The 57,671-nt window shown below is 30.4% G+C and carries 59 protein-coding genes and 1 pseudogene (1 of these 60 running past the window's edge); 5 read left to right on the forward strand and 55 right to left on the reverse strand.

Annotated features, from left to right (window positions below; translation table 11 throughout):
* Positions 1–277: 277 nt before the first annotated feature.
* The 6 genes from CLVI_RS08520 to CLVI_RS08545 form a co-directional block, all read right to left on the reverse strand.
* Entirely contained in the window at positions 278–1,579 is a 1,302-nt protein-coding gene (locus CLVI_RS08520) for a DEAD/DEAH box helicase (protein ID WP_106059703.1), read from the reverse strand.
* 191 nt (positions 1,580–1,770) lie between these two features.
* Positions 1,771–2,247: a phosphate-starvation-inducible PsiE family protein gene (locus CLVI_RS17680; RefSeq protein WP_341458746.1), complete on the reverse strand. Its 477-nt coding sequence runs from the start codon at positions 2,245–2,247 to the stop codon at positions 1,771–1,773.
* Between the two features lie 21 nt (positions 2,248–2,268).
* Positions 2,269–3,381, reverse strand: a complete 1,113-nt coding sequence (locus CLVI_RS08530) for a YcjF family protein (RefSeq protein WP_106059704.1) — start codon at positions 3,379–3,381, stop codon at positions 2,269–2,271.
* 213 nt (positions 3,382–3,594) lie between these two features.
* Complete coding sequence (gene rlmD / locus CLVI_RS08535; RefSeq protein ID WP_106059705.1) at positions 3,595–4,953, reverse strand: 23S rRNA (uracil(1939)-C(5))-methyltransferase RlmD; 1,359 nt, start codon at positions 4,951–4,953, stop codon at positions 3,595–3,597.
* Positions 4,954–4,999: 46 nt separating this feature from the next.
* A complete protein-coding gene (locus CLVI_RS08540) occupies positions 5,000–5,263 on the reverse strand; it encodes an RDD family protein (RefSeq protein ID WP_106059706.1) in 264 nt (87 codons plus the stop codon).
* A gap of 96 nt (positions 5,264–5,359) precedes the next feature.
* Positions 5,360–5,947: a helix-hairpin-helix domain-containing protein gene (locus CLVI_RS08545; RefSeq protein WP_106059707.1), complete on the reverse strand. Its 588-nt coding sequence runs from the start codon at positions 5,945–5,947 to the stop codon at positions 5,360–5,362.
* Positions 5,948–6,093: 146 nt separating this feature from the next.
* Here CLVI_RS08545 and CLVI_RS08550 point away from each other — a divergent pair, with 146 nt between their 5' ends.
* Positions 6,094–7,386: a D-alanyl-D-alanine carboxypeptidase family protein gene (locus CLVI_RS08550; protein ID WP_106059708.1), complete on the forward strand. Its 1,293-nt coding sequence runs from the start codon at positions 6,094–6,096 to the stop codon at positions 7,384–7,386.
* A gap of 96 nt (positions 7,387–7,482) precedes the next feature.
* Here the strand turns inward: CLVI_RS08550 and CLVI_RS08555 are convergent, their stop codons facing one another.
* The 12 genes from CLVI_RS08555 to CLVI_RS08610 form a co-directional block, all read right to left on the reverse strand.
* Entirely contained in the window at positions 7,483–8,379 is an 897-nt protein-coding gene (locus CLVI_RS08555) for an RluA family pseudouridine synthase (protein ID WP_106059709.1), read from the reverse strand.
* 2 nt (positions 8,380–8,381) lie between these two features.
* Positions 8,382–9,752: an LCP family protein gene (locus CLVI_RS08560; protein WP_106059710.1), complete on the reverse strand. Its 1,371-nt coding sequence runs from the start codon at positions 9,750–9,752 to the stop codon at positions 8,382–8,384.
* 15 nt (positions 9,753–9,767) lie between these two features.
* Positions 9,768–10,340 carry a bis(5'-nucleosyl)-tetraphosphatase (symmetrical) YqeK gene (yqeK, locus tag CLVI_RS08565; RefSeq protein ID WP_106059711.1) on the reverse strand — a complete coding sequence of 191 codons (573 nt, stop codon included), beginning with the start codon at positions 10,338–10,340 and terminating at the stop codon, positions 9,768–9,770.
* 1 nt (position 10,341) lies between these two features.
* On the reverse strand, positions 10,342–10,944 hold the full coding sequence (gene nadD, locus CLVI_RS08570) for a nicotinate-nucleotide adenylyltransferase (RefSeq protein ID WP_106059712.1): 603 nt from the start codon (positions 10,942–10,944) through the stop codon (positions 10,342–10,344).
* Between the two features lie 2 nt (positions 10,945–10,946).
* Entirely contained in the window at positions 10,947–11,249 is a 303-nt protein-coding gene (yhbY, locus tag CLVI_RS08575) for a ribosome assembly RNA-binding protein YhbY (RefSeq protein WP_106059713.1), read from the reverse strand.
* 11 nt (positions 11,250–11,260) lie between these two features.
* Complete coding sequence (gene obgE, locus CLVI_RS08580) at positions 11,261–12,547, reverse strand: GTPase ObgE (protein ID WP_106059714.1); 1,287 nt, start codon at positions 12,545–12,547, stop codon at positions 11,261–11,263.
* A 167-nt stretch (positions 12,548–12,714) separates the two neighbouring features.
* Positions 12,715–13,014 (reverse strand): 50S ribosomal protein L27, encoded by a 300-nt coding sequence (rpmA, locus tag CLVI_RS08585; RefSeq protein WP_106059715.1) that lies wholly within the window; start codon positions 13,012–13,014, stop codon positions 12,715–12,717.
* A 3-nt stretch (positions 13,015–13,017) separates the two neighbouring features.
* Entirely contained in the window at positions 13,018–13,389 is a 372-nt protein-coding gene (locus tag CLVI_RS08590) for a ribosomal-processing cysteine protease Prp (protein ID WP_106059716.1), read from the reverse strand.
* 5 nt (positions 13,390–13,394) lie between these two features.
* Positions 13,395–13,703: a 50S ribosomal protein L21 gene (gene rplU, locus CLVI_RS08595; protein ID WP_106059717.1), complete on the reverse strand. Its 309-nt coding sequence runs from the start codon at positions 13,701–13,703 to the stop codon at positions 13,395–13,397.
* A gap of 180 nt (positions 13,704–13,883) precedes the next feature.
* Positions 13,884–14,810, reverse strand: coding sequence for a hypothetical protein (locus tag CLVI_RS08600; RefSeq protein WP_106059718.1), 927 nt, complete (start codon positions 14,808–14,810; stop codon positions 13,884–13,886).
* Positions 14,811–15,065: 255 nt separating this feature from the next.
* Complete coding sequence (locus tag CLVI_RS08605) at positions 15,066–17,507, reverse strand: ABC transporter permease (RefSeq protein ID WP_106059719.1); 2,442 nt, start codon at positions 17,505–17,507, stop codon at positions 15,066–15,068.
* Positions 17,500–18,252: an ABC transporter ATP-binding protein gene (locus CLVI_RS08610; protein ID WP_106059720.1), complete on the reverse strand. Its 753-nt coding sequence runs from the start codon at positions 18,250–18,252 to the stop codon at positions 17,500–17,502. Before CLVI_RS08610 ends, CLVI_RS08605 begins: the two co-directional genes overlap by 8 nt.
* 446 nt (positions 18,253–18,698) lie before the next feature.
* Here CLVI_RS08610 and CLVI_RS08615 point away from each other — a divergent pair, with 446 nt between their 5' ends.
* Entirely contained in the window at positions 18,699–19,622 is a 924-nt protein-coding gene (locus CLVI_RS08615; protein ID WP_106059721.1) for a fused DSP-PTPase phosphatase/NAD kinase-like protein, read from the forward strand.
* Between the two features lie 2 nt (positions 19,623–19,624).
* Here the strand turns inward: CLVI_RS08615 and CLVI_RS08620 are convergent, their stop codons facing one another.
* The 10 genes from CLVI_RS08620 to CLVI_RS08665 form a co-directional block, all read right to left on the reverse strand.
* Positions 19,625–20,503: an aldose 1-epimerase family protein gene (locus CLVI_RS08620; protein ID WP_106059722.1), complete on the reverse strand. Its 879-nt coding sequence runs from the start codon at positions 20,501–20,503 to the stop codon at positions 19,625–19,627.
* A 24-nt stretch (positions 20,504–20,527) separates the two neighbouring features.
* Complete coding sequence (locus tag CLVI_RS08625) at positions 20,528–21,454, reverse strand: 1-phosphofructokinase family hexose kinase (protein ID WP_106059723.1); 927 nt, start codon at positions 21,452–21,454, stop codon at positions 20,528–20,530.
* A gap of 317 nt (positions 21,455–21,771) precedes the next feature.
* Positions 21,772–22,629: a tagatose bisphosphate family class II aldolase gene (locus CLVI_RS08630; protein WP_106059724.1), complete on the reverse strand. Its 858-nt coding sequence runs from the start codon at positions 22,627–22,629 to the stop codon at positions 21,772–21,774.
* 26 nt (positions 22,630–22,655) lie between these two features.
* Positions 22,656–23,174 (reverse strand): galactose-6-phosphate isomerase subunit LacB, encoded by a 519-nt coding sequence (gene lacB, locus CLVI_RS08635; RefSeq protein ID WP_106059725.1) that lies wholly within the window; start codon positions 23,172–23,174, stop codon positions 22,656–22,658.
* Positions 23,175–23,189: 15 nt separating this feature from the next.
* Positions 23,190–23,615: a galactose-6-phosphate isomerase subunit LacA gene (lacA, locus tag CLVI_RS08640; RefSeq protein WP_106059726.1), complete on the reverse strand. Its 426-nt coding sequence runs from the start codon at positions 23,613–23,615 to the stop codon at positions 23,190–23,192.
* 2 nt (positions 23,616–23,617) lie between these two features.
* A complete protein-coding gene (locus CLVI_RS08645; protein WP_106059727.1) occupies positions 23,618–24,385 on the reverse strand; it encodes a DeoR/GlpR family DNA-binding transcription regulator in 768 nt (255 codons plus the stop codon).
* 86 nt (positions 24,386–24,471) lie between these two features.
* Positions 24,472–25,884 carry a PTS galactitol transporter subunit IIC gene (locus tag CLVI_RS08650; protein ID WP_106059728.1) on the reverse strand — a complete coding sequence of 471 codons (1,413 nt, stop codon included), beginning with the start codon at positions 25,882–25,884 and terminating at the stop codon, positions 24,472–24,474.
* A gap of 23 nt (positions 25,885–25,907) precedes the next feature.
* Positions 25,908–26,210, reverse strand: coding sequence for a PTS sugar transporter subunit IIB (locus CLVI_RS08655; protein WP_106059729.1), 303 nt, complete (start codon positions 26,208–26,210; stop codon positions 25,908–25,910).
* Positions 26,211–26,229: 19 nt separating this feature from the next.
* Positions 26,230–26,706 (reverse strand): PTS sugar transporter subunit IIA, encoded by a 477-nt coding sequence (locus CLVI_RS08660; protein ID WP_106059730.1) that lies wholly within the window; start codon positions 26,704–26,706, stop codon positions 26,230–26,232.
* A gap of 355 nt (positions 26,707–27,061) precedes the next feature.
* The gene (locus CLVI_RS08665) at positions 27,062–27,823 is read right to left on the reverse strand and encodes a DeoR/GlpR family DNA-binding transcription regulator (RefSeq protein ID WP_106059731.1); all 762 of its coding nucleotides are present in this window, start codon (positions 27,821–27,823) and stop codon (positions 27,062–27,064) included.
* Positions 27,824–28,083: 260 nt separating this feature from the next.
* On the opposite strand from CLVI_RS08665, the gene CLVI_RS08670 reads away from it, so the two are divergent.
* The gene (locus tag CLVI_RS08670) at positions 28,084–28,665 is read left to right on the forward strand and encodes a hypothetical protein (protein WP_242980629.1); all 582 of its coding nucleotides are present in this window, start codon (positions 28,084–28,086) and stop codon (positions 28,663–28,665) included.
* A gap of 124 nt (positions 28,666–28,789) precedes the next feature.
* On the opposite strand, the gene CLVI_RS08675 is transcribed toward CLVI_RS08670, so the two are convergent.
* From CLVI_RS08675 to CLVI_RS08735, 13 genes are all read right to left on the reverse strand, one after another.
* On the reverse strand, positions 28,790–29,596 hold the full coding sequence (locus CLVI_RS08675) for a MurR/RpiR family transcriptional regulator (RefSeq protein WP_106059733.1): 807 nt from the start codon (positions 29,594–29,596) through the stop codon (positions 28,790–28,792).
* 222 nt (positions 29,597–29,818) lie between these two features.
* Positions 29,819–31,144, reverse strand: a complete 1,326-nt coding sequence (locus CLVI_RS08680) for a 6-phospho-alpha-glucosidase (protein ID WP_106059734.1) — start codon at positions 31,142–31,144, stop codon at positions 29,819–29,821.
* Positions 31,145–31,391: 247 nt separating this feature from the next.
* Entirely contained in the window at positions 31,392–31,889 is a 498-nt protein-coding gene (locus CLVI_RS08685; protein ID WP_106059735.1) for a hypothetical protein, read from the reverse strand.
* Between the two features lie 189 nt (positions 31,890–32,078).
* Positions 32,079–33,404 carry a 6-phospho-alpha-glucosidase gene (locus CLVI_RS08690; protein WP_106059736.1) on the reverse strand — a complete coding sequence of 442 codons (1,326 nt, stop codon included), beginning with the start codon at positions 33,402–33,404 and terminating at the stop codon, positions 32,079–32,081.
* A 91-nt stretch (positions 33,405–33,495) separates the two neighbouring features.
* On the reverse strand, positions 33,496–35,088 hold the full coding sequence (locus tag CLVI_RS08695; protein WP_106059737.1) for an alpha-glucoside-specific PTS transporter subunit IIBC: 1,593 nt from the start codon (positions 35,086–35,088) through the stop codon (positions 33,496–33,498).
* A gap of 283 nt (positions 35,089–35,371) precedes the next feature.
* Positions 35,372–36,535: an iron-containing alcohol dehydrogenase gene (locus CLVI_RS08700; protein WP_106059738.1), complete on the reverse strand. Its 1,164-nt coding sequence runs from the start codon at positions 36,533–36,535 to the stop codon at positions 35,372–35,374.
* Between the two features lie 56 nt (positions 36,536–36,591).
* Complete coding sequence (larB, locus tag CLVI_RS08705) at positions 36,592–37,338, reverse strand: nickel pincer cofactor biosynthesis protein LarB (RefSeq protein ID WP_106059739.1); 747 nt, start codon at positions 37,336–37,338, stop codon at positions 36,592–36,594.
* A 45-nt stretch (positions 37,339–37,383) separates the two neighbouring features.
* Complete coding sequence (gene larE / locus CLVI_RS08710; protein ID WP_106059740.1) at positions 37,384–38,202, reverse strand: ATP-dependent sacrificial sulfur transferase LarE; 819 nt, start codon at positions 38,200–38,202, stop codon at positions 37,384–37,386.
* Entirely contained in the window at positions 38,192–39,487 is a 1,296-nt protein-coding gene (gene larC / locus CLVI_RS08715) for a nickel pincer cofactor biosynthesis protein LarC (protein WP_106059741.1), read from the reverse strand. Before larC ends, larE begins: the two co-directional genes overlap by 11 nt.
* Before the next feature lie 25 nt (positions 39,488–39,512).
* Positions 39,513–40,238, reverse strand: a complete 726-nt coding sequence (locus tag CLVI_RS08720; RefSeq protein ID WP_106059742.1) for an energy-coupling factor ABC transporter ATP-binding protein — start codon at positions 40,236–40,238, stop codon at positions 39,513–39,515.
* 21 nt (positions 40,239–40,259) lie between these two features.
* The gene (locus CLVI_RS08725; protein WP_106059743.1) at positions 40,260–41,054 is read right to left on the reverse strand and encodes an energy-coupling factor transporter transmembrane component T; all 795 of its coding nucleotides are present in this window, start codon (positions 41,052–41,054) and stop codon (positions 40,260–40,262) included.
* Positions 41,055–42,035, reverse strand: coding sequence for a cobalt transporter CbiM (gene cbiM / locus CLVI_RS08730; RefSeq protein WP_106059744.1), 981 nt, complete (start codon positions 42,033–42,035; stop codon positions 41,055–41,057).
* Positions 42,036–42,104: 69 nt separating this feature from the next.
* Complete coding sequence (locus tag CLVI_RS08735) at positions 42,105–43,262, reverse strand: aldo/keto reductase (RefSeq protein WP_106059745.1); 1,158 nt, start codon at positions 43,260–43,262, stop codon at positions 42,105–42,107.
* 217 nt (positions 43,263–43,479) lie between these two features.
* Here CLVI_RS08735 and CLVI_RS08740 point away from each other — a divergent pair, with 217 nt between their 5' ends.
* The gene (locus CLVI_RS08740) at positions 43,480–43,848 is read left to right on the forward strand and encodes a MerR family transcriptional regulator (RefSeq protein ID WP_106059746.1); all 369 of its coding nucleotides are present in this window, start codon (positions 43,480–43,482) and stop codon (positions 43,846–43,848) included.
* Positions 43,849–43,983: 135 nt separating this feature from the next.
* Positions 43,984–44,163, forward strand: coding sequence for a hypothetical protein (locus CLVI_RS08745; protein ID WP_106059747.1), 180 nt, complete (start codon positions 43,984–43,986; stop codon positions 44,161–44,163).
* Between the two features lie 72 nt (positions 44,164–44,235).
* On the opposite strand, the pseudogene CLVI_RS08750 reads toward CLVI_RS08745, so the two are convergent.
* The 14 genes and pseudogenes from CLVI_RS08750 to mreC form a co-directional block, all read right to left on the reverse strand.
* A pseudogene (locus CLVI_RS08750) lies at positions 44,236–44,579 on the reverse strand (phenylpyruvate tautomerase MIF-related protein).
* Between the two features lie 20 nt (positions 44,580–44,599).
* A complete protein-coding gene (locus CLVI_RS08755; protein ID WP_106059748.1) occupies positions 44,600–46,036 on the reverse strand; it encodes an Rne/Rng family ribonuclease in 1,437 nt (478 codons plus the stop codon).
* A gap of 5 nt (positions 46,037–46,041) precedes the next feature.
* Positions 46,042–46,749, reverse strand: coding sequence for a TIGR03936 family radical SAM-associated protein (locus tag CLVI_RS08760; protein WP_106059749.1), 708 nt, complete (start codon positions 46,747–46,749; stop codon positions 46,042–46,044).
* Positions 46,733–48,589, reverse strand: a complete 1,857-nt coding sequence (locus CLVI_RS08765; RefSeq protein ID WP_106059750.1) for a TIGR03960 family B12-binding radical SAM protein — start codon at positions 48,587–48,589, stop codon at positions 46,733–46,735. The genes CLVI_RS08760 and CLVI_RS08765 overlap by 17 nt, the downstream gene beginning before the upstream one ends.
* A 143-nt stretch (positions 48,590–48,732) precedes the next feature.
* On the reverse strand, positions 48,733–49,584 hold the full coding sequence (locus CLVI_RS08770) for a site-2 protease family protein (RefSeq protein ID WP_106059751.1): 852 nt from the start codon (positions 49,582–49,584) through the stop codon (positions 48,733–48,735).
* A gap of 27 nt (positions 49,585–49,611) precedes the next feature.
* Entirely contained in the window at positions 49,612–50,388 is a 777-nt protein-coding gene (locus CLVI_RS08775) for a M23 family metallopeptidase (protein ID WP_106059752.1), read from the reverse strand.
* Between the two features lie 173 nt (positions 50,389–50,561).
* Positions 50,562–50,921, reverse strand: coding sequence for a methylglyoxal synthase (mgsA, locus tag CLVI_RS08780; RefSeq protein ID WP_106059753.1), 360 nt, complete (start codon positions 50,919–50,921; stop codon positions 50,562–50,564).
* 22 nt (positions 50,922–50,943) lie between these two features.
* Positions 50,944–52,107, reverse strand: coding sequence for a rod shape-determining protein RodA (rodA, locus tag CLVI_RS08785; RefSeq protein ID WP_106059754.1), 1,164 nt, complete (start codon positions 52,105–52,107; stop codon positions 50,944–50,946).
* 185 nt (positions 52,108–52,292) lie between these two features.
* Positions 52,293–52,562 (reverse strand): cell division topological specificity factor MinE, encoded by a 270-nt coding sequence (gene minE, locus CLVI_RS08790; RefSeq protein ID WP_106059755.1) that lies wholly within the window; start codon positions 52,560–52,562, stop codon positions 52,293–52,295.
* Between the two features lie 12 nt (positions 52,563–52,574).
* Complete coding sequence (gene minD, locus CLVI_RS08795; RefSeq protein ID WP_106059756.1) at positions 52,575–53,372, reverse strand: septum site-determining protein MinD; 798 nt, start codon at positions 53,370–53,372, stop codon at positions 52,575–52,577.
* 19 nt (positions 53,373–53,391) lie between these two features.
* Positions 53,392–54,033, reverse strand: a complete 642-nt coding sequence (gene minC / locus CLVI_RS08800; protein WP_106059757.1) for a septum site-determining protein MinC — start codon at positions 54,031–54,033, stop codon at positions 53,392–53,394.
* A gap of 188 nt (positions 54,034–54,221) precedes the next feature.
* Positions 54,222–57,158: a penicillin-binding transpeptidase domain-containing protein gene (locus CLVI_RS08805; protein WP_106059758.1), complete on the reverse strand. Its 2,937-nt coding sequence runs from the start codon at positions 57,156–57,158 to the stop codon at positions 54,222–54,224.
* Positions 57,159–57,650, reverse strand: a complete 492-nt coding sequence (gene mreD, locus CLVI_RS08810; protein ID WP_106059759.1) for a rod shape-determining protein MreD — start codon at positions 57,648–57,650, stop codon at positions 57,159–57,161.
* 10 nt (positions 57,651–57,660) lie between these two features.
* On the reverse strand, positions 57,661–57,671 hold the end of the coding sequence (mreC, locus tag CLVI_RS08815) for a rod shape-determining protein MreC (RefSeq protein WP_106059760.1). The gene runs 832 nt beyond the window's last position; 11 of the gene's 843 nt are visible here — the last part of the coding sequence; its start codon lies off the right edge, out of view — the gene reads right to left on this strand; its stop codon occupies positions 57,661–57,663.

Consider the following 57,671-nt stretch of genomic DNA (forward strand, 5'->3'; position numbering starts at 1 on the left):
ATAAATCCAACTCCATTCTTTTTATCTTAGCAATAAAATTATAATGGATAATTTATGTATTGGGGAGATGTTTTTACATCTCCTTTATTTTTTTGCTACCTTTGCCTACTAAAATTATACTCTAACTTTTATATTATTTATTGTTCTAATTTTGTATGTTTATTTGATCTTTCTACTTTTAGAGGCAACAAAAAAAGGATTAAGCAAATCCTGCTTAATCCCTTTATGTATTTCTTTTTTAAGAAGAAAAATTCATACCTGAATAATTATCTTATCCTTAATTTTCTTTTTTCTTGCTTTTAGCATAATGGCGATTTTTATCATTTTTCGCTACATTATTTTTTGATGAACTTGTTCCTTTGCCTCTCCTATTATCAGGAGAAGTAGTTCTTGACGTCGAAGCTTTTCGAGTTGATACTTCTTTTGATTTAAGAGGCTCTTCTACTAATTGAAATGGATGATCTTCAACTACAGGTATTGTTTTAGATATTAGTTTTTGAATATCACGTAGTAGAAGCTTTTCTTCTTGATTACAAAAAGAAATTGCCATTCCTCCAAGTCCAGCTCGTCCAGTACGACCTATTCTATGAACATAGGTTTCTGGAACTTCTGGTAAATCTAAATTAATTACATGAGATAATTCAGCCACGTCAATTCCACGCGCTGCTATATCTGTTGCAACCAATATTCTTATCTTTTTTTCTTTAAAGTTACTTAAAGCTAACTGCCTTGCATTTTGAGATTTATTTCCATGAATCGCTTGGGATTGAAGCCCAGCTTTTTCTAAAGCTTTTACTATTTTATCTGCTCCATGTTTTGTTCTGGAAAACACTAATGCAGACACGATAGATTCATCTTTTAATAAATGAATTAGCAAGTGTATCTTATTGCTTTTATTCACATAATAAACTGCTTGTTCTATGATATCAACCGTAGAAGATACGGGTGTTATTTCTACCTTTACTGGATTCTTTAGTAGGTGATCTGCAAGCTTTGCAATTCCATTAGGCATAGTAGCAGAAAAAAGCATGGTTTGTCTGAAATCAGGAATAAATTTAATAATTTTTCGTACATCTTGAATCATTCCCATATCAAGCATATGATCTGCCTCGTCAAGTACAAAGTATTTTATACTATTTAAGTGAACAAAGCCTTGGTTAATTAAATCTAATAATCTACCTGGAGTTGCCACTACGATATCAATTCCGCTGCCCAGTGACTTTGTCTGAGGATTTTGGGATACTCCACCGAATATCACTAGAGTTTTAATATCTAGATGTTCCCCATAAGATTCAAAGCTATCTCCTATTTGAATTGCAAGCTCTCTTGTTGGAGCTACTATCAATGCTTTTATTTTTCTATTTCCTTTTAGGTTTTTTGGCTCAGCTGCAAGACCTTGTAAAATTGGTATAGCAAATGCTGCTGTCTTTCCAGTACCAGTTTGAGCGCAACCTAATAAATCCATTCCTTTAAGTAATGATGGAATAGCTTTTACCTGTATAGGTGTAGCTTTAGTATATCCTTCAGTTTTTAAAGCCTTCTGTATAGGCTCAATTATATTTAAATCTTCAAATAACAATATTATTTCTCCTTTTAATCTTTATTTTTATTGTAATTAAGTATTGTGATTCATAAACTATGTAGTTTCACATTAAATATTAACACAATAGTCTTATATATGACAATATTGTGTTCATTTATTTATGGAATAATCGTCATATTTTGTGTTTTAAAATATTTCCATCGTCTTGAAAAATTTATATCAATCTACTATTCTTCACTAGATTTTAAGCTAGATGACACTACCGAATCTGATTGTGATTCTGATAAAATTTGCTTTTGATTATCTTTTATAAGATAAATTTTCACTAAAAATAATATTGCTAATGTAATAACACCAATTAACATATCTATAGCAGCAGTATTATAAATAAGCATTTTTCTAGCCATAGCATATATCATTACACCTATCACATTATTTGGATTATGTTTTACTAACATCATTGATAATTCAAGTGCAATTATCAATAAAAGCATAAATGATGTCAATTCTTGAAAAGTATCATAATTTACTAATTCCTTTAAATAACCCATATCTTTATATAAAGTTATCACCAGTCCCAGAGCGCTAATCAAAACTAAAATGATAAGTAATACTGCTAGAAAAATTTCTATGCCTCTAATAACGAAAATAACACGATTAGATAACTTTTCATACAATATTGGCTTTTTATTAAAAATATTCATTTGATTCCCCTTTAATTAATTTTATTTTTTAGTATTAAAATGCTTCTTCAGTTCATTATACATCATTTCTGATATTTCTTCATTTCTTGTTACCTTACCTTCATATTGATTGGTCACTACTTTTTTCATAACCTCTATGTACGAAAATGCTAATGATGTAGTCAATAAACTTGCTGTAACTCCACTAATAAGGCCCCCAATTATTGTTCCTGCTCCTGGTAAAAACTTTATTAAATTTGCAACCACAGTCCTTCCTGCAAATGTTGCCCCTGCAATGCCTCCAACTCCTGTTGATATTGCCAGAAGTAAATTTTTATCAATCTTAAGACCAAAAATTGTTGTTATGTGAGCTAACATTCCTACTTGTTCCGGAACTAGTATTGTAGCATCTGAAAATGGAATTGGTGAGAATCCAACCCCAAATGAAGTTGTTATATACCCCAATGCCCATTTAGTAGCTTCGTCTACTTTTCTTTTTATATCTACCTTCTGGGCATTATTAAAAGCTCTTCTTATACCTTGTGGTAAAATTTGATATGTTTTTTCCACCAATTCCACTAAACCAAATTCAGGTAACTCTACACTTCCAAATTTAATAGGTTCTGCCAATACTCTTTGTATGCCTCGTATGTCTAAATTCAAATTATCAATGTACTTTTCTAGTTCCTTTGAATTATCACTAAAGCTTTGAGTTAATACTATAACTACTGGTATCTTTTGAGCTAACTCTTTAATCCACTCAATCTCAAAATCCTCAATTCTATTAGACGCTGCATTAATACAGTACCATACAACATGGATTAAATTTTCTGTATTTATATCTCGACTATTATGTATTCTATCTATTTCAGCATTAATATCATTTCTTACCTTCTTCTGAATTTCCTGATCTAATTCTAGGCCTCTACTATCATATAAATTAATAGGAATACCTTCTTTAGTAATTTTTTTCAGGTATTGTGTTACTGGTCTTCCTATCCCAGTTTCAGCTAAACTTTCTCTGAATATATTATTTATTAATGTACTTTTTCCAACCCCTGTTTTTCCAATTAACATTATATTAGCCGGTATAATTTTTTTTTCTTCTTCAATTATTTTATTGAATAGTTCATTTACAAAATTATGATTTTCCATAAGCACACCCGCCTTTACTTTATATTATAACAAAATGTATCATAACAATTCAATAAAATAACTATTTACAGTATAAAGCTTGTGGTGCTGATGATTAATATACCTTAAACTCAATATGATGTATAACTACTGTACTCTTTTCTACGTAGCAAAAAATGACTAAGCAAATCATGCTTAGTCATTTTATTTATCTAATTCTTTGTCTGTTTACTCTTACACTTTTTTGACTATCTTCACAACTACTTCACCATGTGGAGTTTGTGCAAACATATCTTTGACCCTAAGCTTTACTATCTCATATCCAGACTCTACTAATACCTTTAGATCATTAACTAAGGTTTTAGGATTACAAGATACATAGATTATCTCCTTGGCATTAAACTTAATTACATAATCAAGTGCCTTTGGATGAACTCCGCTTCTAGGTGGATCTAGTATAATTATATCTGGCTTATACTTAACAGTTTTAATTATTTCAGCTACATCTCCAGCTAAGAATTCACAGTTATTAAGACCATTTAGCTTAGCATTTTCCTTAGCTGCCTCAACAGCCTCCTCAATAAGCTCAATTCCAACAACCTTCCTGGCATTCGGTGCAACTATTTGACCTATGCTTCCAGTTCCACAATATAAATCAAATACTGTTTTGTCATCAGAATTTCCCATATATTCCCTAACTATACTATAGAGACTTTCTGCTCCTTTAGTATTAGTTTGGAAAAAGGAAAATGGTGATATATTAAATCTTAGTCCTAATAAATTCTCCTGTATATGGTCTATACCATATAGCACATTAACTTTTTCAGGAATAACTGCATCTGATAAGGAATCATTTTCTGTGTGTAATAGAGAAACTAGATTTCCATCAAATTTAGTTTCTTTTATTATATTTACATACTCAGTTAAATCAAAATCCACTTGAGTTGTAGTTACTAAATTAACCATTAACTCTCCAGTGTTTTTTGCCTTCCTTATAACCAGATGTCTTAAGTATCCTTCTCTTTTCATAACTCTATAATAAGTTAATTCCTGCTTTTTAAAGTAATCTACTGTTAATGTAAGTATCTTTCTGAAATCTTCATCAACTATCTTACATTGATCCACATTAACAACTGCAAAGGATCTATTTTTCATATGCATTCCAAGAGTAAGTTCTCCACCTTTTTCCAGGTCTCCAAAGGTGAATTCCATCTTATTTCTGTATTCCCATTCTTCATAACTTCCCGTTACCCCTTCATATTCTAAAGGTTTAAGGCCAGCTTTTTCAAAAAGATCTAGAACTTCATTTCCTAAAAATTCTAGTTGCTTTTCATAGGTTAAATTTTGAGATGAACATCCTCCACAAATTCCAAAGTGGGGACATTTAGCTTCTATTTCGTATTCTGCTCTTTCAACAACCTCTAAAGGTTTTATTTCAGCATAATCAGCTTTTTTCTTTTTAATTCTTCCCCTTATTACTTGCCCTGGGAAAGAGTTTTTTACGTATATCTTCTTATCGCCTTCTCTGCCTATTCCCATTGAAGGAAATTCTGTTTTTTCAATTTTAACTAATATCTCATTACCTTTTTTCATTATATACTCCTATTTATATCTTTAATCTCTTGTTCTTTTTTAACTTTTACTCTGCTTTAATAGCTTCTGTTTTAGCTATTCCATCAAGCTTTAATATTCTTTTACCTAAAGTTGTACCATATCTTGAATTCTCCATAATAGGGAAATAGAATACATTACCTATAAATAAATATGCAGTTAAAAACACTTCTGGCTGCACTATTTTAAAGCCCGCTGCTCCAAGTATAAACTCTGTTACAAATAATAAAATTGCAGCAACCCCAAATAATATCATTTCATCTAATAAATTAGCAAATATTTTCTTAATCAAATTTATTCCTCCTATAAGTCTTTACATTAAAATATTATATTTCTCCTAACACCACTTAATTATATCATTAAACCTATAATTTTAAAACTGTAATCCTTATATAGTAATTTTATCCTTAAGCTTTTCAAAAGAAGCCTCCCCTATTCCCTTAATATTTTTAATATCCTCAATTGACTCAAATCCGCCCTTTTCTTCTCTATAGCTTATTATATCCTTTGCTCTAGCAGGGCCTATCCCTGGCAAGGTATCTAGTTCAGCTTCACTTGCTGTATTTATATCTATAATTGGAGACACATCCTCATTACTTTCATTTGCTACTACCTGTTTCACTTCATTTTTATTCGCTATATTTATTGACTGATGATTTTTAAGTTTTTCTGCTCTATTAATTTTGTTCATATCAGCATCTGGCTTTAATCCACCTGCCTCCGATATTAAATCCTCAATGATACTTTCCTCTTTTAGCCAGTATATATTAGGATTCATTATCTCCCCCTTTATCTCAACTACAATCTTATTATCCTCTATTGCAACTACTTCTTTTATTTCATCCTCAACAAATATGCTTTCATTATCATTTTTTTTCAACTCTTTCTGTCCTCCAGTGAGATATGAAAAAAGCATATATGATCCTAATATTATAAGCAACACTACAATTCCAATAGTTTTATAATTTTTTTTCATAAATTTCCTCCTTAAAAGTACTTCTTAATTATTGACAAATGAATTTTATTTATCCAATATTTTGGTAATTTTAATATTTATCTAGGATTTTCGCTAATACTTTGATAGAATGTATTAATAATATAAATTTAATTGAGAGGTAATCTATGAATAAACTAAAAATGTATTTAAATATATTAATATGTTTTGTTGTTATATTAATTGTTACTACTTTAATAATTCCATCCATAGCGTCTTACGCAACAGCAGAACCTCCACAAATAAATTCTGAAGGTGCTACCTTAATGGATGCTACAACTGGCCAAATTCTATATTCTAAAAATGGCGACACTAACTATTTTCCTGCATCTATAACAAAAGTTCTTACTGCTTTAGTAGTTTTAGAAAACACTAAATTAGATGATAAGGTAACTGTAGGTGAGAAGCCGCCCTTTGCAGATGGAACATCTGTTGGAATTAAAACTGGTGAGATATTTACAGTTCATCAGCTTCTTTTAGGACTTTTGCTAGAATCAGGCAATGATTGTGCTGAAGCTTTAGCAGAGCATGTATCTGGCTCCTGTGAAGAATTTGCCAAACTTATGACTGAGCGTGCAAAGAAACTTGGAACTAAAAGTTCAACTTTTAAAAATCCTAGTGGTTTACCAGATCCTGAACATGTTACAACATCTAATGATTATTCTTTAATAATGAAGGAAATTATTAAAAACCCTGATTTCTTAGATATAGATAAGACAACTAATTTGCAGCTACCTACTAGCAATTTAGGGGAACAAAGAATATTCAATAATCGTAATTACATTTTGCTTAAAAATTCAAATTACTATTATCCATTCTCTATAGCTTCGAAGAAAGGGTATACTATAGATGCGAAATTCACAAATGTAATATCCGCTACAAAAGATGGTCGTACTTTAATTGTTACTTCATTGAAAGGTGAAGATATTAATAAGTCCTATGAAGATGCAACTAATTTGTTAAATTATGGTTTTGACAATTTTACAAAGGTTACACTTTATTCACAAGGTGATATTGTTGATTCTATTTCATTAAGTGATGGTACTTCTCTTCCTCTACTTGCTTCTAAGGATATTTATTATACTGTGAAGACGGGTGATCAGGATACCTTAGATAAATCTGTGGATTATGAAGCCCCTACTGATTTAGATAACAAGTCCCTTACTCGAGGAGAAATCTTAACTAAAGGAAAAGTTATCTTAAACGGGGAAGAAATTCAAGATATTGAGTTAGCAAGTGGTATTTCAAGAGATTCTAATGCAAAAATGACTCTAGCATCTTTTTTTGAAAACTACACCACTATTATAGTTTTATTAGGTGGAGGAATTGTTATTCTATTTGTAATCAAAACTATTAATAGACGAAAAAGGATACGTGAAAGAATTAGAAGATCACGCATAAATCAAATCTTAAATAAATAAGTTAAAGGTCAATGGAAATCCAATTAACCCTTAGACAAAATCAAAAAAATAACAGACCAGTATACTGGTCTGTTATTTCTTTTCATAGGACTTATTTTATATTCTTTCTAATAAATTTTTCATATCTTCTGGAAGTTCTGATCTCAATGATAAAATTTTCTTTGTTTTTGGTGACATAAAATCTAATCCATAGGCATGTAGTGCCTGTCTTTCAATTAAACCTTTTTCCTCTTCTCCATATCCATATAAGGTGTCTCCATAGATAGGATGGCCTAAATGATTGAGATGTACCCTTATTTGATGTGTTCTACCCGTTTCTAATTTACACTCAATTAAATCTCCCCCATCAAAGCTTTCCAACACCTTATAATGAGTTATGCTTCTTTGGCCTCTTTCATCCACAACCCTTCTAACTATGTCCCCTTCATCATTTCTATAAATAGGTTCATCTATTGTACCTTCTTTTTCCTCTAAGTGTCCGTGTACAATAGCTAAATACCATTTCTGTAATTCATTTTTTTCCATTTGCTTTGATAGAGCCATATGTGCATATTGATTTTTTGCGATAATAATTAGTCCTGAAGTATCCATATCTAATCTACTTACAAGTCTTACTATGCAATTTTGCTTACTCTCTTGAAAGTAATATAAAACTCCATTTGCTAAAGTACCTGTTGTATAGGTACTATTTGGATGAACCACAATATTAGGTTGCTTATTTACAACTAAAATTTCTGAATCCTCATAAATTATATTAATATCCATCTTCTCTGGAACTATATTTTGACTTTCTACTCTCTGAAGCTTAACTGCAACTTCATCACCTGTGTGTAGAATTTCTCGCATTCTAACTGGAATATTGTTAACTAGAACCCTTTGCTCCTTAGAAGCGCTTCTAATTAGTCTACCTGACAGTTCCAAATCTTCTTTTAGAAACTGTCTAATGGTAAGTCCTTCATAATTTTCTTCTACTTTTTTTTCTAAAGTACTCATTGCTACTCTCCTAATTTTTTATAATCATTTCCTATTATAATAACTACATCATAGTCATTGTATTCACTATCTGTTGGTTTCCCCTCGAATTTAGTTATTTCACTTATCTGTGAAGCTAAAATCTTCTTAATATCCTTATCATCCGTTTGGATAACACTTTTTTCGTGAGGATCTGCATTGCCAGTATCAATTTTAGACCATCCAAAAACCTCTAAAGCAGTCTTCGCTTGTGCTGCTTGCGAAATAATCTTAGTTCCATTAAGAATCAATATCCTTGATTCGCTTTTGCTGCTTGTAGTTGCCACAGCTCCGGATTGAAGAGACTGTAAAAGCTCTTTATTGCTATTTTTATTAAATACTAAATAAGATTGTCCACTTATTGTTTTAGGATCTCCTTGTATTGTTTTCATTTCTAATTTATCTTTTAGTGTTACAAATTTTAATCCATAATTTATCATATTAAATGAAGACATATTAGTATCCATATTTTCTGCTACAGAATTTAATATTTTTGATAATTTAAATATTATACTTGGACTCTTACATTTATCTACAATCTTTTGCAAGAACTCGTGTTGATTATTAATTCTATCTAAGTCTCCATTTGCTAAGCCAGAACCATCATTGTTTTTTCTCCATCTAAAATACTCCTCAGCCTTTTGACCATCAAGTTGAACAGTAGTCCCTTCTTTGAAATTTATATGAAGATCTTGTGCATCATCATCATAAATCATATTTCTTTTTATATCTACTTCTATACCTCCAATAGCGTCTATGAATCCTCTAAAGGCTGCATAATCTATTTTTACTATATAGTTTACAGTTACAGATAGCATATTTTCAACAACAGTTTTAACCTTTTGATCTCCACCATTTTGGTATGCTGCATTAATTTTATAAGTACCACTATTATCATTTACTAGAGTATCTCTTGGAATAGATATAACCTGTGCACTTTTACTTTCTTTATTATAGTTAATCATCATCATTGTATCAGTTCTTTTTATATCATTATTTTCTGCTTGATTAACATCTCCTATATCCATACCTAAGACCAAGATATTAACTGAATCTCCAGCTGGTGCAGTGGCTTTTATTGTATTCTCATTATTTATCTTAAAGAAAAATCCAATTAATGAAAGTATAGCGCTTAAAATCATTATTGTAATGCAAATTGAAATTCCTAAAACAATTTTTTTAACTATACTTTTATTTTTCTTTCTTTTATTTTTCAAGCTTACCTTCTGTTTTTTTCCCTCAGGTACATCTTTAAATTTAACATGTCTACTTCTTTCAATATCCTCTAAGCTACGAGGTGCTCTTCGTTTTCTCTTCCTTCTTATAGCTTCTGGTTCTCGTCTATCCGTCCCCATACCCTTTTCCCCCTCTTACTCTACCCTATTGATTAGTAAATAATTTCTTGCCTTAATAGTATTTAAATCAATAGGATCTCCCCTTAGAAGTAAGAAATTTATTGTCTGCGTAAGTCCTAACAAAACTCCCTCATCTAAATCATTAAGAGTTACTTCTCTTAACTTCTTTATTCCTTCAAAAATTCTTGCAGGTTCTATCATATCTGATATATATATTATCTTCTCAAGCTTTGTCATTTTTTCTTTTCCAGTAGTATGCCACCTAATAGCACCTAAAATGTCTTCATCCTCTATGTTCAGTACATTTTTTGCTACATATGGTCCTACTATACCATGCCAAAGCTGGAGAGTATTTTTTTCATCTTCACTTAAAATTACATTATTTTTTATTATTAACATATTCATCTCATCTTGGGTAGTATTCTTTGCAATATCATGGCATAATGCTGCTATCTCAGCTTTTTCTTCAGAAACACCATTTATAATAGCTAACTTTTTTGCAACTGAAACAACTCCTAAGGTATGTATAAACCTATCTTCATTTAATACAACCTTTACATATTTATATGCTTCTTGCAGTATACTCATATTAATCCTCCCCATAGAGATTTTTTTCTTTTATAATTTCTATTACTTTTTTAGGAATAAGTTTATTTATATCTTCACCTAAATTTATTGCCTCTCTAATACCTGTGGAGGAAATATCTAGTTCTGTTAGATTCAATATAATAACTTCTCCGCTATATTTGTGTTCTATATTATCCTTTTGTTCTAAAAGAGACTCATTGCTATATCCAGGTCTAGTAAATACAACAAACTTACAAAGCTGAAATATTCTCTCAACACCCTTCCATTGTCCTAAGTTCATTAAACAATCTGCACCTGTAATAAAATATATCTCTCTATCTGACTTGCTAAAATGCTCTAATGTTTCAAAGGTATAACTCATACCTTCCTTGTTTATTTCATAATCAGAAACCTCAAAACCTTGTCTACCTTCTATAGCTTTTTTTACCATAATAAACCTTAAGGAAGCCTCAGTAACCTTCTTATTTATTTTAAGAGGCTGGCTTCCCGCTGGTATAAATATTATTTTATCTAATTTTAATGTTTTTATAGCTTGTTCTGCTATATGAAGGTGGGCTAAATGTATAGGATCAAAAGTTCCTCCAATTATACCCAGCCTCTCCACAACTACTTACTTGCCTTTGGTAATTCTATTGTTGGCTTATTCTTTGATTGCTTAAATAATACCAACTTACTTCCGATTGCTTGAACTCCTTCAGCTTTTAATGCTTTGCAAATAGTATCTGAAGCTTCTCTTGCATCTAATCCACTATTTTCTAAAACACTTAGCTTAATTAATTCTCTTTTTTCTAAGGCTTCCCCTACTTGCTTTAAGAAGGTATCCTCAATTCCATTTTTCCCTATTTGAAAAAGCACATCTAAATTATGAGCTAATTTTCTTAAATAGGCCCTTTGTTTTCCTGTTATCATCCTTTTTCCTCCTATAATAAATACTCAAATTCGAAGTCATTAAGTTTAACTGTATCTTCATCTTTAATTCCCATTGCTCTAAGGTCCGCTAATACGCCCTTATTTGTTAATACCTTATGGAAATATCTTAATGAATCTGGATTTTCTACATCTACAGCTTGTAATAATCTATCAACAAATGTTCCTTCAACAAAATAAGTATCGAATTCTTCGCCCTTTTCCATTGTAATTTCATAAGTAAATCTCTTCTCTTCCGGAATATACATTTGTTCTTGTGGAATCTCAAGTTCAGTTAGTGGAATCTCATTAAGCATTCTAGATGCTTCTTTAATTACATCATCAACACCTTCTCTAGTTGCTGCTGACATTCTAAACACCTTAGTAACTCCAAGTTCCTTAACCTTTCTCTCAAAATCTTCAAAACCAGCTTCATCATAAAGCATATCTATTTTGTTTGCTACAACTATTTGAGGCCTATCCCAAAGCTTAACAGAATACTTGTTAAGTTCTTCATTTATCTTTACAAAATCATCAAATGGATCTCTTCCTTCAATTCCTGATATATCCACTATATGAATCAAAATTCTTGTTCTTTCAATATGTCTTAAAAATTGTAATCCTAGCCCAACACCCTCTGAAGCTCCTTCAATAATACCCGGAATATCTGCCATAACAAAAGGCTCAGTGCCATCTGTTCCAACAACTCCTAAGTTTGGCTTTAAAGTTGTGAAGTGATAGTTAGCTATCTTTGGCTTAGCCTTAGTTGTCATTGACAAAAAGGTTGATTTACCAACATTCGGGAAACCTAATAATCCAACATCAGCTAAAAGCTTAAGTTCAAGTATTATTTCCATCTCTTCTCCTGGCATACCTGGCTCAGCAAAAGTAGGCGCTTGCCTTGTAGGCGTACAAAACTTACAATTACCCTTTCCGCCTTTTCCTCCTCTTAGGAATACAAATTTATCATCCAAATGAGAAAGGTCAGCTATTACCTTATTAGTTGAAGCTTCCTTTATAATAGTTCCCATAGGGACACTTATAAATAAGTTTTCACCATCTCTACCATAGCACTTAGTTGTTCCACCCTTTATTCCATCTTCAGCTACAAATTTTCTTTTATATTTAAAATCTAAAAGAGTCGTTATTCCGGTATCTACTACAAATGTAATATTGCCTCCACGTCCGCCATCTCCGCCATCTGGTCCTCCAAGAGGAACATATTTTTCTCGTCTAAAGGAAATAGCACCATCGCCACCCTTACCAGACTTTAAAAGTATTTTTGCATAATCTATAAACATTAAATCACCTGTCCTTGTTTAAAATCTTTTCTTTTCTAGTATTCATAAGTTTTCTTATTTTTATTATATCACTAATAAAATATTCAATACTTAACAATTTCTTAAAATTCAATTTAAAACCTTTTAAAAAAAGCACCCTACTGTAGGGTGCTTTTATTAAGGATAAATTATTCAGCTATTACTTCAACGTCTACTGGGTAAACACTTGCTTTTTTCTTATCCTTACCCATTCTTTCGAATTTAACAACTCCATCAATTTTAGAAAATAAAGTATCATCTCCACCCTTTCCAACATTGTTTCCGGGATGAATCTTAGTTCCTCTTTGTCTCATGATGATATTTCCGCCTAAAACGAATTCTCCATCAGCTGACTTAACACCAAGTCTCTTAGAATGAGAATCTCTGCCATTTCCTGTACTACCTTGACCTTTTTTGTGAGCAAATAATTGAAGGTTCATAATTAACATTGTCTACACCTCCTCTTTTATTAAATTAATATATTCATTACGTTTTTTTATTCCAAACATTTCATCTAAACTTAAAATTACACTATCTAAGCTTTTCTCAAAGGTTTTTAATAAAACTTGTGCTTGATCTATCTCTTCTTGATTAAATCCCTTAAGATTTAATGCAAGATATCCATCCTTCATCTCATAATTTACATTTAGTTTTAACACTTCATCTAAACCTATAATAACACTTTGAGATAACACCGATATAGAATTACATATCATATCGTAGGCATCTCCGGCTAAAATAGCTTCTCTTTCAAAAAGAGCATGATTATTGATTCTAAAGGAAAGGATTTTATTTTTTTTCGATCTAATTTTAATTTCTATCATAAAAATTAAGCTTCGATCTTTTCAATAATTAGCTTAGTATAAGGTTGTCTATGACCATTTTTTCTTCTATAGTCTTTCTTTCTCTTATATTTCATAACTAATATCTTTCTAGCCTTACCTTGAGATACAACCTTAGCTATAACCTTAGCTCCTGCAACTAATGGAGTTCCAACATTTAAAGTTTCTCCTCCAACAGCAAGAACTTCTGTTAGTTCAACTGATGAGTCAACTTCAGCCTCTAGCTTTTCAACAAAAAGAACATCGCCTTCTTGAACTCTGTATTGTTTTCCACCTGTTTTTACTACTGCGTACATTAAAATACACCTCCTCATAACGGTCTCGCCACTATAGGTACAAGAATCTAATTCTTGTTTTAATAAAACCTGTGTGTGAGCGGTCTACCAAGATATTTTATCACAAATCAAAAATATTGTAAAGATAATTTTGTATTTGTCATTTTTTGAAATAATTGCTTGGTTTATGTTTTTGCTACACTAATATCTATTCTTAATATAATATGCCGATGGAACTAATGTAAAAAGATATCCAAGCACTAAATTTCTATAAAACAATGTAGAAGTATTCCCCATTAGCAAAGCTAGATGTACAAGTTTTATTGAATCAAAAAGGCTCACTTCATTAACTCTATTTTGCTTATATATTTCGAAAGCAATTGATCCATATTGTGCTAAGTATACCGTAACTATAATTATTCCAATACTTATTATTAATCCATTTTTGTCCATTCCATGCCCCATTATTTCATAACCCTTGATTGTCCCAATTGCAATTGCTAACCCCCCTATAGAGGATATATATCCTATCTGGCTAATTATAATCCATATTACTGCCCCCAAGAAAGCACCTATTATTGCCCCTATTATTCCTGTGATTAAATTAGGGCCTTGAGACTTATTAACATTTTGATTTACAGAAGTAACCTCTTTTTCTTTTTCTTTTTCTTTTAATTGACACTTTACGCACCATGGTACTAAAAAACCATCTTTTATATATGGAACAACATAATTACTTTGCCCGCACTCCTCGCAGCATGTAACTAAGTCTCTCTCCTTAGCAAAATTTACTACCTCATTTAAAATCACTATGATTATATTTTCTTGTTCCTCTTGTCTAATTTCTTGTGAACATTGTATTTTAATACCACTGCATATATATTGTGCCAATGTAACATAGTTGTATTTATTACTTATATGTCTTAAAAACCCGTTTATTTCATTTACATAATATTCATTTGTTATTCTTATTGGAACGTTAATATAAACTATATTCGAAAAACAGTTTATTGTTATATTATATCCTTCATATGATCCTCCAATAGCATCACCTTTTCCTGAAAACCTCAAGCCTATCTTCTCACTTATTTCATTTAATAATTCATTCCTCATTGTACCAGTCTGCATTTTATTAACCCCCTAATTTAAAGCAAGCTTATTATACCATATTATTCTATTTGTTTTAATATATAACATATTAAATTTAGGGATGAAATAACCAACCTAAAGTCATAAAATACTATGACTTTAGGTTGGTTAGAAAGTCGCTATATTCCTGTGGAAGTGAAAATTTCAGATCTTCTTTCAGAGTAATTCTTAAAGAAGCACTTTACTGTTCCCTTGCTCCATATTACTAAATATATTATAGTTGTCTTCCTTTAATTATGATTCCTCCCTACCTAGCTCCTCATGAATTTTTTCTTTTGAAACCTTTCTTACATGAGGGATTAAGTAAATTAAACTTATTATTAAAGAAGAAATAATATTTAGACTTACCATTGTATATTCCGGCGTTACAATTCTTAATCCATCTGAGCTAGCTAAAATCACTGACCCTATATATCCTAAAATTGTGCCCAAAACTTGACCTATTAGTAAAAACACAACTATTTGAATCATTAGCATTTTCCTTAAGTCTTTTTCTGTAAACTTCATACATCTTAAAACAGCATATTCCTTTCTTTTTGAATTAATATTATTTTTTATTGAATTAACTGCTCCTAAAACAGTAGTTAATATTATTAATATTAAGGCGGCCTTAAAATACTTCCATCTTTCATTCATTGCATTATTACTTTCTTCTAAAACTTCATCCAAAGTTGCCCACTTTATAGATGGATAAGATTTTTTTATTTCTTTTAAATCTTCTTTAATATTCATATTTTCTGTATTTATATATATTTTTGCTAATTGTGATGTATCAATATCTATTAGCGCTGTATTAGATAAATCAATCATTACATCATAAGAATTTGTTATATTTTCTCCATCTATTTCAATTACTTCTAAACTTAAATCATATTTAATTTTTTCTATTTTACCTTCATAATTTTCGTAAACAGGACTAGCTAATCTGATTTTTTCTCCTAATTTAATATTATTTTTCTCTGCAAAAGTCTTACTAACTATTATTTTAGATTTTCCTTCCCCTTGAAAAGCCTCTATTAATTCTTGCTCTTCCATTTCTTTAAAATTACCCAAAGAATACATTATGTTGTTTTTAGAATCACTAACATAGGTTGTTGTGCCTCCTTGAAATACCATAGATGCTTTTACAGCTTCTAATGAGCTTATATCTTTAAATAATTTATTAGCCTTATCGTAATTTAAACTTATATTACTAGATACAACTATATCCGTTAAATATTCTCTTTTATAATAATCCTCACCATTTTGACTTAATACCTTTGTAAATGATCCTCCAATACTTGTTATTATCATTAATATAGCTATTGCTAAGATAATCATAGAGCTCTTTCTTATCTGAGATGCTAATGTCTTAATAGACATAGACCCTATTGTACCGAAAATTAAATTAAAAGGTTTTTCTAATGGTTTTAATATATTCCTCATATTAATTCGCATCCATAAAAGAACACCTAATACTATTAATAAATAGCCTAATATACTCTCTATAAATGAATTAATCTCTGTATAGAATAAAATACATTTAAGATCTATAAGCAACCCAATAATTATTATAACAATTGACACTTTACTAAAACGTTTTGAATTCTTTATATTGATTTTTTCATTTGCTGCGATTGCTTTTACTGGCAATATCATAGCGGTTTTTATACCTGGAATTAATAAGATAACTTGTATAATAATAAATCCTAATGCCGCTATTAGAACTATTGGTAATATATAAAATTTAAAGGAATCTAAAAATAATTTTACAGTTAAAAATGTTAATCCTATCCCTGCTATTATTCCAAGTATATTCATTATTAAAGTTTGAATTATTAATATGCTAAATACTTGAAAACTACTTCCCCCCATAGCCTTTATTAAAGCAAACTGTTTTGTATATTTATAAATATATTCTTGAAGATTTGATACTATAAAAATACCACACATAGCAAATACCAAAACTGCTAGAAAAATCACGAAATACTTAAGTGTATTAACATTTTCTTTTACAAACTCATTTTCTTCAAAAGATTCAACTCTTAATCCTTCATCAAGATTGCTTATCTCATTAGCAATGCTAGAAATATCTCCATCCACCTTAATCATTATAAAAGTAGCTTCATTATTAGTATTTAATATTTCCTTTAATGCTTTTCTATCCATAATAATCATATTTAGAGGCGAAGAAGCATTCATTCCATCATCAAATATTTCTTCTACTATTTTTTCTCGTCCACTTATGTCAACCTTATCTCCAGTTGAAAGACCTAATGAATCTGCTAAAACTTCATTGATTATAATATTATTATCATTAAGATTACTAGAATATTTATATTTACTTTTACTCAATTCATCAACCTCTAACCCTAGAGTATATATCCATACACCTTGTATCTCTATATTCTTTAATAAGGCTGATGAAGTTTTTTCTATTCCTTCAATAGAATTCACGTTATTTATAAAAGACGTTGTAATATCTTTGTTCACATTATTATCATAACCAATCTGAAGTTCAAAATTGCCAAATTGCTCTCTTGTTTGATCTTTTAATTTATTTTCTGAATTTATAGAGAAATTCATCAAAAAAGTTATTAAGAAAATTGATACTGCTATAGCTGTAATACATGAAATAGTTATGCTTTTATTAGCTTTAATAAACTTAAAGCTAACTTGTTTCAACGATTTAATCATTTTTCTTTAATACTCCTTTGAATTTTGATAATATCATATCTATATCCCCATCTTCCTTTTTCCTATCATAAACTTCATGAATGTTTCCATCTTTAAAAAATAATACTCTATCTGCATAACTTGCTACCATTGGGTCATGTGTTACTATAATAATGCTTTGCTGTAATTCTTTCCTCATACTTTTAAAAATATCTAATATTTCTAAGGATGTATTATAATCTAAATTTCCTGTTGGTTCATCTGCTAATAGTAGTTCTGGTTTAGTAATTATAGATCTTGCTATACTAATTCTTTGCTGCTGACCTCCAGATAGCTCAACTGGCCTATGTTTTCTCCACTTAAATAGTCCAACTTGCTTTAATTGTTCTTCTACTCTTTTATTAATCTCTTTTTCTTCTATTCCTTGTAAAACTAAGGGTAACGCTATATTATCCTCAACAGTCAAATCCTTTAATAAATTATATGCCTGAAAGACAAAACCAATTTTTTCACTTCTATATTGAGTAGCAAAGGGTTCAACATGATAATTCTTCTGTAGTTTCCCCTCTAAATATACTCGTCCTTTATCTGGACTATCTAATGCCCCTAACATATTTAATAATGTGCTTTTCCCTGAACCACTACTCCCCATAATAGCTAATATCTCACCCTTATTTAAGGAAAATGATACTCCTTTTAATGCTTCTACTTTTTCATTTCCAACTATAAAAGTTTTTTTCATATCCTCAATTCTTAATACTTCCATCTAACATCCTCCCTATTGGTACGATTTTACTTATTTCTACATAATATTACCATTAATCTCAATTTTTATAAAGTTTTTCATCAAAAAAATATTGTATTATCATTTATATCTAAATTAATACACTAAAAAACCCTCGGCGTATATGTCGAAGGTCATTTGGTGATTGCGAACCTTACCTTAATGATTTATTATCTCTTCTATAAATTCTTTATTTCATTCTACAAATCTTCCTTTAATCTAAACCCCCTATATAATTTCCAAGCGTTATCTTTGCCATCATTTTTAGTGAAATCAATATATTATAACGCCCTATTTAAAACCTATCTTTTACTTAAAATAAATAAAGGAGCTAATTAACAACTTGTATATAAGTTGTTAAAATAGTCCATATTATACTTATTAGTCAAAATGAATACTTATAAACACTATAGATGAGGTGACCATAAATGCGTAAACGCTTAAAAGTAACTATATCCATTTTATTAATATTATTAAGTGCTCTTTATTCTTTGGTCTTAAGAAATGAAAAATTACAAGATTCTTATGTATCCTTAGGCGACAATAATATAAATCTTATTTTAGATTCATTAAATTACAACGATATGCCAAGGAACTTTCGTAAATCTTCTAATTTAATCCATATACAAAACAATAAAATTTTAAATCTTAGTGGATTAGATTCTTTAAATATTTCTGGTAGTCAGCAATTTTCCGAGTGCAATCTCCCTCTGATAATAAATAGTATAGGAACTCCACTCCCTATAACAATTATTGACTTAAGGCAGGAATCCCATGGATTTATTAATGGTGACCCTATTAGCTGGTCCAATCTAAAAAATGATGATAACAAAGGGTTAACAAATGAACAAGTTTTGTTAGATGAAACTAAGAAACTAAATAGCATTAAATTAAACAAACCTATTATTTTTTATAATCACGCAGATATAACTACAATTCCAGCAAAAATTAGCAATGAAAATCAGCTTATTAATTCTGAAGCCCTGTCATATACTCGCATTCCTGTTCTTGATGGTAAGATACCTAGAGATGATATGGTAGATTATTTTATTGAATTAACAAAATCGCAACCTGAAAATACATGGATTCATTTTCATTGTAAAGAAGGTATAGGAAGAACTACTCTATTCATGATTATGTATGATATGATTAAAAATTCACAAGAGGTTTTGGCTGATGATATTATAAATAGGCAATTACTATTAGCAAATTTTGATGAAGATTATATTAAATCTTTTTGTAATGATGAGAGAGTTACTTTTTTGCAAAATTTCTACAAATACTGTAAAGAGCAGGGAGAGACTTTTAATATGACCTGGAGTGACTGGGAAAAATCTCTCAATGCTAATTAAGATTATTCCTGAATAAATATTCTATAACTACAATTAAATTCTTTCTCTACTTCTAATGAAATTACACCTTTTTTTTCTTTGAATTCTCCATTAAAATCTTCATAATCAGGATGTCCAAACCAAGGTTCTATACAAATAAATGGTGCTGCATTATCCGGTGCCCATAATCCTAGATAAGGGAATCCATCAAATTCTACACTTAAAGATTTATTATGATTTCTAGATTTTATAGATACCTTATTAGATTTCAAATCATCAAATATAAAAAGTCCATCCTTAAATAATTCCTTTGAAAGTGGAATTATATTAGAATCATTTAAATATTCCTTTCTATTATGAGAGATATAAACCTCCTCATTAATTAACATAGCAGAGCTCTTTTCTTTTTTATTAAATTCAAGATAATAATCTTCCAATTTATCATCCTCTTCAATGGGACACATAAAAGCGGGGTGATCTCCTAGTGAAAAATATATTTTCTTATCATCTAAATTGATAACTCTAAATGTTGTTTTTATTGTATTTTCTTCAAGTGTATAAGTAACTTGAAGTGAGAACTTATACGGATATACTTTTAGAGAATCATCTGAATATTTTAGTTCAAATGTAATAGAATTATTCGTTTGTGATATAAATTCAAAATCTGCTATTCTAGCTATTCCATGAGCTGGCAATTCATATGTTTTTTCATCAACTCTATATTTTGAATCTATTACCTTTCCTATTATAGGAAATAAATGTGGTGCATGGTACTTCCAATATTTTGAATCTCCGTTCCATAAATATTCTGTTCCTTCTTTTTTTCCTGTTATTGAATGAAGCTCCCCCCCATGAGTGCTAGCTGTAATCTTAACTGTTGAATTTTCTAAAGAATAAATCATAAAAACATTCCTTTCCTATATAGATTAAAGTTCTTCTACTGTTACCTTATTAATTAAATCTTTAACTACAGATTCTCTAACAAATCCTGTTTCCTTTTCCATAGCATTTGCTGTTCCACAAGCAGATGCAAATTTTAATGTATCTGAAATATTATATCCTCTTTGTGTAGCTACTGCTATTCCTGCAACATATGCATCTCCAGATCCTACAGGGTTAACAGCTTCTACTTTAGGTATTGTTACTTTATAAAATCCCCCTTCATACCCTGCTATTGATCCTTCAGCTCCTAACGATATAGCTACAAACTTTATTCCTTTAGCTTGAAATTCTTTTATTTCTCTTATAGCATCTTCTATGCACTGAATTTTCCTTCCTGTTAATGCTTCTATTTCATCTCTATTTGGTTTAATGAAATACGGCTTTCCTTCAATTCCTTCTTTTAAAAGGTTTCCACTAGTATCTAATAAGAATTTTTTACCTTGATAATTTGCTAATTCTATTAATTTTCTATAAAAGTTCGCAGAGACATTCCTTGGTATACTTCCAGATGCTACCACTACAGTAGCATCTTTAATTAAATCTATATATTTATCTAAAAATGCCCACTGTTCCTCTTCACTAACTTCTGGACCTGGTTCAAGTATTTCTGTTTGTACAAGGTCATCTGTAATAAATGCTAAACATTCTCTTGTATCTCCATTAATTTTTACAAAGTCTTGCTTTATCCCATAATCCTTAAGTTTTTCTTCTATAAATTCTCCAGCTTTTCCCCCAAGAAATCCTGTAGCAATGCAATCTTCTTTTAGTATAGTTGCTACATTAGCCACATGTAATCCCTTTCCCCCCGGTGTATTCTCAACACTTTTTGCTCTCATCACGCGGCCTTTTTCTATATCTTCTATTTCATATCTTTTATCTACTGATGCATTTAAATTTACAACTAATATCATAATCCTCATCCTCCTTTGATTTATAACTAAACTAATTAATCAAATATATATATCAGTAATATTACTCTTAATTCTACAAAAGCGTAGGTTGTTAATTCCTACGCCTTTATTTTGGACTTTCTCTACAAGTTGAACTTTTCTGTTATTAAAAGTTCAATTATATTTAAATTGTATTTTCAATTTTTTTGTTCTATAATTATCTTGAATGTTTATTTATTTTTCTTAGGTTTAGTACATCTATTCCTAAGATTTTTTTTATTCTAAATTATTTAAGTACACTGACAATTACTTGTTCTATCTATACTTAAATTTATCTACTAATATCTATTAGCACTTCCGCATACATTAATTTTGTGCATTACTATTTTCTTCATAGCTTCTTTTCCTGGAGCCATGTATTTTCTTGGGTCATTTGCCTTAGGATTTTCTTTAAAATATTCCTTTACCGCATCTGAGAATGGAATTTTTAAATCTGTTGCAACATTGACCTTACATATTCCAAGAGATATCGCCTTTTTAACTAATTCATCTGGCACATCTGAAGCTCCATGTAATACTAACGGTATACTAACCTTGCTTCTTATTTCTTTCAATCTTTCAAAATCAAGTTTAGGTTCACCCTTATATAATCCATGAGCTGTTCCTATTGCTATGGCTAATGAATCTATCCCTGTTCTGCTTACAAATTCAGCTGCATTATCAGGATTTGTATACATAGCATCTTTTTTATCAACAACTAAATCATCTTCTACTCCCCCAAGCTTTCCAAGTTCTGCTTCAACAACCGCATCATATTCATGAGCATATTCAACCACAGCTTTAACAGTTGCTATATTTTCTTCAAAGGATTTTTTTGAAGCATCGATCATACATGATTTAAATCCTATATCTATATCTTTTTTAATCGCTTGTACATCTTCAAAATGATCTAAATGGATAGCTATTGGTATATTATATTTTCCTGCTGCTACCTCTGCCATAGCTTTTATATAATCTGGTCCTGCGTACTCTTCTATTGTTGATGGTGTTCCAGCTATTATTACTGGTGATCTCATCTCCATTGCAGTCTCTGCAACAACTTGTAATGTTTCAAGATTGTGTATATTAAATGCTGGTACTGCATATCCGTCTTTTTGTGCCTTTAAAAGCATTTCTCTTGTTGATAATAAATTCATTTTATATCCTCCTCTTGTTTTAAACCTTAATCGTGATATTCTCCTCTATCCCACTTCTCTAAGAATTCATCAAAGAAATGTTCATTTCCAAATTGATCATCTTTTCTAGTTGCTATAGCATCTATTTTAGCTATAATTTTCTTATCTTCTTCAGTTGGTTCAAACTTTGTTTCAAGAAAAGCATCTATTATATTTTCCATTAAACCAGCACCTGTAATTCTTCCACCAAATCCAATTATATTGGCATTTAAATGTTTTTTAGCATATATTGCTGTTGATACATCTCTTACTAATGCTGGTCTTGTTCCTACTACTTTAGCTGTTGATCCTGTTATTCCAACCCCCGTACCACAAAGAACTACTCCTAAATCAACTTCCCCAGATGCTACCTTTTCACCAGCTTTCTTACCATATATAGCGAAATGTGTTCTTATATGATCATAAGTCCCACAATCTATTACCTCATGTCCTTTTTCTGTTAAATATTCTACTATGTGTATTTTTATATCTGTGACAATATGGTCACATGCAACTGCAATCTTCATTTTTAATTCCCCCTCTTATAACATTTTATTTAACATATCTACTCTTACTTGATGTCTTCCAGCAGCATATTCTTCATTTAAATATGCATCTACCATGGCTTCTGCTAATTTATTTCCCGCTATTCCAGAACCCATTGCTATTATTGATGTATTATTATGTGCCCTTGTCATCATTGCTGAATGTTCATCTGAAACTTCAGCACAGATGATTCCTTTATGTTTATTAGCTGCCATAAATGATCCAGCACCATACTCATCTATAAGTATTCCTCTGTCCCCCTCCTTAGATAATATTCCGGTACAAACTCTATCTGTTGCATCTACTAAATCTACTTCATCTTCTGTTTTATCAATTACCTCATAACCCTTTTCTTTTAAATAACCTTTTAAATGTTCTCTTAAATTTTTTCCTTTTTTGTCTGATCCAATTAAAACTTTCACTTTTATCTCTCCTCTATTTCATTTATTACTTTACAATATTCCGAATACTTTTTTTTCAAATCTACATCTAATGCTGAATCTGTTACTAATGCAGTAGCGTCTTCTAATTTATACAATGTAAAAAAATCTTCCCTTTCAATCTTTGTTGAATCGCAAACAACATATCTTCTCACAGCATTGTTCATAATTATATTCTGGCATACACCCTCTTCTTCATTAGAAGTCATAACATTATTATCTGAAATTCCATTAGCTCCTATAAAAGCTACTTTAACTCTAATCTCGCTTAAAACTTCATTAGCAAAATTTCCAACAAATGTACTTGTCTTCTCTCTTAATCTTCCTCCAATAAGTATTAGTTCAAATCTATTGTCATTTCTAAACTTCTCAAAGATGTTAAGACAATTTGTTATAATCTTGGCAGAAGAAACATTAATGTAATCATATATATGTTCACTTGTTGTTCCTGGGCCTATATAAACAATGTCATTTTCATTAATTAGACTTGCTGCGATCTTTGCTACCTCAATCTTTTTGTCAAGGTTTATACTTCTTTTTTCAGTTGATGATAATTCTTGAAACTTGATACTATCTTTACTTCTAGCTCCTCCATGGATTCTAACTAGTAATCCTTGTTCCTCTAAGAACTTAAGATCTCTTCTTAACGTCATTTCAGTTGTTTTTAATTTTTCTGTCAACTCTGAAACTCTAATTATTCCGAATCTATTTATAAGTTCTAATATAATCTTATGTCTTTCTTCCTTTAACATTTCTATACCCACCTTACGTTATGCTTTTATTTTGAGTATACGACCTAATTAAACTTTACCAATTAGGGAAATAAAAATGTAGGTTTTTATTTAGTTGCTTCTAGTAAATACTCTTTATTTCTCTTTTTCATTTGCTTAGCGTACCAAACAAATATTAATAAATATAATCCTATTGTTATTGCAAATGTTAATCCAGTTTCAAAATTCATATTTCCACCAAATTTACCTACAACAATTCCAATAAACTTTTCTACTGGACCTTCAAGTGTAGAGTGAGTTATAGCTGCTGTTTCTGAAATTCCTGCTGGAAAAGCTCCTACAAGCTGTGCTGTCTTAGTAACAAATTCAGAAATTGCAGTACCTGATAATAGGAATACTGGTAATAGACAAGATCCTGATATAATCATTCTTATTAATTTCCCTCTTGTTACTACTAATAACGCTGGAGTTAATCCCATTGCAATTATTCCACCTAAAGGTAAAACTTGATTACCAGGTAAAATTAACGCTTCTATAAGAAGTATTGGTGCCAAAACATTAGCTGTTGCCCATATTTCTGCTCTAGATGCTAAGAATGGCCAATCTATACCTATATTGAACTTTCTTCCTTGGAATTTCTTACTCATAAAGTTTGTAATTCCTTGTGAAAGTGGTTCAACTGCTGCGATAAACCAACTTCCTATTAGTGAAAATAATTCTAAACACATACCACCTGTAAATGCTAATGTTGAAATATCTTTTACACTTTGTTTTCCAAGTAATCCAACAAATATACCTAAATAACAACCTATGGCAAATTTACTTCCCCAGAAACCAATCTTATTATTAAGTGTGGCAGCATCAAAGTCGAATTTATCTAAGAAAGGTAAAAATTTATCAAAGAATTTATCAAATATCATTATTATAGGATTTATCATAAAATTTAAATGTGTTGTAGTTGTAGGATTTGATTCTGGCATATTTATTAGTTTATTAAATGTTGGTTTCATTAAATCTGCATTTATAAACTTTAGAACTCCTATAAATGCTACAAGTAATGTTGCTAAAATTAAATTATTATCTGAATAGTACATTACTATAAGACCTACTATTGATAAATGCCAAACATTAAAAACATCGACATCCAATGTATCTGTTTTCTTCAAAACAAGCATTATTATATTAATAACAACTAATATAAATAAGAAATATAGGGTATAGACAGATCCCCATGTTATTGTTGCAAGTGGTGCCCACCCTACATCAGTAACTGAAAGCTGAATTCCTGTAGATTTTACAAATGCTTGTAGTGCTGGAGTAAATGCTCCTGTAAGAATTCCTATTACTCCACCCATTCCTGTAAGGGCTATTGCAAGTTTTATCCCGCCTTCAATAGCTTTGGAAAGTTTTACTTTCATCATTACTGCTAATAATGTTAAAACTATAAACATCATTGCTGGACCACCAAGATTAATAATTGGCTGGAATATCTTATTTGCTAATTCAATAACTGTACTCATTTCTTCCACCTCACCTTATTATTTTATTTATTCAACTTCTTAAGAACTATTTCGAGTTCATCAAAAACTGGTTTACTCATCATAGGCATTCTGTATAAAATCGGACCTGCTTCAACAATTGGTATTTTTATTTCAAAGCTACAATCTGGTTTTGAAATGGGTGTGAAAACATCATATTTAGATACTAACTCTTCAGTGATATCCTTTATCATAACTGCATCAGCTGTTACTTGATAACCTCTCTTTTTCATTTCCTCCTCAATAGCATCCTTAATTTGGTGACTTGAATTTATTCCTGCTCCACATGCTGCTAAAATTTTAATCATAATACTAACCTCCATAAATTTAATTATTTTTTACTACATTATAAAGTTCTTCTATTGTTTCTGCTTTTTCTAATGAATTTATATTATTTTTATTTGTTACAAAATCCATAATATTGGCAAGTATATTAGCTTGTTCTTCACCTGCCTTATTAAGAATCATAAACAGATATTTAACTTTTAATTCACTATCTGAATCCATCATGTTCTTTACATTGATTTCATTTTGTAATTTTACTAAAATTACTTTTGTAGCATTGCAGTATTCACTTTCAGTATGTGGTATTGCAACATTTGGAAAATCCTTTTCAATAACACTTAAATCAATTCCTGTTGGATAGTTCTTTTCCCTCTCCTTTATAGATTCTAAATAATGTTCTTTTGTAAGGCCCAGTTTGAATAGCTTGTCCGCCATGATTTCAAAAGCTTGATCTAAATTAGTGAAATCTTCTTGAAATATTAATCCATGTTCAAATAATTGATTTTTATCTTTTATCATTTCCCCCTCCTTAGTTTGCTTTTGTTCGTTTATTTTTTGTTTTGTTTGTTTTCTTCTATGATTCTATTATATATTGTTTTATTTTTTTTGCAATTGTCCGTTTAAATGTTTACATTCAGTTTTCTTTTGTTTAATCTACTTTTGCTTCATTTTACTATCTTTTACTCATTATTTCATTTTTTCATTGTATTTTAATATTACTATATATCTAGTAGTAATCAGAGCCCATACAATAAGGCTCTGATTACATATCGCTATTAATCAAAGCCTTATTTACTAACAAAATTACTTATATTCTATTTTTAATTCTTCCTTATTTGTCTGATCAATTAAAAGACTAACTTTTATTTCTCTTCTATTTTATTTTATTTATTACTTTACAATATTTTGAATACTTCTTTTTTAGCTCTACATCTATTCCTGAATCTGTTATTAATGCTGTAGCATCTTCTAATTTATATAATGTAAAGAAGTCTTCCTTTTCAATCTTTGTTGAATCACATATAACATATCTTTTCATAGCATTATTCATAATAATGTTCTGGCATACGCCTTCCTCTTCGTTAGATGTCATAACGTTATTATCTGAAATTCCATTAGCTCCTATAAAAGCTATTTTAACTCTAATTTTTATTAAAACCTCATTAGCGAAATTTCCAACAAATGTACTAGTCTGTTTTCTTAGTCTTCCACCGATAAGAATTAATTCAAATCTATCATCATCCTTAAATTTATCAAATATATTTAAGCAATTTGTTATGATCTTGGCGGAAGAAACATTAATGTACTCATATATATGCTCACAGGTAGTCCCTGGACCTATATAAATAATATCATCTTCATTAATTAAGCTTGCTGCAATCTTTGCAACCTCAATTTTCTTTTCTATATTTAAAGTTCTCTTTTCATTAGGAGATAATTCTTCAAATCTAATGTTTCTTTCACTTCTAGCTCCACCATGAATTCTAACAAGCAATCCTTTTTCTTCTAAATACTTAAGGTCTCTTCTTAAAGTCATCTCTGTAGCTTCTAATTTTTCTGTTAATTCCGAAACTCTAATTATTCCAAGTCTATTTACAGTTTCCACCATTATTTGTTGTCTTTCTTCTTTTAACATTTTTACCTCCTTTTATTTTTACTTAATTTATATTTGTTTGTTATTTTTTTGTTTTGTTCTATTTTGTTTATATATTTATTATATATCGTTTTTTAAGTTTTGCAACTTTCTATTTATACCTTAAATGTATCATTCTAGCCTTACCTCTGTTATACTTATTGTCATAATAATAATAAAAGAGGTGTTTTTTTATAAATACGAATTATAAAAACGTAGAAAATAAATATGAAATTCAAGGCGATGTAGTTTTAATTTCAGTATTGAAGAAGGATGGTTCCGAACTAATATCTAAAATAGATGTTACTGATATGGAAAAGATTAAGAACATAGGTACTTGGTTTGCTGAATGGCATAAGGATTTTAATAGTTATTTAGTTCAAAACATAAGTTCAACTAAAACTAATAAACAATCTAAGCCACTAAAACAAACTCTACATAGTGTAATTTTAGATGCCAATCCTAAAGCTCCTATTAAACACATAAATGGAGATACTCTAGATAATAGAAGATGTAACATTGCAGTAGTTGAAAGAAATACTAAAAATGATTACGAAATCTTAGACGAAAATATTATCTCTATAATTTTAAGAGATAAGAATGGTAAAGCTTCTTCTAGAGCTCTAGTTTCTAATGAAGATTTAAATACTGTAATTACTGACGAATTTACTTGGATAGAGTATAAAGCTGATGGTAATATTCACGTTGTGGCTAATACTTCTAATGGAAGAATCTATTTAGATAAAATGCTTATGACTCCTAGCGATAGCGAGATCATTCACCATATTAATCTTAATCCATTAGATTGCAAACGATCTAACATGGAAAAAAAGGCAACAGTTTAGTATTTAAAATTTGTTAATAAGCCTAAAAAATAGTAGCCCCATTCGTAAATGGATAGCTACTATTTTTTTATTTTATAACAAGACTTTTCACATTATGTCTAATGAATACTTCTTTTTTTCTTTTCTATTTATCTGTAACTTCCTCTTCATCACTATTCCCAGCCTTTATCATAGATTGGTTTTCAACATATATTAAATATTCCCTGAATAATATGTCTACTAGAAGAAAAAATAATGCTGTTGATTCGTGAGTTTGGTCTTTTCCAGCATTAATAACAGTAGTCGAGATATATAAATTATAAGGAGTATTTCTCGCCACTACATTATCGCTGAATTTTGTCATTGATATATATTTGATTCCATTGATCTTTAAATTACTTGCTATTGTCTTAAAAAAATCTCTGTTTCCATTTAAAGTTATTATAATAAGAACATCTTTTAACGTTACATCAGAAAGTACTGTTTGTAATTCTGTTTCGCCTTCGATTACATAAAGATACTTACGGGACACCAAAAATGTTCTTTGCATTTCCTTTGCTATAGCTTTTTGAGTCATTCCTGTTCCATAAACAAATACCCTATCTGAGTCATATATTAATTTGGATATTTCTTGCATATTTTTATGATTTAGATTTTTCTTTGTTTCTTCCAAATCCAGATAAAACTTATTCACATAGTCTCTATCTGTTTGATCATTCTCCTTTTTTTTCTCTTCCCAGCTTAACATAACTTTAAACTCACTATATCCTTTAAAGCCCAATTTTTGGGCAAATCTTAAAATTGTTGTTCTTGATACATTACATTTATCAGCAAGATTGTTAATTGATACATTAGTACATTCGCTCTTATTACTACATATAAATTTCAGAATATATAAATCATTTTCATTTAATTTTGAATAATTATTGTTTATTACTTCTTCTAATCTCATAGCATATCCCCCTAATTTAAGTAGTTGCGCTAATTATCTTATATCATTATAACAAATTTTAATAATTATTGTTTAATATAATAAACTCAACTTAATATAGTTCTTTACACTATATCTTAGAGGAATAGATGGGATTTAAAAAATATTTAATAAAAGGTTGCTTATAGAACTAATTAATTCTATTTAAGCAACCTTTTACTAATGATTATTCTAACACTGGTATTATTTTAATGTTGGCCAATATTCTTTATTAGCTTCAATTAAATCATCAAGAATTTGTTTTGCAACTGATACACTTGGCACTGTCTTTGATAATGAAATTGCTTGCCATAATTTTTGATATGAGCCTTCTGCCCAAGCCTCAACTGTTAATTTTTCAACTGAAACTTGTTGCTCCATTAATCCCTTTTGGAATTGAGGAATAGGTCCAACTACTAGTGGTTCTGGTCCATTATTTCCTACTATACATGCAATTTCAACCATTGCAGTCCTATCAAAGTTTTCAATTGCTCCATTATTTTCTACTATTAATAACATTCTCTCTTTAGTGTTATATGCAATAGCACGAGCTAAGTCAACTATATATGAAGCATGTTCATCAACATGAAGTCCGCAACCTTCTGAAGTTCCTTTTTCTACTACCTTTTTACATTCTCCAAATACAAATTTTTCTCTTCCATCCATAACTTCATTTGCTCTTGAATATTCTTTATTAGAATGTTTTACAACATAATCTGGGAACAAATAATACTTTAAATATGTGTTTGGTAAAGTATCTGGATCTATTGCCCATACATCCTTTGCTTTCGAGTATGTGTCATTCCAGCTAGCTTCTGTGTTTTGATTTTCTTTTACATCAACAATGTATCCATGTTTTGCAACATGTTCTTTTATCTTTGGCATTAAATCATTGCCTTCCTTGTCTTTAATACTTGTCCACCAACCAAAGTGATTTAATCCATAGTACTTAATATCCATTTCTTTTCTTGAAGATAATCCAGCTATCTCAGCCATGGCACCTTCAATTCCAATTGGCATATCACATATATTTAATATTCTTGAAGTTGGTCTTAATTTTCTAGTAGCCTCTGCTACTATAGCTGCTGGATTTGAATAATTTAACATCCATGCATTTGGTGAATATTTTTCCATAAAATCAATGATTTCAATTATTCCACCAATTGAACGCATTCCATATGAAATTCCTCCTGGTCCACAAGTTTCTTGTCCAAGAACTCCGTATCTTAATGGAATTTTTTCATCTTTTTCTCTCATTGCATATTTACCAACTCTAATATGAGCCATTATAAAATCAATATCTGTAAATGCTTCTTCGGGATCTGTTGTTTGAATAAATTCTATTTCTGGTGCTCTTTCTTTTAATATTATTTCACAAGCTTTAGCCACCTTATCTTGCCTGTCCGCATCATTATCAAAAAATTTTATCTTTCTAATAGGAAATTTATCTAAGTTATCAAGTAACATTAATACTATTCCTGGAGTAAATGTACTTCCACCGCCTGCTATTGCTATTGAAAATTTATTCATTGTTTATTCCTCCTAAAATTTTTAATGTTTATTTTTAATATATTTGTTAATTAACAATAATATATTAATATCTAGTTTTAAGTTGTTTTTTATTACTGCATCCCTTTGACACTTTTAATGTTATCACCATGAGATTACGTTCACAATGCATTTAGAGCATCTAGGTATTTTTCACGTGTTCTGTTATTTATTCTAATATGTGTGAATTTTCACACTCACATTAAGTGGTGAATATTTTGACGATTAACTAGACTATATTTATCCTTGCATAAACACAAATTATTGCCACAAAAATTGCAAATACACTTATTAATGAACTTTGTATGGATTTTTTTTCCTTTAATTGTATTTTTAATTCTTTAAAATTAATCTTAAAACCATCATGTAATTTATATAATACATATGCTATACCACAAAAAGGTATTAAATTTAATAATATTATTTGAGATAATGCAATTGCTAACAATATTATTTTTGCAAACAGCATATTCTTGTTTTCCTTCAGATTATCATATGCATTTTGACAGCAAATTCCACAAACTGGCCCTAGCATTGCTGTAATAAAAGCTATAGTCATATTTATATCTTCAATAACTGGAGCAAATATTTTACCCCCACTTATATTTGAAATTATATATAGGTACATTAAGAACAAGACCGGAGTTATTTTAAAAAACATAGTTACTATTTTTAATATAAATACTTCTTGTTTTTCTTTGCTATTTATCTTTAAATTCTTCTTCATTAATATTCCCCGCCTTTATCATAGATTAGTTTTCAAAAATTGCTGTTAAATATACTAAACTCAACTTAATATAGTTCTTTACACTATATCTTAGAGAAATTTTCAAAATTATTTAATAAAAGGTTGCTTTTTAGAACTAATTAATTCTATTTAAGCAACCTTTTACTAATGATTATTCTAATACTGGTATTATTTTAACGTTGGCCAATATTCTTTATTAGCTTCAATTAAATCATCAAGAATTTGCTTTGCAACTGATACACTAGGAACTGTCTTTGATAATGAAATTGCTTGCCATAATTTTTGATATGATCCTTCTGCCCATGCCTCAACTGTTAATTTTTCAACTGAAACTTGTTGCTCCATTAATCCCTTTTGGAATTGAGGAATAGGTCCAACTACTAGTGGTTCCGGTCCATTGTTTCCTACTATACATGCAATCTCAACCATTGCAGTCTTATCAAAGTTTTCTATTGCTCCATTATTTTCTACTATTAATAACATTCTTTCTTTAGTGTTATATGCAATAGCACGAGCTAAGTCAACTATATATGAAGCATGTTCATCAATATGAAGTCCACAATCTTCTGAAGTTCCTTTTTCTACTACCTTTTTGCATTCTCCAAATACGAACTTTTCTCTTCCATCCATAACTTCATTTGCTCTTGAATATTCTTTATTAGAATGTTCTACAACATAATCTGGGAATAAATAATACTTTAAATATGTGTTTGGTAAAGTATCTGGATCTATTGCCCATACATCTCTTGCTTTTGTAAATGTATCTGACCAACTAGCCTCAGGGTTCTGAAGTTCTCCAGGAGCTCCATTATATCCATATTTTGCAACGTGTTCTTTTATCTTTGGCATTAAATCATTGCCTTCCTTGTCTTTAACACTTGTCCACCATCCAAAATGATTTAAACCATAGTATTTAATGTCCATTTCTTTTCTTGAAGATAATCCAACTATCTCAGCCATGGCAGTTTCAATTCCAATTGGCATATCACATATATTTAATATTTTTGAAGTTGGTCTTAATTTTCTAGTAGCCTCTGCTACTATAGCTGCTGGATTTGAATAATTTAACATCCATGCATTTGGTGAATATTTTTCCATAAAATCAATGATTTCAATTATTCCACCAATTGAACGCATTCCATATGAAATTCCTCCTGGTCCACAAGTTTCTTGTCCAAGAACTCCGTATCTTAATGGAATTTTTTCATCTTTTTCTCTCATTGCATATTTACCAACTCTAATATGAGCCATTATAAAATCAATATCTGTAAATGCTTCTTCGGGATCTGTTGTTTGAATAAATTCTATTTCTGGTGCTCTTTCTTTTAATATTATTTCACAAGCTTTAGCCACCTTATCTTGCCTGTCCGCATCATTATCAAAAAATTTTATCTTTCTAATAGGAAATTTATCTAAGTTATCAAGTAACATTAATACTATTCCTGGAGTAAATGTACTTCCACCGCCTGCTATTGCTATTGAAAATTTATTCATTGTTTATTCCTCCTAAAATTTAAATATTTATTTTTAATATATTTATTAATTAAAATAGTTATATTATTGTGTAGTTTTTAAATTATATTTTTTATAAAAGTTCTTCAAATCGTTGTCTTACTTGCGGTACTGCTAGTCCAACTATAACTTGAACAGCTTTTCCTTTGTTTACTAAGCCATGCGCTCCAGCTGCTACAAAAACTTTTGAATCTTGAACCAACGCTGGATCTTTTACTGTAATTCTAAGCCGGGTTGCACAATTAGTTACATCTTCTATATTATCTTTTCCACCTAATGCTTCTAAAAATGCTTTTGCTTTAGTATCTCTTACATCTACTTTTTGTCCTTTTTCTCCCTTTTCTTCTGAAATAGCTTTTTTAGCTACATAATCTGCTTTTCTATATAATTTATCTTCATTTCCATCTTCATCATCTGTACGTCCTAGAGTCTTAAAGTCAAACTTAAGAATTAAGAATCTAAATACGAAGAAATAAATTGCTGTAAATATTAATCCTATTACTATTTGAGTTACATAGGTTCCTGAATGATATTTAAATAATGGAAGCCAATTTTGAGCTATCCAATCTATTAATCCTCCACCAAAATTTCCTGTTACACCAAATGCAAATGATACTGCTGACAATGTTGCTGCTAAAGCCGCATGTACTGCAAATAATACTGGTGCAACAAATAAGAATGTAAATTCAAGTGGTTCTGTAATTCCTGCAAAAACAGCTGTTAATGTTGCTGGAATTAAAAGTCCTGCTACCATCTTTTTCTTTTCTGGTTTTGCTGTTGCATACATAGCTAAGGCTATACCAGTACATCCAAAAACCTTTGATAATCCATGTAGTGCAAATCCACCTTGTGGAAAAAGTTCTTTTAATGTATGAGCTGAAGTTGAAAATTCTGATATATGGGATGGCCAATAAGCTTGAATTCCTTCACTTACAACTGCTGGTCCAAATATAAATGGTGTGTATATAAAATGATGTAATCCTGTTGGTATTAAAATACGTTCTAAGAATGTATATATCCATACCCCAAATATACCTGAAGATTTTAAAAATCCTTGCATTGATCCAATTCCAATTTGTACCTTTGGCCATAAGAAGCATAATATTAATGCAACTGGAATCATTACGAAGAATCCTACTATGCATACAAGGGATGAACCTTTAAATACTCCTAAGAATTCTGGTAATTCAGTATCAAAGAATCTATCATGTAAATATACAACAATAGCTGCAATTAATATTGCTCCAACCATACCGAAATCTAATGTTTTTATGCTTGCTACCATTGCAAGTCCGGTTCCGCCTCCAGCTTGAAGTGAATAATCAACACCAAAAGTTGGTCCCCATAACGTAAGCATTGCTGCTACAAAGTAATTGAATGTACAGTATAATACTACTGATTCTAAACAAGCACGAGCTTGGTTCTTTTTAGCAAGCCCTATTGGAAGTCCAATTACAAATAATAAAGGTAATTGGTTAAATACTGTCCATGCACCTTGTTCTACGATATACCATATGTTATACCATACTGTTCCTTCTGCCGCTATTGACCCTAATAGGTCCTGATTCTTAAATAGTATCGCTAACGCCACTATTATACCTGAAAATGAAAATAATAATACCGGTGTGAACATCGCTCCACCAAATCGTTGAATCTTTTGCATCATAACTTCTTTTCCCCCTAATTATTTTTTTATTATCTCAGCCCTTTGACACTTTTAATGTTACCATCCAAAGATTACGTTTACAATATCTTCTCAGCATCTAGGTATTTTTCACGTGTTCTGTTATTTATTCTAATATGTGTGAATTTTCACACTCCTGTCAAATTAGAAATTTTTGAGTCCTAGAGGGACTTACATAAAAAAATAGTAGCTATCCAATCTCTAAATGGATAGCTACTATTTTAAATTTTCTACTCAAATAAATCTAATTTTATTACCGAAATACCTATAGGGCAAGTTGATATATATTTAATACATCTTGCCATTTTAATATTTTCAATCCACCAATTTCCCTATTTCCAGCTGCTTTTTTAGCCATTATCTCTAAATTAGTTTTATCAATTTTAACTTCTACTAATGTTGTAGGTAAACTTAATTCTTTATAAAATGCTTCTAAACGATTTATACCTTCCATCACTATTTCTTCTTGATCTCTAAATCCACCTTCGACACCCATAACATTCACGGCAAATTGAAGAAACATATTCATGTTGTCATGACAAACATATCGCATCCAAAACGGTGTTAAAATAGCAAGTCCTGCTCCATGAGGAATATCATAAATAGCACTTAATTCATGCTCCATAGCATGACATGCCCAATCTTGGTCACGTCCAACTCCAAGCAATCCATTATGAGCAATATTTCCACCCAAACAAATTTCTGCCCAAGCATCATAATTTCCTAAATTCTTATTTAAAGTTCTACCATTTTTCATTATTGTACGAAGTACACTTTCACACAAACCATCAATAACATCTGTATGTAATGTATTTGTGAAGTATCTTTCCATTATATGACTCATCATATCACTAACACCATTAGCCATTTGATTATGTGGTAATGTTAAACATATTTCCGGATTAATAACACTAAAAACGGGTTTTAACAATTCACTTCCATACCCAATTTTAAGTTGTTTTTCTTCATTTGTAATAACAGAATTACCACTTGATTCACTTCCTGCCGCAGGAATTGTTAAAATTGTTCCTATATTTAAAGCTGAAACTGGTTTTTTACCTGTTTCAAATAGTTGCCATACATCGCTAGGATAAGAAACGCCCATAGAAATAGCTTTAGATGAATCTATAACACTTCCACCACCAACTGCTAAAATAAAGTTTATATCATTTTTTCTACACAATTCAATTCCTTCACGTACTAAAGTTAATCTAGGATTAGGCTTAACCCCTGCAAGCTCAATGATCTCAATGTTTTCAGCCTTCAAGGAAGCTATTACTTCATCATATATCCCACTTTTTTTAATACTTCCGCCGCCATAGTGTAATAATATTTTATTACTATAAGGTTTAATTAAAGCTCCTATACCCTTGTGCTGACCCTTACCAAATATAATCTTTGTCTTATTTTGATAGTTAAAGTTAATCATAAAACATTCATCCTTCCATCAATCTATTCTTGAATTTAAAGTTTTGTTATATTATATTATAACTTATTAATGATACTAGCGCTATAGGCTGCCCCAAATCCATTATCTATATTTACTACACTAACCCCACTGGCACAACTATTCAACATGGATAGCAAAGCTGAAATCCCGCCGAAATTTGCTCCATAACCAACACTGGTAGGAACTGCTATAACAGGCTTATCTACAAGACCTCCTACTACACTCGCTAAAGCTCCTTCCATTCCTGCAATTACTATAACCACTTTCGCACCTCTAATAATATCTAGTTTTGAAAAAAGCCTATGTATACCTGCAACACCTACATCAGTTATTTGTTCAACTCTATTTCCTAATATTCTTGCAGTTTCAACAGCCTCTTCTACCACTGGCAAATCTGAAGTCCCAGCTGCAACAATTGCAATATAACTATCTGTAAGATCTTGTTCTTTTTTCTTAATTGTTATAGTTCGTCCAAGCTTATTGTATTTTGCATCTTCACATATTTCCTTTACTGCATTATACATCTCTTGCGTAGCTCGGGTCCCCAATATATTACTATCCTTTGTAATCATAAACTTAACAATTTCTTGAACTTGCTCTACTGTCTTTCCTTCACAATATATTACTTCAGGATAACCAACTCTTAATTCTCTATGATTGTCTATCATTGCAAAGCCTAAATCCTTAAAGGGCAAATCTTCTAATTTTTCAAGAGCTTGTTCTATATTTATTTTATTATCTTTAACTGCTTCTAGTAGATTTTTAATTTCTTCTTTATTCATTAGTTTTTATTCTCCTCCAAAGATCCATACTTTATTATATTATACTTATTTTCTAGTCACATCTGTGGTCATAGTTTCATTAAAACTTCCTACTCTATATCCTTGTAAATCCAATGTTACATATTTAAATCCACATTTCTTTATTTCACTAGATATTGTATCTAAAAGCTCTTCATCAAATAAATTACTTCTATCATTTCTATCTACTTCAACTCGTGCTAAATCTCCATGACACCTTACTCTAACAGCTCTAAATCCTATACTCATCATAAATTTTTCAGCATTTTCAATCTTCTCAAAGGCCTCTAATTTTAATTCATCACCATAGGGTATCCTTGTTAAAAGACAAGCATATGAAGGTTTATCCCAAGTTTTAAGTCCTAATTCTTTAGAAAATTCTCTTATTTGTGCTTTGCCTATTTTGCATTCTAGAAGTGGACTTTTTACTTCTAATTCTTTTAGGGCTTTAAGTCCTGGTCTGTAATCGCCTAGATCATCAAGGTTTGTTCCATCAATTACATATTTATATCCTTCTTCTTTAGCTACAGATATTATCATCCCAAATACTGCAGTTTTACAAAGATAACATCTGTCCTCAGGGTTAAATTTTATAGATTCGATAATTGGAGCTTCTATAATTTGATGTTTAACACCTAATTTTTTTCCTAATTCCTTGGCTTCTGCTATTTCCCATTTAGGTATGTATGGAGACATAATTGTTATTGCCTTTAAATTATCCCCAAGGGCTTCTTGAGCTGCTCTAAGTAAAAAAGTACTATCCACGCCTCCTGAAAAGGCTAGAACTACCTTATCCAGGCTTTTAAGATAATTTATTAATTCATTGTATTTATCATTATTTTTCATATATATCCCCTACCTCTTTATAGACTTCTTTATATATTTTTTCCATGATAATATCATTTTGTATTGCTATGTTTTTACATTCTTCATATTCTGGCTTATATTTAATTAATTTTCCTTTGTAATAAGATTTTTTAATTGTAATGTCTCCGTACTGAGTTTTTACTTTTGAAAAGTCTCTATTTAACATTATTTTTTCCACTCCATATTTCCTTATACCTATTGAAGTAGTTTCCTGAAAAATGATATCTATAATTTCCTTCTCAATCTCTTCATTAACTAATACGCTTAATTTCACTCCTGGTCTTCCCTTTTTCATAAATATAGATGTCTTAAATACATCTAAAGCCCCTTTTTCAAAAAGCTTCTCTTCAACATATCCATAAAATTCTGGATTCATATCATCAATATTAGTTTCCAAAATATACTGATTCTCTATTTCTTCATTTTCTTGTATTTCACCTAAATATACTCTTAAAACATTAGGTATATCTAAATCTCTATGCCCTATTCCATAGGCTATTTTATTTATAGAAAAATCCATTTTTTGAGTGAATTCTTTAACATTAGCTGCTAATATCGCTGCTCCTGTAGGTGTAGTTGTCTCGAATGGCACTATTCCAGTATTAATTGGTATATTTTTCAATATTTCTACAGTTGCGGGCGCCGGAACCGGCATAAGTCCATGGGCACATTTAACAAAACCTCCACCTACCTGAACTTGTGATGCCATAATCTTATCCACATCTAAATAATCTATGCAAATTGCAGCTCCCACCATATCTATAATAGAATCAATAGCACCTACTTCATGAAAATGCACTTCATATAAAGTTTTTCCATGAACCTTAGCTTCTGCCTCGGCTACTCTCATGAACATATCCAGACTTAATTTTTTTACTTTATCTTTTAAAGAACTTGAATTTATAATATCTTCAATATCCTTTAGATTTCTATGATGATGTTCAGGCTTATTTGCATGGACATGCGTATGATTTTCAGCATGGGAATGACTATGCTCTTCATTATGTTCATGATGATGATTGTTTAAATCTTTTTCAACTAGAGATTTTTTAATGTGAGATTGATTATTTAATATAACATCTACTCTAGTCCCTGTTATTCCTAATTTAATAGATTTTTCAATTTTTATTTCATATTCAGAATTCAACTTAAGTTTAGATATTTCTTCTATTAAATACTCCTTAGGAACTCCTAAATCTAATAATGCTGCTAAATTCATATCTCCACTTATGCCACAAAAACAATCGTAATATAATATTTTCATCTTAATCCCTCCAATATATTTATCTTTAGATAATGTTATATTTTCTTAGGAATTCTTCATCCTTTAAAACATTTTCATAACTATCATCTCTAATAATTTTATGATCCTCTGAAAAAACAATAGCTCTATTAAAAATTCCTTCTATATATTCAAAATCATGGGTAGCACAAATTATAGTTTTCCCACTTTTATTTAAATCAATTAGTAAATCTCTTAAAAATCTTTTCCCCTTAGGATCTATTCCATTCATAGGTTCATCCAAAGTAATCGTCTCTGGATTCATAGCTAAAACACTAGCAATCGCGACTCTTTTCTTCTCTCCTCCACTTAAATTATAAGGATGCTCTTCCTTTAATTTATCTACATTAAGAAGATTAAGGCAATCACAAACTCTTTTATTAATTTCCGCCTCTGGCAAACCCATTTGCACAAGACCAAAAGCTACTTCCTCAAAGACTGTGGAACAAAAAAGTTGTGTGTCAGAATTTTGAAATACGAATCCTAATTTTTTATGAAACAATTTCAAGTATTTATTATCCTTTAATGCTCCCTGGTTTATTTCACTTCCATCAAACATATATTTTCCTTGATTCGGGAAAATAATAGCATTCAATAGTTTTAACAGAGTTGATTTTCCACTTCCATTTGGACCTATAATAGCAACAGCTTCTCCTTCTTTTATATGGACATTTACATTGTCAAGAGCTACCTTATTCTTGTAAGTAAATGAAATACTCTCTAATTTTATCATTAATACTTCTCCTTAATCTGCTTAGTAATTCAAGTATATAAACAAACTAACTAATAGTATACATATTGTTATATATACATAATCAATTTTCTTGAAAGTTAAATTCATCTTTGTAGTATATTCTCCTACAAAACATCTACACTCCATAGCATGAAACATTTCTTCACTGATTTTATAGGATTTTATAAACAGATTACCCATAATTGCAGTAAGGGAATTATACTTATTAGAAGTTGTACCAATTGATCTAAGTTTTAATGCATATAATAGGTTAATAGAATATTCTCCTAGCAAAACAATATATTTTATTGTTATATCCATAGTCCATATAAATATATCTGGTATAAATAATAACTTTAAAGACTTACAAACCTCACTCCATTTAGTATTATGAGATAGTAGATTCATAAGAAATATAGTTGTTATCATTTTTTGAAAAAGCAATAAACTATTGTATACATTGCCATAAAACATAGAAGGGATTAAAGCGATTAATGTTATAAAAGGGAATATGCAAGCTCTAAGGATAATTCTTTTACTTGCTCTTTTATCCATTAGAGAAAGGTTTACCATAACATATAAATCCAAGATAAATAAGTAAACAAAACTTCTTGAAAGAGAAATCAATATTACATTTAATATTGTACTTATAACTTTCAATGTTGGATTTATTGAATACACTAATTTATCTTGGCTTTTATTTTGCCTAATAATTGAAATTATTTTAATTATCGAGAATATACTTTTCTCTATATATGAATTTTTATCTTTCTTAGGGACATAATTATTCTTTTCTGCAAGCCACTGTGGAATCATTTAGTCTCCTTTTTGTCTCTTCTTTAAATTAATTTTGGCAAGAATTCTAAAAATAATAAATATTATTAGTACTCCTACTAAAGCAGATATAATATATCCAACATATTCTTTTAAGGTACCCATAGTATAGTCTGGAATTAAAGAATTAAATTGAAATCCTTCTTCCATTCCTTTAGGTACAAATCCTATAAAGTTTTTAAACTCCTCTGCTCCCCACTCACCCCAGGCAGTTCCACTAGCTAATAGCCCTAAAGGAGTTGCCAAAACAAGCATTCCTATTACAATATAGAAAGGTTTTATTTTATTCACACTACCCTTGTATGAAATTTCCGGAGAAGCCTTTTTTATATAACTATACGCTCCTAAAGTTATCATTCCCTCTAAGAAACCAACTACTAATAAATGAGGTATAGCCATTGCTGGAATAGATATAGACAATCCATAAGGACTATATAACGGCAATCCTGAAAAGTCCTTAAAAAGCAGTGGTTGAATACCAAACTCTATTGCTGCAAATAATGCCGCCATATTAACAGAAATATATCCTGCTAAGAATGCTGCAAAATATTCTCCTTTTTCCTTTGGCAAAACTTTCTTAATAAAATTAAACAAATAATGTGCTGTAAACGGCATTATAAAAGCCATGTTGAAACAATTTACACCAAAAGCTAATATTCCTCCATCACCAAAAAATAATGCTTGAATTGCAAGAGCTATAGTAACTGTAAAGACTGCACAATACGGCCCTAATAGAATAGCTACAAGGGCTGCTCCAATAGCATGCCCTGTAGTTCCTCCTGGAAGTGGTATATTAAACATCATAATTAAAAATGAAAAGGCTGCTGCTACTCCAAGTAGAGGCATTTTTTGTCTTGTTATTTCAGTTTTCACCTTCATACTTGCGCGTCTCCATATAGGAATCATAGCAACTCCAAAAGCAGCACAAGTTGAAGGACTTAAATAATTATCAGGTATATGCATATCTTCCCCCTCTTAAACCACGTGCGTGGTTAGTTGAAAATTATTCTCCCAACTATCAATTTTCAATTATCAATTAAACAAAGCTGTAACGTTTTTTAGTTCTTTACGAATTTCAATTGCTTGTGGACAATGAGTTTCACATTTACCACACTCTACACATTTATCTGCTCTTTCCTCAGGTTTTAATGATGTATATCTAGACTTAAGATACTTATCTGTTTCTGGAGTAACAAATAAACTATGCTCATTATAAAGAGTAAAGTTCTTAGGAATATTTACTCCTGCTGGACAAGGCATACAATATTCACAAGCTGTACAGTTAACCTTTATTCTTTCCTTAAATACTTTATTAACATCATCTATTGTCTTTAATTCCTTTTCTGTTAATGAATCCGGTAAAGCATCACTTGCTACTCTTATATTTTCAGTGACATTGTCCATTATATTCATACCACTTAATACTACAGACACTTCTGGATGGTTCCATACCCATCTTAATGCCCATTCAGCTGGAGATCTTTTAATCTCTGCTTCTGCAAATGTATTTTTAACTACATCTGGAAGATCCTTAACTATTTTACCACCTCTAAGTGGCTCCATAATAACAACCCCTAATCCTTTATTAGCTGCATATTTAAGACCTTCATTTCCTGCTTGGAACTTTTCATCTAAATAATTATATTGAATTTGGCAAAAAGACCAATCATAATAATCTACTATTCCTTTAAATACCTCTAACTTATCATGGAATGAAAATCCTGCATATCTTATTCTTCCATCTTTTATTGCAGAATCTAAAAATTCATCTATTCCTAATTTCTTTAAGTTTTCCCAGGTAGCTGCATTTAAAGAATGTACTAGATAAAAATCTATTGTCTTTGTTTGAAGCCGTTCTAATTGCTCATTTAAATACTTGTCCATATCTTCTCTAGTTTTAATTAACCAGCTAGGAAGTTTTGTAGCTAAATTAACTTTTTCCCTATACCCATCTTTTAATGCTCTACCTACAAAAGGTTCGCTTTCTCCACCACTTCCCATTCCAGTTCCATGATAAGGATATGCAGTATCTACATAGTTAACACCCTCATCAATAGCATAACGAATCATTTCTATAGCTTTTTCATCATCAATTTTAGTAGTATCACCGTCAATAATAGGTAACCTCATAGTTCCAAATCCTAAAGCTGATACCTTTTCATTTGTCTTTCCAAGTTTTCTATATAACAAAATAACTCCTCCTAAGATAATAATATTATTGAATAACTTAATCTATGTTCATTTTACATCTTAGAGTCTACTCTAAGTCAATAGTTTTTTATTAAAAGACCTATACTTATTATTTATAAACATGTCATATTAATTTTTTTGAATTTACAAGTTCATCTGCTTAGAGTATACTCTAACTTATAAGAAAACTTTATATTTTTATAGGAGGATATATATTATGGGATATAGTATTGCTGAAGTAGCTGAAAAGACTCATTTAACTGCACACACCCTTAGATATTATGAAAAAGAAGGTTTATTACCTTTTGTACACCGCAGTGACTCTGGAAACAGAGATTTTATGGATAAAGATTTAGAATGGCTTGAACTTATTTGTTGTTTGAAGAAAACAGGTATGCCTATAAAGAGAATCAAAGAATATATTGGTTTATGCCTTAAAGGCGATGAAACTCTTGAAGTACGCAGAAAAATATTTCTAAATCACCGCGAAGAAGTTATAAATGGAATAGCAGACTTACAAAAGAATCTTGATAAGATAAATTGCAAAATTAAATATTATGATTCTGCTTGTGATTGTGAAAAATAAAATTTAGATATGTATTTCATTCTTCAATCACCTTTAATTTAATGTTATAATATAGAATATATATCGTTTAATATATATCTCAAATTAAATCGTATTTTTAAACATAATAAAATATTTACTATTGGGGAGTGTAAAATGAAAAACAAATCAAATTTATCAAGTATATTAATAGCTATTTTATTTCTTGTATTAACAATATCAAAAATCTTAAATAAGGAATATATTCTTGGTGGCATTTGCATTCTTGTAGCTGTTGCTAATTTGATTGTCTATTTCCGTTCTAATGCAAAAAAAAGTGATTCTAGTGTTAAATAGGTCTTTACACTTAAAATAAAGCAGGTAGTCCAAACTTAGACTACCTGCTTTTTGATTTAGATTTATTTAAATCTAAAACATCTTTCCATTCCATCCCCAGTCTTTTATCTCATCGAAAGTTATGTATATGTTATCTTTTGGTATATTAAGTTCTTCTTCAAATAAGATAGAAACTTTTGATGTTATGGCCTCCTTATGCTTCCTCTGAGCTGTTCCAAACATTTTAATCTCTATAAAAGCAGCCTTTTGTTTTTTTCACCTCTAAAGAAAAGTTCATGGCCATCTTTAAACCCTACCATAAGCCATTCCTCGCTTTTCCCAGGAATTTCGGTAATTATTTCGCCTAATCTTGATTTTATAAGCTCTTTCTTTTCATCTGTCATTTTTACTGTTAAAGTTGAATTTATGTATGGCATAATGAGCCTCCTTAAAAATATTATATTTTAACTAAATATTGGCTTATATTAGTTTTTTGATTTATAAAGATTAGTGGTTCAACTTTATAACCTTCAATGCCATTTATATAATTTATATAAATCTCTTTATCCAGTCCATCAATATTTTTTAAGAAACCTACTAGATCTCCCTTAATTTTATCCTTATAACTTTCATCAACTTCAATAAAGAAATCTTTAATACCATTTTCATTATAATATTTTATAATTTGATTATGAATTAATCCCTCTAAATAGGACAATTTAAGAAGCATCCCTGTTCCATTGCATAAAGGGCAAGTTTCCTCCATATATTCATAAATACTTTTCCCAATTCTCTTTCTAGATATCTGTACTAGATTTAATTCAGTAAATGGATATATTTTAAAATTTCCTCCATCTTCCTTTAGAGCGTCTTTAATTTCTTTCATAACAATAGCCTTATGAGATTTCTCTCTTAAATCTATAAAATCTATTACAATAATACCACTTAGGTTTCTTAAAAGGATTTGCCTTCCAATCTCCCTAGCAGCCTCTACATTAGTCTCTAGTATGGTTTTTTCAAAGCTTTTTTCCTTAATATTTTTCCCCGTATTTACATCAATTGCATACATAGCTTCAGTTTTATCTATTACAATAGAACCTCCACAAGGTAGTACTACCTTATTATGTCTAAGCTTTAAAAGCTCCTTTTCTATATCATAGGAATCGAATAGGCACTTTTCTTTATCAAACAGCTTAACCCTTACATATTCTTCATCCTTAACATATTCACAAACAAAGTTATAATCCTCATCATTATCAATGATTATCTCAGCTGGCAATGTTCCTATCTTATCGCGTAATACCCTTGTTATTGCAAGATTATCACCATAAAGCTTTCCTAGATTTATAGAATATTTCATTTTTCTATTTATTTCTAAAAATTCCTTCTCTAAAAGTCGTCTCTCATGTAAAAGTTCCTCTATGCTAGCACTATCTGCTTCAGTTCTTATAATTATTTTAGCTCCTTCAACCTCTGGAAGTTCTGCCAAAATAAGCTCCTTCTTTATTTCGTCCTTAAATCTTCTGGAAAATTCAATACCTTCTCCAACACCTTCAAGAACCATATATTTTGAAGGGATAGCATATCTTGTAGTTAACTTAGCTCCCTTTTGATTTAAAGGCTCTTTTACTATTTCAACTGCAATCTCCTGTCCTTTTTTTATTCCTTCAGCCTTTAGTTCATTGCTAAAATAAAGATACCCTTCCTTCTCTAACCCTAGATCAACAAAAATTGAGTTAGTGGCAGGAATAATATTTTTAACCCTGCCCTTATATATTTCTCCAGCTATAGGACCGGTGCTAACCTCATCTACAATACATTCTTGTAATATATTATTATTTTTTATTGCTATTCTTAGAGTATTTTCTCTTCTCTCTATAAAAATTTCTTTCATTATTATCACATCCTACCTACATTACATAATGGTACTAACTTATCATCCATTAAATAATACATTTCTTCCCTCTTTATATCCACAAAGGCATCCTCATTAGCATTTGAAGTTCTTTCCTTTATATAGCTAATTAAAAGATTTGCTGATAAATGTTCTCGACTTCCTGATTGAATTAATGCATTTATTACTAATTCTTCACTATTAATCGAAAATTCAAACTCATATACTAAAGCTTTTATATCAACTTCTCTCTCGCCTTTCTTACTCTTCTTCAATGTAGTCCATTCTTTTTCTTCTAAAAGAGATTTAAGCTCACCCTCTAACATTTTAGTATCCTTGTAGCTAATTTTAATTGTATATCTACAAGCATCTATTAATGCCATTCCTTGAGGTAACTTCTTTGCATTTTCTTCTTCCACAATTTTAGTAACCTCTAAAAACTCTATACCTTGAGCACTAGTTGCCTTTAATTTTTCTAATATTTCGTCTTCAGCTACTTCTTCAAGTAAAATTAGATCCATATATTCCCCTGAAGAATAAACTCCAACAGATAAAGGTTGAGCAATTGAAAGAGCCATATGAGGATTAAATCCCCTTGAATATTGTGCTGGCAAGCCAGATCTTCTTACACCCTTTTGAATTGTTCTCATTATATCTAAGTGAGCAATGAATTTTATCTTACTTTCCTTAGTGAATTTAATTAGATATCGCACCAGCAAAACACTCTCCCTTCATAAAGTTCTCATTTATTCCACAACCAGTACACCCTTTTCTACAATTTTGAGTAAGTTCTGCTCTCTTTGCCTTTTCATTTTCAACCTTAAGATACTCTTTATTAACTCCAATATCTATAAAGTCCCAAGGAAGTATTTCATCATAACTTCTTTCTCTATAAAGATAGAAATCTTCATCTATATTACATTCCTTAATTGATTCCTGCCATATCCCAAAATTAAAGAACTCTGTCCAGCCATCAAACTTAGCGCCTTTTTCATAGGCTTTAATTAGCATCTCACAAATCCTTCTATCTCCTCTTGCAAATAAAGCTTCCATATAAGCTGTCTTTTCTGAATGATAGTTATAATATATACTTCTAGACTTAATAGAATCTCTTACTGCATTTATCTTCTCATTTACTTTATTCCCTCTCTCCATTGGTGCCCATTGGAATGGTGTAAAAGGTTTTGGTATAAGAATTGAAGTACTTACAGTTACTCTTAATCCCCTATTTCTAACTTCTTTAGGTACTGAAAAATACTGATCTTGAATTTTATGTGCAAGCTCTCCAATAGCACTACAATCCTCTATTGTTTCATAAGGTAGTCCAATCATAAAGTAAAGTTTAAGATTACTCCATCCAGCTTCAAAAGCACTTCTTGCAGCCTCAAGGATTTTTTCTTCTGTTAAGCCTTTATTAATTATATCTCTCATCCTTTGAGATCCAGCCTCTGGTGCAAAAGTCAATCCTGTCTTTTTAACCTTTTGTATTTCCTTAATTAAATCTACTGAAAATGCGTCTACTCTAATAGATGGCAATGCAATAGCAACCTTGTCATCACTATGCTCCTCCATCAAGTCATGGATAAGTCCTTGAATATCTGAATAATCACAGGTACTTAAAGATGATAAGCTTATTTCTTGATATCCAGTGCTTTTAATTAATTCCCTTGCTTGCCTTACTAATGTCGCTCTAGATTTTTCTCTAACAGGTCTATAAAGCATACCAGCTTGACAGAACCTACAGCCATTAGTACATCCTCTAAAGGTTTCAAGAACTATCCTATCATGAACTATATCTGTATAGGGTACTATAAATTTATCAGGGAACTCCACCTTATCAAAATCTTCAACTATTCTTTTTTGAACCCTAGCTGGCACATCTTCATACTTTGGCTTAAATTCCTGAATTGTTCCATCCTCATTATATTTTACATCATATAACGATGGTACATATATTCCTCTTATATGAGATATTTCTCTTAAGAATGCTTTCTTATTCCATTTATCCTTTTTATATCTAGCATAAACATCAAGGACATCATCCATCATCTCTTCACCTTCACCAAGTTCAAAGAAGTCAATTACTCCACTTAAAGTCTCTGGATTATATGCACATGGACCTCCAGCTATAATTAAAGGCTCATCGTCGCCTCTTTCCTCTGCCCTTATTGTTATTCCTGCCATATTAAGCATATTCAATATATTAGTATAACTCATTTCATACTGAAGTGTGAAACCTAAAAAATCAAAGTTAGTTATTGGATCCTTTGTCTCTAATGCATATAAAGGTATATTATTTTTTCTTAATTGCTCCTCCATATCTGGCCATGGAGCAAATACTCTTTCGCAATATGTATCTTCTCTTTGATTTATTGTATGATAAAGTATTCTCATTCCCAAATGGGACATTCCCACCTCATAAACATCTGGAAAACAAAATGCAAATCTAATATCAACCTCTTCTGGGTTCTTAATTACTTCATTAAGTTCTCCACCAATATATCTTGACGGTTTTTCTACCATACTTAGAATATGATCTGTTATTTTATTCATTGCTAGATCCCCCTAAATTGTTTTATCTTTATATGTTTTTACATTATTATATTTTATCACATCTATAGGAATATAGAAAATGAAAAAGTACCCAATACTATATAAAATAAAAGTAAGTCTCATACGATAAGACTTACTTTCAGTTATATATGTTTTTTCTTAACGAATTCTTCTAAAGTCATATTACCGTAATTCTTAAGGGCATTTATGAGTTCATCCTCATAAATAATTCCAAGAAGCTGCAGCTCTTCATCTAGTACAAAAAAAGAATTGAACTTATTTCTATCTATTAAACTCAAGACCTTAACTAAATCCCTTTTATAATATACTGAAATACTTTTATTCTCTATATAATTTTCCTTGATTAACTTTTTTCTTTTTTTTATTATATTTCCCATTAGTATATACATGGTTTTTTCTTTTTCTAAAAAAGTTGAATATGCTATTAATATTGCTGCCAGTAATAAACTAAAGTTAGCCTTATGTATATATATTGTTAAAATGAATAGTACCGTAAGAGTCCCTACTACTCCGAAGCTTATGTTTACCAATATTTTTTTCATATTTTTATATAACTTTTTTCTCCCTAGAATAATTTCATATATTCTTACTCCATCTAAAGGATAAGCAGGTAATAAATTAAAAATCAGAAGTCCTATATTTATTAATATACTGCCTTCTCCGAGAACAATATTATAGCTATCTCTTAGCCAAATTAATATAATAATTGCCCCCATATTAAACAAAGGTCCTGCTAGAAATACCAATAATCTCTTATTTTCACTTAACTCATCTAGATCACCTATCTCCGCGCTGACCCCTGTTATATGAAGATATATATTAAATAGATTTATACCAAACCCTTTTGCAACTAAGATATGAGCTGCTTCATGCAATATCACCCAAACAAATCCTAGTAGTAATTTGCTACTTAAACTACATACAACTATCAAAGTAGCAAATTGGAGTAGTAAGATTTTAGTTTTCTTTTTCATATCTTACTCCTATTATATTGCTTATGACTAAACTTTCTGTAACGACGATAAATCCATAAGGTCATTAGGATCTTTTTCAAGCCCCATATAGATAATTTTAAATACAACTCCCTTTGTGTTACTCGAATCAATTACTCCTGACTTTCCTAAATTTTCTCCTTTGCTAATTACATCTCCTTCTTTTACATTTATTGATGAAAGAAGTCCATAATAAGTTTCTATTCCATTCCCATGATCAATAATTAAATGCTTTTCACCTCCATCTGCCTCCTCTTTTACTTCTGTAACTGTACCATCAAACGCTGCTGCTATATCCTTATCTCCATCTGTAAGAATGGCAATACCTATATTTGTATCATCTAGCATTTTTATAGTTCCAAGGGTTGGAACTACATAATCTTCTTTTATTTTTTCCTTCAAGGTTTTGTCTCCTACAACTAAACTCTTAATCTCATCAATATAATCTAAAGCCTGTTCCTTATATCCCTCTGCTCCTTCTATATTAATTGCCATTACAGTTTCACTTATATCAAAGTCTTGATCTATCATTTCTTTTGAAACTATATAGGCCTCCTTTGTACCTTCTAATGGAATCATCTTAATTACAAGTACTAGTAATACTAATACTAAGGCTCCTACAAGTTGCCACATGATTTTTTTAAGTAACTTTCCTGCTAATTGTTGGGGCCCTTCGGCTCTATCTTTACCATTAGATCCATATCCCTGTCCTCGTTTTTTTGATCCTGAAGTTTTTCCTTTTACACTACCATAGTACTTTTCATACTGCGCTCTATAATTTCCCATTTTTCTCCTCCAAAAAGTTTTCTTATTAAGTATATATTTATGTTATAGAAAATATGAGTATACTACTTTTAATATAAAAAAAAGAAGTACTAAATTTTAGTACTTCTATTTATAAGGCACATGAAAAGAAATAACAGACCAAAGATGCAATGTATATTTTGATTGTGCCTAATCTAAATTGATTTAATTAATAACTCTGCACTACCTATATTAGTTGCTACTGGAACCGAATGCACATCACAAATCCTTATAAGTGCTGACACATCTGGCTCATGAGGCTGAGCTGTTAATGGATCTCTTAAAAAGAATACCATGTCCACTTTTTCTTCAGCCACTCTTGAACCAATTTGCTGATCTCCACCTAATGGTCCTGATAAATATCTTTTAATTTCTAATCCAGTTTCCTCTGAAATTCTTTTCCCAGTGGTTCCTGTTGCAATTAAATCATGCTTTTTTAATATCTCTTTATGCCTAATGACGAAATTAATTATCTCTTCTTTTTTGTTATCATGTGCAATCAATGCTATTCTCATAAACTTTTCCTCCCATTCTTTTTTAAAAATGTATTTTCTTTTTCCTCATTCCTATATTCAATACTAATGCTACTGCCATGGTTGTTGTTAAAAGAGAACTTCCTCCATAACTAATTAAAGGTAACGTTATACCCGTTATTGGTAGAAGACCAATAGTCATACCAATATTTTGGGTTATTGCAAATAGAAAATAAGACACAATGCCTATACAGACAAGAGATGCAAACCTATCCTTAGCTTTCCGTGCTATATTAACCATCCTGGTAATCAATACTGCATATAGACCTAGCAAAAACATAATTCCTACAAAACCCCATTGCTCACCAATTGCAGCAAATATAAAATCCGTTTGAATTTCTGGTACATGAGTACCTGTATAGCCAGGCGCAATCTCTGAATCTAATGAGGGCTGCGTCCCAGCAAGTCCTCCTGATCCAATTCCAATTAAAGACTGATTTAATTGATATCCATTTGCTGAATTATCTGGATCAGGATTCATAATGCTTGCGATTCTAGCCTTTTGATGAGGAAGTATCAACGGTGTATTCCATAAAACTATAATTGCTAAAAATATAGCAAGAAAACCTCCCAATATTATCCGCTTATCAAGGCCTGCTACATAAATCATACCAAGAACTATAAAAAAGCAAACCATAGTCATTCCCATATCAGGTTGAAAAAGGATCAGAGAAACAGGAATCATAACGTAAATTAATATCTTCCCTATATTTCTAATATTATTTACTTCACAATCTATTTCATCAAGGATTTTAGCAACCATTAATATTATAGCAAATTTTGCCACCTCTGCCGGTTGCAAATTACCTATTCCTAATGTAATCCAGCCACGTGCACCATTAACTTCTACCCCTATAAAAGGTATCCACACTGCTATAAGTAAAGCAACAGAACCCCAATAAAAGATTGTAATATATCTATACATAATTCTATAATCAACTGCCACAAATATGTATAAGGCTACCATTGATAAAACAAACGACATACTCTGTTTTTTCACATAATAGAATGGTCCATATGCACTAAGGTCACCCTTAGTGCATAAATATATATTAAATATACCGTATAAAACTAAAAGTATAGTAGCTATTAATAGTCCTGTATCAATCTCTCTAATAAGCCTAAAATCTAATTTAAACTTACTTAAACGACTCTTCTCATTAAACAAAATTTTACCTCCATCTCTATATAAATAACATCTTTATTATATATTATTCTCTCCTTTTTCTCCATAATAAAACACTAATATTACTAAATATCATAAATAATTAATAAGCTTTTATCTATAAAGAAAAATAAGTAGACTACCTAACAGATATTATTATCTATTAAATATTCTACCTAGATTATGTTTTATCTTCCTCTTAAACCCTTAATAGGAATATTAGCTATTAAAGAAGCTACTCCATCCCCTTCTAATTCATCACTCTTTGTAACTGCTATTTCAACATCTTCAGGTTCAATTTCAATATACTTAGATAAAACCTCTAATATTTCCATTCTCATCTTATCTATTATTTCTGGTGCAATATCCCCTCTATCATGAATAAGAATTAACCTTAATCTATCCTTAGCTACATCCTTTGGTTTTTGTTTGTGACTAAAACTACTAAAAATACCCATTAACCCCACCCCCTAATTACGACCGAATAGTTTCTTTAATGAACCAAATAATCCTGTTGAGCGAGGACTTAAATCCATTAATGGAACCTCTTCTCCTGTAATTCTTTTTGCAATATTTCTAAATGCTTGTCCAGCTCTTGCATTTTCTTCAAGAACTATTGGCTCTCCTTTATTTGTAGAAATAGTTATATTTCTATCATCTGGAACAACTCCCATGAGCTTTACAGATAATGTTTCAATTATATCTGAAACATCTAGCATATCTCCATTTTTAGTCATTTCATAATTTAATCTATTAACTATAACGCCATGATCTTCTAGACCTTTAGCATCTAATTTCCCAATAACTCTATCCGCATCTCTAACAGATGTTATTTCTGGATTAACTACAATTAAAGCTCTTTCTGCTCCTATTACTGCATTTTCAAAGCCTTGCTCAATACCTGCTGGAGAATCAATTAAAACATAATCAAAATCTTCCTTAAGTTCCAGTACTATTTTCAGCATTTGTTGTGGCTTAATATCATCTTTATCCCTAGTTTGAGCTGTTGGAAGTAAGCATAAATTAGGAAATCTTTTATCCTTTATTAATGCTTGCTTTAGCCTACATCTTCCTTCTATGGCATCTATAATTGTATAAACAATTCTATTTTCTAATCCCATTAATACATCTAAATTTCTTAAGCCTGTATCTCCATCTATAACAACAACCTTTTTGCCTAAAGCTGCTAATGCTGTTCCTATATTTGCAGTTGTAGTAGTTTTGCCCACTCCACCTTTTCCTGATGTAATTACTATTGACACTCCCATCTAAATATCCCTCCACGCATTAATATGTATATTTATTAGTTAAATAAGGTTCAACAATAATGGCATTATCCTTTATACTTGCCACTTCTGGATACCTTGGTGTTTCACCATCATCTGGAGAAATTGTTATAATATCTCCTATTTTTAATATCTCTGGTTGTAGTAAAAAAGAGGCAATAATAGCTTTATCATTCCCAGTAGTTCCTGCGAATACATTCCCTTTAACACTGCCAAGAACTATAATATTTCCTCCAGCATAAACTTCTGCACCACTATTAACATCACCAATTATCACTATATTACCTGGGAAATTGACACTTTGTCCTCCCCTAACTGTTTTTCTTATAAATTTTGTTTTTCCTTCATAAATACCGCTAAAGAAATTATTATCCTTTTCATTTATTTCTTTCTCTTCAATAATTATTTCTTTTACCCCTATTTCCTTAAGTAATATGTCTTTTAAGTTACTCATATCCTTTTCAGTAATAGATGCTATGTCTATATTTATGTATAATGTTGAATCTTTGTAGAATTTTTTGCCCTTTGATAATTTCTCTGTAAGAAACCTAAGCATTTCATCAAATCCACTAAACTTATCTATGTCCACCAGTGCATTTAATCCATTCTTATTTCCTTTAATAAGTATTCCACTTTCTTCCATATTGGATAACCTCCACCAAAAATGTCTGGCTTTATAACTAATTCAATAAAAACTTCTAATTTCCTTCTTTATAAAACTTTTTCTTTCTAAGTATATCATTATTTTACAGTTTATAATTAAAAATATATAAAAATTCTCGAACAATAATTAAGCGAAGTTAGATTATTTTCTAACTTCGCTAATTACAATTATTTATTTATCTTATTATCTGGTTTTACCCCTACAACATATTTTTGGAAAGATGGAGATTTTGAAGCATAATTAGGATCACTTTGTAAAATCCTCTCTTTAAAATAAGCTTCATATACAGCTCTTGCAACCGGAGCCACATAACCACCATGACCACCATCATAGACAACTGTAACAACTGCGATTTCCGGATTATCTACTGGTGCAAAACTGATGTAGGTAGCAAAAGGTGCTCTTCCAACCTCATATTGTTTCTCACCATCACCAAAATCTGCTGTACCTGTTTTCCCAGCAGTTTGTATTGATGTTGGGAAACCATCCCAAGCAGTTGAGGCAGTACCATCTTCATCATTATTAACCTTTGACATACCATTTTTAATCGCTTGTAGTGTGGAATCCTTTATCTCTATTTTATCTAAAACTTCCGGGATATATTCTTTAATTAGTTCTCCATCTGGATCGGTTACCTTATCTACATAATGCAATTTATATCTAGTCCCCCCATTGGATAAGGTAGATATATATTGAGCTAATTGCATTGGAGTAAAAGCATTAATACTTTGGCCTATAGCAGCATAAACTTCCTGTGCTGGAGACAAAATTTCCGTACGTTTATCACTTGTAACGTAGGTTGCTATTACTCTTGCTACTATTTTAGCTTGAGCATCAATATCTACTGTTCCTTTTCCTGAACTCTCATAGCTTTTAACATTTTCTTCATACTTGGGTGAAAGTTCTAGTATTTTTTTTACATCATCTAAAATAATTTTAGCATACTCATCAGGATTAGATTCTTCATCACCTATTCCAATAGCATTAAATCTATCTGTTATTTTAGCCTTTAAAGCAGTTTTTGCTTCCTTAAGATTTTCGCTATCATCTTCACTATCGGAATAATCAACTGGAACAAAATTTGTTCCATTATTATAGACACCTGCTTCTAAAAAATCTCTAATTTCAAATTTAGCATATACTATTGATTTATTCTTAAAGGACTTAAAATTATATACTTGCCCAAAGTTTTCTTCTATTTCTATTCCTGTGCTTGGTTTTTGTTCTCCATCAGGGTCAGTTCCTAAACCAAATCTCCAAGCGTATTTTGCTAAAGAATCTAAGGCTTCAGTACTTGAACCAGCTTGTTGATATAACCTAAATGCTACCTCATAGAAATAATAGTTACAAGATACCTCTAGGGCTTTCTCTACTCCTATTGTTCCATGATTACCATGACTCTGTGCATAAATCCAGCATTTTGGTCCAAAGTCTTTACCAAAGACATCTGAATGTTCATTAAATATTCCTTTATCTTCAATTGTAGTAGTTGCATCAATTGCTCCACTCTCAATTCCAGCTAATGCTGTCATTGGCTTAAATGTTGATCCTGGTTGAACGAATCCTTGGGTTGCATAATTATAAAATGATCTTGGATATAAATCATTTGGATCAGTTCTTATTCCATCACTCATAGGAAATAGCTCATCAACAGTCTTATTTAATCCCTTGGAATTTATAAGATTTGTTCCAAAGGTATCTAAATCCGGGCTAAAATATTGCTGATTTTGCGCTGTTGTTAATTGTCCTGACACAGCGAAAATATTAGGATCATAATTAGGATAGGATACACTTGCTAGTACTCTCCCTGTATTTACCTCTACGGCTACAACAGCGCCTCTATTAGCTCCACTAAAAGTGTTACCTCCATCAGAGTTGGTTCTGATTTCTGCCATTGTATCTGCCAATGCTTGCTCTGCAGCATATTGTACATTTTTATCTATAGTTAGGTGTACATTACTTCCTGGGTAAGATTCTAACTCAAATAATGTTTCTGTAACTCTTCCTTTTGAATTAACCTTAACGGTTGTCCCGCCCTTAACTCCCTTAAGTTGATCTTCAAAGGCAGATTCAATGCCGGCAACACCTATTAAATCTGTAGATGCATCATATCCTCTAAGGTCATATAGTTCTTCATTAGTTTTATCTATTGAAGATATATACCCTATTGCAGATGAAGCTAATACACCATATGGGTAAGTCCTTGTAGGCTCACGAGTTACATCTATACCAGGTAAATCATTAAGCTTTTGATATATAATAAAGGCTGTATTCTCTTCTATGTTCTTTGCTAAAGTAACAGATTTAAATCCTTTAAAACTTTGCATTTTAATTGCATCTTTTATCATCATATAATTTCTAAGTTGCGAATAAGAATACGTTTCTGCTAGTATTGATGTAATCTCCTCATCTGTCATAGCATCATATTGTTTTACTTTCGCTTTATATTCTTTTAACTTTTCTTCATATTCCGTTGAATTTTCTTCAGTAGGTTCTGGATTAATTAAACTTATTAAATCATAACTTTTAACCAAATAATAAAATACATCCTTTGAGGATATCTTCAATAACTCTTCATTTACCGCACTTATTTGAGTATCCGATAAATCCTCTATATCCGTACCGTATAGCTCTTCTTCAATATCCTCATTAAGTCCCCTATCTCTTTTAAATCTTATCTCTTCAGCTTCTTGAGCACTAGATGTTGTCCCTTTAAAATTAAGATATGGTTCATTCTTATCATTTAGCTGTAGTATTAGCTCATCTTGAACACTCTCTCCAGTTTGTGCAAGAATTTCTAAAAATCCATCAACAGTTTTATAAAAAGCAGTATCTGCTTCCGTTGTACTTGTATAGGTCATGGCATAAGTTTGTGTATTAGTCGCTAAAATATTTCCATTCTGATCATATATTATCCCTCTAGGTGCTTTTTCTGAAATAAATTTAGTAGCTGTTGTATTTGCTTGATCTTGATAATCTTCATGTTTATATATCTGAATATAAATAAGTTTTATAATCATTATTGTAAATATTAACGACATAATTACTATAAATGTAGTATATCGTGATGGTTTTTTTTTCTTTTTTTCTCTACTTACTATCATTTAGAACCTCCATGTACGACGAATATCTTCCCTGTTGAAAAATTTAAATATAACCTTATATATAACTAACATAATTATAGCATTATAAAAAGCTGTAATTACGCCCCTAAAAAAATCAATATGAATTTTAAGTAGATAAAAAATTATAAATACTACTAAGTACTTTAAAATAGTCATAATAAAAACAGTTATAGTAGGAATTAGACTCTTCTCTCTCCATATATCTTCTCCTATATTTCCCGCTGTAAAACAAAAAATCATGTTAATCAAAGTATTTACTCCAAAACCATCATAAAAAAATATATCTTGTAGTAATCCAGCAATAATACCTATAATCATTCCTTCCTTAGGCCCATTAATTATAGAATACGCAATAGCGAAAATAAACAAGAAGCTCGGCCAAGCACCTTTTATTGATATAAAAGGTGCAAAGGAGTTATCCACTATTAATAAAAAAATTGCCAATAAAACTAATACTATTCTTTTTTTCATAGTCCACCTCTTAGTCGTACT

This window comes from Clostridium vincentii, assembly GCF_002995745.1.
In the GTDB taxonomy this organism is placed as follows: Bacteria; Bacillota; Clostridia; order Clostridiales; family Clostridiaceae; genus Clostridium; species Clostridium vincentii.

Bases quoted from the DNA above. Each gene is read 5' to 3' on its own strand.
- CLVI_RS17680 (WP_341458746.1), bottom strand. From the start codon at position 2,247: ATGAATATTTTTAATAAAAAGCCAATATTGTATGAAAAGTTATCTAAT.
- CLVI_RS08530 (WP_106059704.1), bottom strand. From the start codon at position 3,381: ATGGAAAATCATAATTTTGTAAATGAACTATTCAATAAAATAATTGAA.
- rlmD (WP_106059705.1), bottom strand. From the start codon at position 4,953: ATGAAAAAAGGTAATGAGATATTAGTTAAAATTGAAAAAACAGAATTT.
- CLVI_RS08545 (WP_106059707.1), bottom strand. From the start codon at position 5,947: ATGAAAAAAAATTATAAAACTATTGGAATTGTAGTGTTGCTTATAATA.
- CLVI_RS08550 (WP_106059708.1), top strand. From the start codon at position 6,094: ATGAATAAACTAAAAATGTATTTAAATATATTAATATGTTTTGTTGTT.
- CLVI_RS08555 (WP_106059709.1), bottom strand. From the start codon at position 8,379: ATGAGTACTTTAGAAAAAAAAGTAGAAGAAAATTATGAAGGACTTACC.
- CLVI_RS08560 (WP_106059710.1), bottom strand. From the start codon at position 9,752: ATGGGGACGGATAGACGAGAACCAGAAGCTATAAGAAGGAAGAGAAAA.
- yqeK (WP_106059711.1), bottom strand. From the start codon at position 10,340: ATGAGTATACTGCAAGAAGCATATAAATATGTAAAGGTTGTATTAAAT.
- yhbY (WP_106059713.1), bottom strand. From the start codon at position 11,249: ATGATAACAGGAAAACAAAGGGCCTATTTAAGAAAATTAGCTCATAAT.
- obgE (WP_106059714.1), bottom strand. From the start codon at position 12,547: ATGTTTATAGATTATGCAAAAATACTTTTAAAGTCTGGTAAGGGTGGC.
- rpmA (WP_106059715.1), bottom strand. From the start codon at position 13,014: ATGTTAATTATGAACCTTCAATTATTTGCTCACAAAAAAGGTCAAGGT.
- CLVI_RS08590 (WP_106059716.1), bottom strand. From the start codon at position 13,389: ATGATAGAAATTAAAATTAGATCGAAAAAAAATAAAATCCTTTCCTTT.
- rplU (WP_106059717.1), bottom strand. From the start codon at position 13,703: ATGTACGCAGTAGTAAAAACAGGTGGAAAACAATACAGAGTTCAAGAA.
- CLVI_RS08600 (WP_106059718.1), bottom strand. From the start codon at position 14,810: ATGCAGACTGGTACAATGAGGAATGAATTATTAAATGAAATAAGTGAG.
- CLVI_RS08605 (WP_106059719.1), bottom strand. From the start codon at position 17,507: ATGATTAAATCGTTGAAACAAGTTAGCTTTAAGTTTATTAAAGCTAAT.
- CLVI_RS08610 (WP_106059720.1), bottom strand. From the start codon at position 18,252: ATGGAAGTATTAAGAATTGAGGATATGAAAAAAACTTTTATAGTTGGA.
- CLVI_RS08615 (WP_106059721.1), top strand. From the start codon at position 18,699: ATGCGTAAACGCTTAAAAGTAACTATATCCATTTTATTAATATTATTA.
- CLVI_RS08620 (WP_106059722.1), bottom strand. From the start codon at position 20,503: ATGATTTATTCTTTAGAAAATTCAACAGTTAAGATTACAGCTAGCACT.
- CLVI_RS08625 (WP_106059723.1), bottom strand. From the start codon at position 21,454: ATGATATTAGTTGTAAATTTAAATGCATCAGTAGATAAAAGATATGAA.
- CLVI_RS08630 (WP_106059724.1), bottom strand. From the start codon at position 22,629: ATGAATTTATTATCAACAAGAGAAATGCTTTTAAAGGCACAAAAAGAC.
- lacB (WP_106059725.1), bottom strand. From the start codon at position 23,174: ATGAAGATTGCAGTTGCATGTGACCATATTGTCACAGATATAAAAATA.
- CLVI_RS08645 (WP_106059727.1), bottom strand. From the start codon at position 24,385: ATGTTAAAGGAAGAAAGACATAAGATTATATTAGAACTTATAAATAGA.
- CLVI_RS08650 (WP_106059728.1), bottom strand. From the start codon at position 25,884: ATGAGTACAGTTATTGAATTAGCAAATAAGATATTCCAGCCAATTATT.
- CLVI_RS08655 (WP_106059729.1), bottom strand. From the start codon at position 26,210: ATGATTAAAATTTTAGCAGCATGTGGAGCAGGAATAAATTCAAGTCAC.
- CLVI_RS08660 (WP_106059730.1), bottom strand. From the start codon at position 26,706: ATGATAAAAGATAAAAATCAATTATTTGAACATGGATTAATATTTCAA.
- CLVI_RS08665 (WP_106059731.1), bottom strand. From the start codon at position 27,823: ATGTTAAAAGAAGAAAGACAACAAATAATGGTGGAAACTGTAAATAGA.
- CLVI_RS08675 (WP_106059733.1), bottom strand. From the start codon at position 29,596: ATGAGATTAGAAGAAGTAATAAACAATAATTATTCAAAATTAAATGAA.
- CLVI_RS08680 (WP_106059734.1), bottom strand. From the start codon at position 31,144: ATGAATAAATTTTCAATAGCAATAGCAGGCGGTGGAAGTACATTTACT.
- CLVI_RS08685 (WP_106059735.1), bottom strand. From the start codon at position 31,889: ATGAAGAAGAATTTAAAGATAAATAGCAAAGAAAAACAAGAAGTATTT.
- CLVI_RS08690 (WP_106059736.1), bottom strand. From the start codon at position 33,404: ATGAATAAATTTTCAATAGCAATAGCAGGCGGTGGAAGTACATTTACT.
- CLVI_RS08695 (WP_106059737.1), bottom strand. From the start codon at position 35,088: ATGATGCAAAAGATTCAACGATTTGGTGGAGCGATGTTCACACCGGTA.
- CLVI_RS08700 (WP_106059738.1), bottom strand. From the start codon at position 36,535: ATGATTAACTTTAACTATCAAAATAAGACAAAGATTATATTTGGTAAG.
- larB (WP_106059739.1), bottom strand. From the start codon at position 37,338: ATGAATAAAGAAGAAATTAAAAATCTACTAGAAGCAGTTAAAGATAAT.
- larE (WP_106059740.1), bottom strand. From the start codon at position 38,202: ATGAAAAATAATGATAAATACAATGAATTAATAAATTATCTTAAAAGC.
- larC (WP_106059741.1), bottom strand. From the start codon at position 39,487: ATGAAAATATTATATTACGATTGTTTTTGTGGCATAAGTGGAGATATG.
- CLVI_RS08720 (WP_106059742.1), bottom strand. From the start codon at position 40,238: ATGATAAAATTAGAGAGTATTTCATTTACTTACAAGAATAAGGTAGCT.
- CLVI_RS08725 (WP_106059743.1), bottom strand. From the start codon at position 41,054: ATGATTCCACAGTGGCTTGCAGAAAAGAATAATTATGTCCCTAAGAAA.
- cbiM (WP_106059744.1), bottom strand. From the start codon at position 42,035: ATGCATATACCTGATAATTATTTAAGTCCTTCAACTTGTGCTGCTTTT.
- CLVI_RS08740 (WP_106059746.1), top strand. From the start codon at position 43,480: ATGGGATATAGTATTGCTGAAGTAGCTGAAAAGACTCATTTAACTGCA.
- CLVI_RS08745 (WP_106059747.1), top strand. From the start codon at position 43,984: ATGAAAAACAAATCAAATTTATCAAGTATATTAATAGCTATTTTATTT.
- CLVI_RS08755 (WP_106059748.1), bottom strand. From the start codon at position 46,036: ATGAAAGAAATTTTTATAGAGAGAAGAGAAAATACTCTAAGAATAGCA.
- CLVI_RS08765 (WP_106059750.1), bottom strand. From the start codon at position 48,589: ATGAATAAAATAACAGATCATATTCTAAGTATGGTAGAAAAACCGTCA.
- CLVI_RS08770 (WP_106059751.1), bottom strand. From the start codon at position 49,584: ATGAAAAAGAAAACTAAAATCTTACTACTCCAATTTGCTACTTTGATA.
- CLVI_RS08775 (WP_106059752.1), bottom strand. From the start codon at position 50,388: ATGGGAAATTATAGAGCGCAGTATGAAAAGTACTATGGTAGTGTAAAA.
- mgsA (WP_106059753.1), bottom strand. From the start codon at position 50,921: ATGAGAATAGCATTGATTGCACATGATAACAAAAAAGAAGAGATAATT.
- minE (WP_106059755.1), bottom strand. From the start codon at position 52,562: ATGGGTATTTTTAGTAGTTTTAGTCACAAACAAAAACCAAAGGATGTA.
- minD (WP_106059756.1), bottom strand. From the start codon at position 53,372: ATGGGAGTGTCAATAGTAATTACATCAGGAAAAGGTGGAGTGGGCAAA.
- minC (WP_106059757.1), bottom strand. From the start codon at position 54,033: ATGGAAGAAAGTGGAATACTTATTAAAGGAAATAAGAATGGATTAAAT.
- CLVI_RS08805 (WP_106059758.1), bottom strand. From the start codon at position 57,158: ATGATAGTAAGTAGAGAAAAAAAGAAAAAAAAACCATCACGATATACT.
- mreD (WP_106059759.1), bottom strand. From the start codon at position 57,650: ATGAAAAAAAGAATAGTATTAGTTTTATTGGCAATTTTTTTATTAATA.